This window comes from Rhodanobacter hydrolyticus (genome assembly GCF_044904645.1).
On sequence record NZ_JADIKK010000008.1, the window covers coordinates 2,110,604 to 2,166,871 of the forward strand.

Here is a 56,268-nt window from a genome sequence, read left to right on the forward strand (position 1 = left end):
AGTGGACGTACACCGGCCTGACAAGGCACGCTTACCGCTTGTGCTTGTGCGCTACTGCAGGTTTCTCCCCGATGCCCCATGGAAATTCCCCCACCCTGCTCGCCGATCTGGGCGGTACCAACGTCCGGTTCGCGCTGGCCGGTGACGACACCTCCACTCCGCTGCGCATGGACAGTATCCGGCGCTACCGCGTCAAGGATTTCAACTCGCTGGCCGATGCTGCACGACGCTATTTCGCCGACAGCGGCTGCAGCGCATCGCAGGCGGTGATCGCTGCGGCGGGCCGCATCGCCAACGGCGAGACGGTGAAAGTCACCAACAACCCGTGGGCGATTTCGGCACCGACGCTGCAGGCCGAGCTCGGCATGAACGCCGTGCACCTGGTGAACGACTTCGCCGCGCAGAGCATGGCGGTACCGCTGCTGGCCGCCGACGCGCTGTCGCCGGTCGGTCCACTGAGCGCGCCGGTGCTGGACCAGCCGCAGTCGCAGACTTTCGTGGTGATGGGCCCGGGCACCGGCCTGGGCGTGGCCGGCCTGCTGTGGCGCGACGAGCAATGGATCGTGCTGGAGAGCGAGGGTGGCCATGCCGGCTTCGCCGCGCACACCACCGAGGATGTGGAGATCCTGCACCGGCTCAATGCGCGCTTCGGCCGCGTTTCCAACGAACGCATGATCTGCGGCAACGGCCTGGTGAACCTCTACCTCGCCCTGGCCGACATCGCAGGCCAGCCGGCCGAGGAATACACGCCCGAGGACATCACCTCGCACGCCGAGGCGCATAGCGACCCGTTGTGTGTGCGCACGGTGGAAACGCTGGCCGGCATCTTCGGCAGCGTGGCCGGCGACCTGGTGCTCAGCCTGGGCGGATGGGAGGGCGTGTACCTTACCGGCGGCGTGCTGCCCTTCCTGCTGCCATGGCTGCATCGCGGCGGCTTCCGCGAACGCTTCGAGGCCAAGGGGCGCTTCCGCGAGACAATGGAACGCGTACCCACGCTGGCAATCGTCCATCCCGAACCGGGTCTGCTCGGCGCAGCGGCCATCGCGCTGCGCGCGGCGGGACACTCGCTGCTGCCGCGCCGCTGACCGCCGGAACCGCACCCATGCCACGCCGCAACACCAGCTTCCTGTTCGATCTCGACGGCACCCTCGTCGACAGCGTTTACCAGCACGTGCTGGCGTGGAAGGAAGCGCTGGATGCCGAAGGCATCGATCTCTCGGTATGGCGCATCCATCGCCGCATCGGCATGAGCGGCGGCCTGTTCACCCGCGTGCTGCTGCGCGAGACGGGGTTGGACATCACCGAGGAACGCCGCCAGCGGCTCTACGACGCCCACGCCGAAGCGTTCAACCGGTTGCACTCACAAGGCGCGGTGAAGCCGTTGCCCGGCGCGCGCGAACTGCTGGCCTATCTCACCGACCAGGACATCCCCTGGGCCATCGCCACCAGCGGCCAGATGCGTACCGCGATCCACAACCTCGATGCCCTGGGCGTCGATCCCGCCAAGGTGCCGGTGGTGACGCGCGACCAGGTGCGCCACGCCAAGCCTGATCCCGACCTGTTCCTCGCCGCCGCCGAGCGGCTGGGCGTGGACGTGCTCCACTCCATCGTCGTCGGCGACAGCGTGTGGGACATGCTCGCCGCGCAGCGCGCCCGCGCGATCGGCGTGGGCCTGCTCAGCGGCGGCTACGGCGAGGACGAACTCGCCCGCGCCGGTGCGCTGCGCGTCTACGAGGATCCCGCTGACATGCTGAAGCGCATCGACGAGGTGGCTGCACGCAGCTGAGCGACCCGCCGCCGCGCGCCGGGATGGGTTGATCGGCGAGTCTTTGGTTACGCCGCAACGTCCGGCTTTGACTGCATTCTCACCCGGCTGTCGCCACCCTCTCCCGAAGAAACAGGGACTCGCCAGCCAAGCCTTCGACCGATCCATCTGAGGAGCGCCAAGGAGAGACGACAGCCATGTCCATCCTGCGACTCTACGCGCGCGTGCTCGCGTTGCTCGCCCCGGAACGGAAGCTGGCGATCGCGCTGACATTAGCCAACCTAGTGCTGGCCGGCGTGTATTTCCTGGAGCCGGTGCTGTTCGGCCATGTGGTGGATGCGCTTTCCTCCCCCCATGCAGGCAACGCACCACGGCTGATCACGCTGTGGGCACTGGTCGGCTTCGGCGGCGTGACGGCCGCGGTGTGGGCGTCGCTGCATGCGGATCGCCTCGCGCACCGGCGCCGGCTGGCCGCCATCGCGGCCTTCTTCGAGCATGCAGCCGCGCTGCCGCTGGCCTTCCATGGCGAATACCACACCGGTCGCCTCGCGCGGATCATGAACAACGGCGTGAGCAACCTGTTCAACCTGTGGCTGAGCTTCTTCCGCGAACACCTGGCCACCTTGCTGTCACTCTTCGTGATGGTGCCGGTGGCGCTGGCGATGAACTGGAAGCTGGCGCTGCTGATGATCGCGCTGATGCTCAGCTTCGCGATCTCCAACGCGATCACGGTGCGCCGGACACACAAGGCGCAGGGCGAGGTGGAGGAATTGCACAACGAGATCGCCACGCGCGCCGGCGACGTGTTCGGCAACGTCACCGTGGTGCAAAGCTTCACCCGGCTGAGCGCCGAAGCCGCCGCGCTGAAATCGATGATGACGCGGGTGCTGGCTGCGCAGTATCCGGTGCTGCGCGGCTGGGCGATCCTGTCGGTGCTGAACCGTGCGGCCAGCACGCTCACCATCGTGGCGATCTTCGCGCTGGGTGCCTCGCTGCATGCGCGCGGCGAGATCACGGTCGGCGGCATCGTCAGTTTCGTGGGCTTCGCGATCATGCTGATCGGCCGACTCGAACAATTCGCCGGCTTCCTCTCCACGCTGTTCTTCCAGACGCAATCGCTGGAAGACTTCTTCACCGTGCTCGACCAGCGCCCGGCCATCGTCGACGCGGCGGACGCCATCGCGCTGCCGCGCGTGCGCGGCGAGGTGGTGTTCGACAAGGTCAGCTTCGGCTATGACCCGGTGCAACCGGCCTTGCATGAACTGAGCTTCCGCGCCGCACCGGGCGACACCATCGCCCTAGTCGGCCCCACCGGCGCCGGCAAGAGCACCGCGCTGAGCCTGCTGTACCGCGCCTACGATCCTTCCGGCGGTATCGTCACCATCGACGGCCACGACATCCGCAGTGTCACACTCGACTCGCTGCGGCAGAACATCGGCGTGGTGTTCCAGGATCCGGGCATGTTCTACCGCTCCATCCTCGACAACCTGCGCGTGGGAAAGCCTGACGCGGGCCTGGAAGACATCGAGAAAGCCGTCGCCGCCGCCGAAGCCGCCGCCTTCATCGCGCGCAAGCCGGAAGGATTGGAGACGCTGGTCGCCGAACGCGGCCGCTCGCTGTCCGGCGGCGAACGCCAGCGCCTCGCCATCGCCCGCGCGATGCTGAAGGACGCACCCATCCTGGTGCTGGACGAAGCCACCAGCGCGCTGGACAACGCCACCGAAGCGCGCATCCAGCGTGCGCTGGACGCGCTCACCCGCGGCCGTACCACCTTCGTGATCGCGCACCGCCTGTCCACCGTGCGAAATGCCGACCTGATCCTCGTGCTGGACCAAGGTCGACTGGTGGAACAGGGCCGTTTCGACGAGCTGATCCGCCGGGGCGGGTTGTTCGCGCGGCTGGCCGAGGACGGCAAATTCGCGCCGGATGCGCACGAGCAGGAACCCAGATAGAGCGTGCCCGAACCGCCTCAGTCCCCGTTTCGAGGGAGATGGCGCCTCGTGGGTTCAACGTGGTTGAACCCCGTGCGGTGAAACACTTCCGAATCCGTTGGTGGAAGTGCTCAGCGGACGATCTGGAAATGCACCATCAACCAGCCGACGGATGCACTGAAATAAACGCAGACCGCAAACCAGAAACCGATCGAATCCTTGTGCCAGATGTGCTTGTTCATGCCCCCCTCGAGGTATGTGTGTCACGGCGCCGATGATGCGCCTGTATTCGACACTTAGGAACAAGCCAACTTCATACCAAATCGCCCGGTTATCGCTGCAATTCAGCCCGGCATGCCGGTACCGCGGTGTTCGTCACATTATCTGCGTGCGGCACAACACGCTTCGTGCGCATCCACTGCCGGCCTCGGCAAGACGCATGTCTGTATCCAACGTTGATGTCCGCAGCAGATACTGCCCTTGAAGGTCGCGCACTGCCGCAGCAGGTCAAGTTTGTTCCGCGCGAATGCGATGGTCTTCATCAAAGCGTTTGCGCCTCTCGCAGGAAGTGCGCAGTGCAAGCGACCCACGCCGACGACCCGTGCGCTTCCGATCGAGAGCCCACTTCTCGCGGGACGATCAACCGCTTCGCATCCCAACTCGACAGCCAGAACACGCCGAGCCACGCCAGCGTGATCAGATATTCCGTCACGTCGCTGACGTTGTGACCGATGATCGGTGCGACGATGCTGCCCGATTTCTCAAGCCAGTAGGCGTAAAGCACGCCGAGCGCGATGGCATAGAGTTGCTGGCCCAACGCCAGCGGCCACGGTTGCGTCCAGAAGCTCGCCATATGCGCCAGCGCGAAAAGCAGCACCACGATGACGCCGGCTCCGTTCATTTCGAAACGGTTGAGGTGCGCATGAAACCTGTCGTGGATCAGCACTTCGCCGGCGCGCACGCGGAAGCGTCCGCTGCTGCCGCTCTCCTCGAAACCGCCCGAGAGGACAACGTCCGCATAAGCACCGGCATGGCAGTGGCGCGGCACGCTGGTACGCGCACGCCATGTCTCGCAGCCGGGCCTGATCTCTACGTACATCTTTTTCCTCGGAGCCCATGCATAGCCTCCAGACTTTCCGTATCGGGAGTCGTCTGCACACAATCCAAGAATGGACGGAGGAGCGAACGTCCGTCCATGGCCAAGCGATAACTCAGGGATGCGGAAGGGGCAGGCGCAGCCTGCAAGGCGCCGGTCAGCCCGGTGCCAGCAGCGCGTCCAGGTCGTCCTGGTCGAAGCTGAGCTTCTCGCGGCTGCCGCCGCCTTCGAGCACAGCTTCGGCGAGTTCGGCCTTGCGCGCCTTCAGCTCCTCGATGCGCTCCTCCACCGTGGCGGCGGTGATGAGGCGGAACACGAACACCGGCTTGTCCTGACCGATGCGGTGCGCGCGGTCGCTGGCCTGCGCCTCGGCGGCGGGATTCCACCACGGGTCGTAGTGGATCACGGTATCGGCAGCGGTGAGGTTGAGGCCGACGCCGCCGGCCTTGAGCGAGAGCAGGAACAGCGGCACTTCGCCCTGCTGGAACTGCTGCACCGGCGTAGCGCGATCGCGCGTTTCGCCGGTGAGGGTGACATAGGGGATGTGGCGGCGATCCAGCTCCTGCGCGATCAGCTTGAGCATGCCGGTGAACTGCGAGAACAGCAGCACCTTGCGGCCTTCGTCGAGCAGTGGCGGCAGCATGTCCATCAGCAGCTCGAACTTGGCCGAACCCTGCACACCGCGCGCGGCCTCCAGCTTCACCAGACGCGGATCGCAGCAGACCTGACGCAACTTGAGCAACGCGTCCAGCACCACGATGCCCGAGTGCTGGATGCCGCGCTGGGCAATCACTTCGCGCAGCTCCTCGGCCAGCGACAGGCGCAGGCCTTCGTACAGTTCGCGCTGGCGGCCTTCCAGCACCACGCGGCGGGTGATCTCGGTCTTCGGCGGCAACTCCGACGCCACCTGCGCCTTGGTGCGGCGGAGGATGAACGGCGCAAGGCGGCGGTTGAGGCGCTGCTGGCATTCCTCGTCGCGCTGCTTCTCGATCGGCACGCGGTAGTAGCGGCGGAACGCGTTCTCGTCGCCCAGCAGGCCGGGCACGGCAAGGTCCACCTGCGACCACAGTTCGCCGAGGTGGTTTTCCAGCGGCGTGCCGGTGAGGCAGACATGGCGGCGCGTGCGCAGGCTGAGCAGGGCGCGGCGCGCCTGCGTGCGCGGGTTCTTCACCTGCTGCGCCTCGTCGAGCACGATGAGCGCGAACGGCTGCTTGCGCAGCGGCAGCACGTCGCGCGGCAGCAACGCGTAACTGGTGAGCACGATGTCCTGCGCGCCGAGCTGAGCGAAGGCATCCGCACGCTGCGGGCCGTGCAGGGTAAGCACCTTGAGCGCGGGCGCGAAGCGCGCGATCTCGGCCTGCCAATTCGGAATCAGGCTGGTAGGCACCACAATCAGTGCGGGCTGGTTGAGCGCGCCGGCTTCCTTCAGCGCAAGCAAATGGGTGATGAGCTGCAGGGTCTTGCCCAGCCCCATGTCGTCAGCCAGCACGCCACCGACGCCGGCTTCCGCCAGTGCGTTCAACCAGCGCAGGCCTTCGCGCTGGTACGGCCGCAATTCCACCGTGAGGCCGGCAGGCACGACGTCGCTGGCACGTTCGGCGGCATCGCGCAGGCGCGTGGTGAAGCCGCGCAGCGTCTCCGGCGCTTCCAGCGCGCCATCGCTCGGCAGCGCCTGTGCCAATTCATCCAGCCGCCCCGCCTGCACGCGCGGCAGGTGCAGCTTGTTGCGTGGTTTTTCCAGGTATTCGGCCAACGGGGCCAGCAGGCCACGCAACTCCTTGAGCCGCACCGGCACGCGGCGACGCTCGTCCACCGGCGCATACCACACGGCATCTTCCGGTTCGTTCGGTGCGGGGCTCAGATTGAGCTGATGGTCGGCCAGCGCCTGCGCCACCGCAGGCAACAAGTTGTGGCGCTTGCCTTCCAGCTCGATGCCGATTTCCAGGTCGAAGGCATGGTCGTCGGCATCTTCCGCCGCCTGCCCGTACCAGCGCACCGGCCCTTCCAGCACTTCGAACGGAAAACTCGGCGCGTACTCCAGCACGAAGCCGTCGGCTTCCAGCTTGGGACGCAACGCCAGCCAGCGCGCCGGCGTGTTCACTTCCAGCGCGCCGGCGTGGCCGGTGCCGGGGAACAGCCAGGCGTCGTCGGGCAAGGTGTCGGCCATGTCCCACGGCAGGCCTTCGGTATCCACGGCTGGCGTGAGGCCGGCGCGCTCGAGGTGTTCCATGGTGGCGAGTTCTTCCGCGCGGCGACGCGCGATCTCCACCAACTGGCCGTTGCGCACGCGGCGCACCAGCGGCTCGCCGCCGCGCCCAGGCAGGCGCTCGCCCGCGTAGTCGAAGGAAAGCCTCGCCCACGCCAACGGCGACGTACCGGCCGCAAGGCGCGCGTGGCGGGTCAGCGCATGCAGGGTCAGCACCGGCTTGGGTGCCAATTCCGCACGCTGCAATTCGTCGAACACCTGCGGCGGCGGGATGCGCGCGGCCAGCCGGCTGCCCGGCAGTGCCTCGGCCAGGCTGCGACCGTAGTCGTGCTTGAGCGGCGGCAGATCCAGCCACGCCGTCTCTTCGGGCGCGGCTTCCAGGTGTCCCAGCGTGGCGTGCTCGGCGTCGAGATACCACAGGCCGTCGATGCGCAGCAGGCGCTGGCTGTGCGGCAACTGCGGCAACAACCGCTGGCTGCCGTCCGACTCCAGCTGCCAGTGCCAGTTGAGCGCATGCGCGCGGCCCCGCGACAGCCTTAACCCGGCCAGGCCTCCGAGGAAACAGGGCGCGGTATCCAGTAGCTCGATCAGCAGACTGTCGCCGACATGGCCGCCCAGGCGCGCGTAATTGCGGCTCTTGCGCTGGCTCTGCGGCAAACCGAGCACGGCGGCGGCGAGCCGCTGCTCGTGCGGCGGCAGTGGCGCCTGCACCAGCAGATGACCATCCAAGGGCGTGGGCCGCAGATAGCGACCATGCTCGCCCACCGCCAACAGCACCGGGGCCACGTCGAGGTGCGCCGCGGCGGCGCCGTCGTCCGGCATCACCTCGAGGAAAAAGCCCAGCACGACGGACTCACCACTGGCCGGCGCCTTGGGCGTCTCCAGCAGATGCCGCCAGGTCGTCGGCAGGTTGCCGACCGAAGTGGCGCGTGGTTTCCCGTCCGGCTGCTGCATGCGCATGCGCCCCGTGGCGACGACCAAAACGCCGAGCTTAGCAGGCGGATTGCCTATGGGAACGCATTGGCTGCACGACGGATCGACACTCGATCAAGCGAGACTCTGCCTATCATCCCGGCGCAGGCCGGGATCCAGTGGCTGTGCGGCTTGGACGAGCACCGGATGAGCCGCTTCGCTCGCCCCTTTGGGGCCGCCCTTTGGGCGTTCTGCGCGCGGAGCACTTGTCCGGCCTGCGCTGGAATGACGAGCTACAAGCAAGCCACACGCGCAGCCAGGGTCAGGCGTTGCCGAACAAGCCGTGCGGGTATTCGGGCTTCTGCTCTCGCGCCATCAGCATCTTCAGACCCTCCGCGGGCGTGACTTCGCCGTGCAGCACGGCGCGCACGCCGGCACTGATGGGCAGGTCCAGCGCATGCTGGTCGGCCAGGCGCGCCACCTCGTCGGCGGCGAGCACGCTTTCCACCACCTGGCCAATCTGGCGCACCGCCTCGTCGATGGCGATGCCTTTGCCCAGCGCGAGGCCCAGCCGGCGGTTGCGCGAAAGATCGCCCGTGCAGGTGAGCACCAGGTCGCCAAGGCCCGAGAGGCCGATCAGTGTTTCCGGCCGTGCACCCAGCGCCACGCCGAGGCGCAGCATCTCGTTCATGCCACGGGTGATCAGGCCGGCGCGGGCGTTGAGGCCCAGCGCCATGCCGTCGGCGATGCCGGTGGCTACCGCCAGCACGTTCTTCATCGCGCCGCCGAGTTCGGCGCCCAGCATGTCGCCACCGGTATAGGCGCGCAGGTTGGGAGCGTGCAGCAAGTTGGCGACGCGCTGCGCGCAGGCGGCGTCTTCCGAATGCACCGTAACCGCACTGGGCAAACCGGCCGCGACTTCCTTGGCGAACGAAGGACCGGTGATGACCGCCGCCGGATGGCCCGGCAGTCGCTGCGCCACCAGCTCGTGCAGGAAACGCCCGGTGCCCGGTTCGAAGCCCTTGGTGGCCCAGACCAGCGTGGTGCCGGGAGCCAGCAGGGGCGCCACATCATCCAGCATCGCGGCGAATGCATGGCTGGGCACCACCAGCAGTACCACGGCGGCGTCACGTACGGCGGCGGTCAGATCCGGCTCGTAGCCCAGCGCCGCGGGCAGCTCGATGCCCGGCAGGTAGCGCTGGTTGCAGCGCGCCGTAGCCATCGCGGCCAGCGCGTCGGGGTCGCGTCCCCACAGCCGCGTCGGCACGCGATTGCGTGCCGTGAGCGCGGCCAGCGCTGTGCCCCAGGAACCGGCACCGAGTACCGCCAGGGTCGGATGCTGCGTCATGCAGGGCTCAGCTGTTGAGCTGGAACGGTGCGTCCCCGCCGCCGGCCATGCGACGCTGCTGTTCGGCGTACAGGGCGTCGAAGTTGATCGGCTGCAGCAGGAACGGCGGGAAGCCACCCTCCAGCACCATCGAGGAAATCACCTGACGCGCATAGGGGAACAGCAGGTTCGGGCAGTAGCTGCCGATCACGCCGGAGAGTTCGTCAGCGCCGAAGCCGGCGATGCCGAACAGCCCGGCCTGCTCCACCTCGGCGAGGTAGGCGGTACGCTCGCCCAACGTGCAGGTCAGGGTGACGCTGAGCACCACCTCGTACAAGCCGTTGCCCAGATCCATGGCCTTGTGGCCCAGGTTCAGCTGCACCTGCGGCGCGGCCTGGTCGGGCTCGCCGGAAAATTCCTGGAAGATCTGCGGCGCACCCGGCACCTCGAAGGAAACATCCTTCACGTAGATCTTCTGCAGCACCAGCTGCGGCATGCCGCCCTGCGCGCTGGACTGGCCGTTGGAGGCGACTTCTGCCATGGGAATCCTCGATGGTTCTGGCGTCAAAAGAGCTTGATTGTTTCATACCTGCCGGCCGCATGCACCCGCGGTCGATCCGATGGATTGCGCACGAGCCTGTTTTTGCTGGATAATGCGCGGCTCACCATGCCGACCCGACTCCGTTCGGGGAGTCCGCCACGCGATGCGGACCTCGCGGCGAAGCAAGCGCAACACCCTCCAGCATCGCGTGGCGCAAGGCGCCGCTGGGCCGATGTCGCCCTGGCCAACGGGCGGTCAACAGAACATTACGGAGCTCATCATGGCCCGCATTTGCCAAGTCACCAAGAAGGGTGTGCAGACCGGCAACAACGTCTCGCACGCGAACAACAAGACCCGCCGCCGCTGGCTGCCGAACCTGCACGAGCGTCGCTTCTGGGTCGCCAGCGAGAACCGCTGGGTCAAGCTGCGCGTTTCCAACCACGCGCTGCGCACCATCGACAAGAAGGGCATCGAGGCCGTGATCGCCGAGCTGCGTGCCCGCGGTGAGAAGGTCTAAGGAGAACAGTCATGGCTAAGGGTGCAAACGACAAGATCCGCCTGATTTCTTCGGCCGGTACCGGCCACTTCTACACCACGCAGAAGAACAAGAAGAACACGCCGGAAAAGTTCGAGTTCAAGAAGTACGATCCGGTCGTGCGCAAGCACGTGATCTACAAGGAAGGCAAGATCAAGTGAGCAACGATCCAAGCGCCTTGCGCTTGGAGCATCGTTGCTCATCCCGGCGAAAGCCGGGATCCAGTGAAGTACTCAAAAGCCCGCCGCCAGGCGGGCTTTTTCATGCTCCCGCCAAACGTCATCGCTTGCCCCCGGCCAGCGCCCCCCGGAAGATCGCATCCATGCCATCTTCCACCGCCCTGTTCCGCACCCTGCTGCCAGCCGCCGACTGGCCGCGGCTGGGGGCCGCCGTGCAACGCATGCACGCCGAAGGCCGCATCGTCCAGGCCAGCGGCAAAGCCGATGTCACCGGCGCAAGCCACCTGGCCGCCCGCCTGCTTCGGCGCGTGCTGACCCTGCCCGAACCAGGCGCGGGGCAAGCCATCACCGTCACCATCGAACGGAATGTCGCGCACGAACGCTGGAGCCGCCGTTTCCGCCGCAGCAGCATGCGCTCGATGCTACGCGCCGGCACCGATGGACAATTACACGAACGACTCGGCCCCGTGACCCTTTGCTTCACCCTGCACCGCGACGACGACGCGATCGAATGGCAACTGCAAGGCGTGCGCCTGCTCGGACTGCCGCTGCCGCGCGCCCTCTGCGGCACGGTGCTGTCGCGCAGCGGCATGCGCGGCGGCCGTTACGCCTTCGACATCGACGTGCGCCTGCCGCTGGTCGGCCGACTCGTCGCTTACTGCGGCTGGCTGGAGATCGATCATGTCGCCTGAGGCCGCGCCACCTCCCGAACATCCCGTCATCGTCTTCGACGGCGTCTGCGTGCTCTGCAGCCGCTGGGTGGACTTCATCCTGCGCCACGACCGAGCCGGGCGCTTCCGGCTGGCAGCCATGCAGGGGCAGCAGGGACGCGCCTTGCTCATCGCGCACGGCCTGTCGCCGGACGATCCGGTGTCGTTCCTGCTGGTCGACCAGGGGCAGGGCTACAGCGACACCAACGCCATCGCCCGCGTGCTGGGCCAGCTGGGTATGCCGTGGCGAGCGGCGGGCACGACGCTGCGCTTGATCCCCCGCTTCCTGCGCGACCCGGCCTATCGCTGGATCGCCCGCCACCGCTATCGCCTGTTCGGCCGGCGTGCGCATTGCCGCTTGCCGGAGCCGGACCAGGCGTGGCGCTTCATCGACTGACCGGCATCGTCCGGATACCGGTACGCAACGCGAAGCCGTCGAACCCTTCGACGATCTGCTCCAGCGTGAGCAGGCCCATGCAGGGCATCGCGCCCGTGGCCTCCACCAGGCCGTCCGCCAGCCGGCGCGCGAGCACGATTGCCGGGGTCACTGGCACCTGCGGCCCGTCGCCCTCGGCTGCGTCCAACCGCCAGCACAAATGCAGCGGCCTGCCTTGCCCGTCGGTGCCGCGCAATTCCACCGCCATGCCGCCGACATCCGAACCGAAGCGCATGAACCACTCGCTCACGCGCCGCAATGCGGGGGCATGTCGCGCAAGGTCGCGGATGAGCCCGAACCGCACCAGTACGCCCATGGCCCAAGTGGCCCATTGCAGCAGGGGCAGCTCCAGGCCCGCGCGGAAGACCACCGAAAGCACCTGCGGATAACGCGCAGGGAACAACTCCAGGTCCGGAATATCGCAAATACCCACGCGGCGGTACCCGAACGGAAACCACTGGCGCCGGCTGTCCATCCAGCCATGCGCCACCTCCCAACGACCATCGCGCCAAAGCCAGACGGGCCGTCCGCAATAGCCGAGGATGGACGCGACCGTGGCATCGCCACGCGGCGTGCGGTTGCCGGGATTGATCGCATGCTCGATGGTGTCCAGCGCGCCGAACTCCGGCAACAACGCATCCACGACGGCCGAACTCAGCGCCGGAACACTGGATGCGCCGCTGACCAGCAGGCACCCCTCTCGGCGCGCGCGTTCGTCGAGACGGGAAAAGCCGCTGACGAAATCGCGACCGTCGGCAAGATCGACGTAATCGCTACCGGCATCGATGCATGGCTCCGCGACCCGATAGTCCTGCCCCTGGAACGGCCCGGCAGCATGGATCACCAGCTGCGGCCGCAATGCGGCCAATTCCGCCGGAAAATCCGCGGCCGCCGTGTCCAGCGCATGGATACGCACGCGCGCATCGCCGATGGTCGCGCGCAACTCTTCCAGCATCGCCACGCGACGCCCGGCCAGCAGCAGCTCGAAGCGTTCATCGTGCGCAAGCCTTGCCGCGATGCGCGAACCGAACACGCCGGTCGCGCCAAGAACGACCACCCGCAACCCCATCCTTAGTCTTCCCGTTTATGCGCCATGGATCCCTGGAGCTTGCCACGGGTGCGCCTCCACGGAAAAACCGACGCAGTACACCGCCATGCCGCAGCGGCGTTATCTTGCCTATCCGGGCGATATCGCCCGCGTCGGAGGAAACCGCCATGAACCGTCGCATCGTCCTGCATATGCTGCTTGCCGCCCTGACGCTGCTCGGAGCGCCGGCGATGGCGGGAAACGCAGCATCCACCAATGTCACCGTCACCTATGACCACCCCGAGCAGTTCACCGAAACGCACAAGCTGCGCTCGCTGGCGCCCCAGCTTGACGACGACGATTACCTGAAGGTGTTGAAGTCGTACATCGAGAACCGCGCCAGCAGGATGCTACCGCCGGGCGATCGCCTGGCCATCGTGGTAACCGACATCGATCGCGCCGGCAATTTCGAGCCGTGGCGCCCCGGTCCGTTGCACGAGGTGCGCATCGTCAAGGACATCTACCCCCCACGCATCGATCTGCGCTTCCAGTTGCTCGACGCCGACGGCAAGGTGCTGCGCGAAGGCACGCGCAAGCTGCGCGATCCGGCTTTCCTCTCCGACAGCATCAACACCTCGGAGACCGACAGCCTGCGCTATGAGAAAGCATTGCTCGATCGCTGGCTGCGCAAAGGGCCTGACCAGCTCTGAGGCCGCGCATTTGTCGTTGCGCCAAACAAAAGGCCCGCCTTCCGGCGGGCCTTTTGTTTGCGAAGCGTGATGCGAATCAGGCAGCGACCGCGTAACCCTTGAGGCGGCCGGCGAAATCCTGCAGCGTGCGGATGCCGCTCTGCTCGGCTTCGACGATCCACTGCTGCAGGCCCTTGAGCGCCTGCTCGGCACCGCGCTGCTCCATCAGGATGGCGAGACGGTTGCGGAAGTCGCATACGGTCTGCAGGGTCGGGCGCTTGGCCAGCACGGCCTGCAGCTTGCTGCTGTTGTCGGTGTCGAGCCAGCGCCCACCATCAGCCAGCGCGCGACGCAGGCGGCGCGGCACGGCCTTGATGTTTTCGCCGGCTTGCGCGGCTTCCTCGCGCAGCGTGGGCACGATCACGTTGCGGTAGTAGTCGGTCATCGCCAGGAAGCGGTGAGTGAGTACGGCCTTGAGCGTCTCGGCGTCGGGCAGCGGTACGTTGGGGCGCACATCCAGGGTGGGCGCCACGCGCAACACCTTGGCCAGGCCCATGGCACGGAAGGCGCAGATCGCCGCCCAGCCGATGTCGAACTCCCACTTGCGCAGCGCGAACTTGGCCGAGCTTGGGAAGGCATGGTGGTTGTTGTGCAGCTCTTCGCCGCCGATCCAGAAACCCCAGGGAATCAGGTTGCGCGAAGTATCGGCGCTTTCGAAATTGCGGTAGCCGGCCCAATGGCCGACGCCGTTGACGAAGCCCGCGGCCCAGAACGGGATCCAAACCATCTGCACGGCCCAGATCGCCGCGCCGATCACGCCGAACAGCGCGAGGTCGACGATCAGCATCAGCGACGGACCCCAGTACGGGTGCGCGCCATAGACCTTGTGCTCGACCCAGTCGTCCGGCGTGCCACGGCCGTACTGCTGCATGTCTTCCTTCGACGCACACGCGTCGCGATACAGCGACACGCCGTCCCAGAACACCTTCTTGATGCCGAAGATCACCGGGCTGTGCGGGTCTTCCTCGGTCTCCACCTTGGCGTGGTGCTTGCGGTGCACCGCCACCCACTCCTTGGTGACCATGCCGGTGCTGAGCCAGCCCCAGAAGCGGAAGAAGTGCGCCAGCGCCGGGTGGAAATCCACGCCGCGATGGGTCTGGCTGCGGTGCAGGTACAGCGTCACCGTGAAAATGGTGAGCTGGGTGACCACCAGCAGGTAGACCAGCATGCTGACCCAACTGGCGTGGGTCAGGCCGTGGGACAGGAAATTAAGCACGGAATCGAGCATCGGGACGGGACTCGGGACGGGTTCTAAAGTGCAGTCTAGGCGAGGGTTTGCCGTACTCGCCAGCATGTTGCACGGTGATCGGACATACTAGGTGACGGTCACTTGTGATTTCGTTAACCGTGACCGTCGCAGGTTGTGTGAAACCGGGGCCGCGTCGACAATCGCGGGATGACCGCCGCCCAAGCCGCCGCACCCCCCGTCCTGCAACTCGAACAGGTCGCCCGCCGCCGCGCCGGCCGCGCGGCAGTGCAGGATCTCAGCCTCAGTCTGGCGCCCGGCCAGGTACTTGGCTTGCTGGGGGTCAATGGCGCCGGCAAGTCCACCACGCTGGCGATGATCGCCGGCGCACTGCGACCGGACAGCGGCTCGATCCGCCTGAACGGCGACGATTTCCTGGAACAACCCGAGCTGGCACGGCGCCTGATCGGCTGGCTGCCTGAACGTGCACCGGTATGGCCGGAACTCACCGTGACCGAACACCTGGACGCCCACGCCCGCCTGCGCGGCCTGCGTGGCGACGCCTTGCGCGGCGCACGGGAAGCCATCGTCGAACGGCTGGAACTGTTGCCGCTGGCGCGCCGGCTGGCGGGTGCGCTCTCGCAAGGCCAGCGTCAGCGTCTCGGACTGGCCTGCGCTTTGCTGCATCGCCCGGCCCTGCTGGTGCTGGACGAACCGGCGAATGCGCTGGACCCGGTGCAGGTCGGCGCGCTGCGCAAGCTGATCCGCGAACAGGCCACCGCAGGCACGGCGGTGATCCTCTCCACGCATGTGCTCGTCGAAGTCACCGCGATATGCGACCGCGTGGCGATCCTGCACGAAGGACAGCTGCGTTACGAAGGCTCTGTGCGTGGCGACGACCATGCGGCGCTGGAGCGTACGTTCTTCGATATCGCCATGAACAACGGTAAGGCACAAGCAGCATGAGCTCGATGTTCGAGGTATTTCGTCTGGAGTTGCGCCGGCTGTTCGTCCGCCCCTTAGCTTGGGTACTTGCCGCACTGACACTGACCGAGTTGGCTTGGCGTTTCATCCTGCTGCTCGGCAATTTCCTCGGCAACCAGATAAAACTCGCTGCATTGCCGGACGGACCAGGCTATACGGATCTGGTGGGTGTGCCGCTACTCAGCAGCACACTGACCATCAGCATCCTTCCGTTCGGCCTCACCGAGCTGGCGTTATTGATCGTGCCGCTTCTCACCATGTCCTCGTTGGCCGGCGATCGCGCCAATGGGACATTGCCGCTGCTCTATGCCAGCGGACTAGCACCATCGAAGATCGTGCTTGGCAAATACTTCGCAATGCTTATATGGCTATTGCTCTGGCTGGCACTGGTACTCGCCATGCCGCTGAGCCTTATCCATGGCACACATTTGGACTGGGGAAAGTTCGCCGCTGCTGCGCTTGGATTGTTGTTGACGTTGGCCACACTAGGTGCAATTGGCATCGCCTGCTCCGCCTTCACTTCGCTGCCAGCAATTGCCGCAACTGCCACATTGATGTTGGGACTGGCTCTATTTACGGTGAATCTCGGCGCGCAAATGGCCGGCCTCAACAGCGGCATCATCAATTGGCTGGCGATGAGCACACACGAGCAGAACCTGCTGCGCGGGCTGGTCTCCACCACCGACATCGTGTGGTTCGTGCTGCTGATCGCGGTGTGCCTCGCACTCGCCACGCGCCGCCTGGCTGCCGACAGGGAGCGCGGCTGACATGAAACTTTCCAGACGCCTGGACGGCTGGTTGTTCGCCCTGCTGTTGCTGGCCGGTGCGGGTGCGCTCGGCTTTTTCAGCGCGCGCTATGCGCATGTTTCCGACTGGACGGCCAACGGCCGCCTGAGCCTGTCGCCGCAGAGCCGCGCGGTGCTGGCGAAGCTGGCCGGGCCGGTCGAGATCGTCAGTTACGCCAGCCCGCAGGGCGACCTGCGCGCACAGGTCGCCGCCTTCCTGCAGCGCTACCAGCAGGCCAAGCCCGACCTCGCGCTGCGCTTCGTCGACCCGCAGCAGGATCCAGCCAGGATGCGCGAGCTGGGCATCGCCGTAGATGGCGAGCTGATCCTGCACTATCACGGCCATGAGCAGCGATTGACGGAACTTTCCGAAAGCGACGTGACGAACGCGCTGGAGCGCCTGATCCGCGGCAACGACCGCATCGTGGCCTTCGTCACCGGCGACGGCGAACGCCTGCCTTCCGGCCAGGGCGACGCGGACATGGCTGCACTGATGGACCAGCTCGCGCAGAGCGGCCTGCGTGCCGTGCCACTGAGTTTCGCGCAAGCCGTCGCCGTGCCGCAGGGCACCGACCTCGTGGTGCTGGCCAGCCCCACTTCCGACTTGCCCACTGGTGCGGCGAAGGCGCTGGTGAACTACGTGCAGGATGGCGGCAACCTGCTGTGGCTGCGCGATCCCGCGAACGATGACCTCGGCCTGAAGCCGCTGGCCGATGCGCTTGGCGTGCAGGTGCTGCCAGGCGTACTGGTGGACGGCAGCGGCGCCGCGCTGGGTCTGGCCGATCCGCGTCTGCTGGCCATGGCGCAATATCCGGCCAACCCGGTCACGCTCGGCTTCCAACTCGCCACGCGCTTCCCGCAGGTCGCGGCGCTGGCGCGCACCGGCACGGGTGGCTGGACGGCAACGCCCATGCTGCGCTCCAGCGCGCAGAGCTGGACGGAGTTCCACCCCATCGACAACGCGCACCCCACGGCCATCCGTTACGACGCCGCAGCCGGCGAACTCAAGGGGCCGCTGGACTTCGGTTTCACGCTGGCACGTCTCTCGCCCAGTCCGGACAAGCGCGAGCAGCGCGCGGTGGTGGTCGGCGACGGCGATTTCCTTTCCAACGCTTACCTCGGCCAGGGCGGCAACCGCGCGCTGGGCGAGCGCATCTTCAACTGGCTGCTGGGCGACGATGCGCTCATCGACGTGCCGCGCGAAGGCGTGCCCGACCGCGTGCTGCGCATCGGCCAGAGTGAACTCGATGCCGCCAGCCTTGGCTTCATGGTGGTGCTGCCGCTGCTGCTGCTCATCGCCGGCGGCCTGATCGCGTGGCGCCGCCGCCGCGCATGAAGCGGGCCGTGCGCTCGCGCCTGTTGATGTTGATCGGCGCTACCGCGCTGGTCGCGCTGGCGCTGTGGCAATGGCAAAGCGATGCACGCAAGGCGCCGGGCAAGCTGCTCACGCTCGATCCGGCGGCGATCACGCAAGCGACGCTGCAACTCGGCGATGGAGCCCCGGCCCGTTACACGAAACGCGACGGCCACTGGTGGCGCGGCGATGGCCAGCGCGCAGACGACCGCTATCTCGAAACGCTCACCGAAGCCGCTGCCGCGCCTGTGCTGGAATGGCGTGCCGCCGGCGAATTCGATGCCTCGAGAATCGGCCTTTCCCCGCCCAAGGCCGTGCTCACGCTGGACGGCCAGCGCCTCGCCTTCGGCGCGGTGTCCGCCACCGGACCGCAGTGTTACGTGCAGGTGGGTGGGCGCGTGGCGCTGGTATCGCTGCGCTTCATGCCGCAGGCGCCACAGCAGAAACAACAAGACCTCGGGTTGCACTGATGCCCGAATTGCCCGAAGTCGAAACCACCCGTCGCGGGATAGCACCGCACGTGGTCGGCCGGCGCGTCACTTCGGTGACGCTGCGCCGCCCCGACCTGCGCTGGCCGATTCCACCCGAGGTTTCCGAGCTGCTGCCCGGCCAGCGCATCGAGTCCGTCGAACGGCGTGCAAAATACCTGCTGCTGCACACGCAGGTGGGCAGCGCGCTGCTGCATCTCGGCATGAGTGGCATGCTGCGCGTGCTGCCGCCGGATGCGCCACTCGGACCGCACGACCATGTGGACATCGCGCTGGATCGCGGCGCGCACACCGGCCCGCGCGTGCTGCGCTTTACCGATCCGCGCCGTTTCGGCTGCTTGCTGTGGCAAGCGCCCGGCAGCACGCATGAGCTGCTCGCGAAGCTCGGCCCCGAGCCGCTCACCGACGCCTTCGACGGCGACCTGCTCTGGCACCTCTCGCGCAACCGCAGGGCGGCGGTGAAGCTGTTCCTGATGGACAACGCGGTGGTAGTGGGCGTGGGCAACATCTACGCCAGCGAGGCGCTGTTCGCCGCAGGCATCGACCCGCGCCGCGAAGCCGGCAGCGTGTCGCGCGCCCGCTACGCGCGGCTCGCCGCCGAAGTGAAGCGCATCCTCGCCCACGCCATCGAGCGCGGCGGTACCACGCTGCGCGACTTTCTCGCTCCCGACGGCGCACCGGGGTATTTCTTCCGCGAGCTGATGGTCTATGGCCGCGAGGGCGAGCTGTGCAAGGTCTGCGGCACGGCCATACGGCAGACGGTGCTGGGCCAACGTTCCACGTTCTGGTGCCCGCGCTGCCAGCGCTGATCGCCCAGCGTTTCCCAAAGGAAACGGTGTAACCACGGATTGCCGGCTACCCGCCGCCGCGCAGCGCGCTCAAGATAAGCGCCATCCCGAACACGTGCATACGACCGGAACGCTCCAGCGTTCCGCGGGTTCGGCTTTTCTTTTTACGGAGCAACGTCATGAGCAACGCCGTGATCGAACACCTCAAGAAGCGCCGCACCCAGTACGCGCTGGGCCGCAATGTGAATGTGGACAAGGACGCGCTGAATCGCCTCATCCAGGAGGCCATCAAGCACACGCCGTCCTCGTTCAACTCGCAGAGTTCGCGCGCCGTGATCCTGTTCGGCGAACAGAGCGTGAAGTTCTGGGCGCTGGCCAAGGAAGCCCTCGCCAAGATCGTGCCGTCCGAGGCCTTCGCGCAGACCGCCGCCAAGCTGGACAGCTTCGCTGCCGGCGCGGGCACCGTGCTGTTCTACGAAGATCAGGACGTGGTCAAGAGCTTGCAGGAGAAGTTCGCACTGTATGCGGACAATTTCCCGGTGTGGTCCGAGCAGTCGGGCGGCATGGCGCAATTCGCGGTGTGGTTGGCGCTGACCGACGCCGGCATCGGCGCCAGCCTGCAGCACTACAACCCGCTGGTGGACGATGCCGCCCGTGCGACATGGGACGTGCCAGCCTCGTGGAAGCTGCGTGCGCAGATGCCGTTCGGCTCGCACGAAGGCGGCTTCGGCGAGAAGCCCTTCATGGACGACAGCCAGCGCTTCATCGTCGCCGGCTGATCGCTTTTCTCCCCGCCGTTGCCGGGCGGGACAATCAAAACCGTCATTCCGGCGCAGGCCGGAATGACGGGCAAGATGGCTGCAAGGCTGCTCAGAACGGCCAGCGGAACTCCACGTGCAGGTTGTTGAACTCCGGATCGTCGAGGCTGCCACCCGGACGCGCGACCAACGCCTGCTGCATGCCTTCCACTTCCAGCGCCTGGCCCGCGGCGAAACGGGTGCCCAGTGCCTGCATCTCCACCAGCTTCTCGCACAGTACGCCAGCACGATCCAGTTCGTGCGCAGGTATCTGGCGGAAGCTGAGGTCGGGACGGCCGAACTTGCGCATGCCACGCGTGTGCACCCAGGAGCGATCGCTGCCCGGCTCGTCGCTGCGCAGGATCAGCACGTGGTTGCGCGGTGGCGCGCCGCCCGGCACCAGGTAACGTTCGCGCCACGCCGCGGCATCGAACAGGCCCATGATCTGCGGGTCGAGGATCACGCGGCCGCCGATATCCAGCAAGGCGGCGAGCACGCCCAGCGTATCGCGCAGGTAATCGAGGCTGGGACTGTCCTTCAGCTGGCCGCGCACCACCAGCACTTCGGGCGCGATGCGCGCCTGCTCGTATGCATCGGGCGCCTCTTCGCGCAGGATCTCGCCCAGCGTGCCGGACAGCGGGTAGCCCTCCCACTTGCGCAGTTCCAGGTTCTGGAAGCGCCGGAGGTCCACGCCGCCAGGCAGACCGGGGCTACCGTAGCGGCGCGCAGGGATGACCAGCTCCTGCGGATCGAACTTGCCGAACACGAAGAACTGCAGCAGCACGTCCTCATCGGCGCCGGGCTGCCAGTACGGTCGCGGCCACTCGGGGGTCTGGGCGGTTTCGCTCATGGGTTTTCCTGCGTGAGGTTCGTTTCGAAAAATCCGCAGCCTGCGGCTTTCCCTATCAGTCGTGGCCACCCAGGGGGAGCACGCTCTGCTGCAACTCGATACGGCCGCGGCCCTCGGTGATCTTCTTGAATTCGGCGCGGCTCACCGAGACATAGCGGTCGTTGCCGCCAATCTCAACCTGCGGCCCTGCGGTGACCGCACGACCCTGCCCGTCCACGCGCACCACCATGGTGGCCTTGCTGCCGCTGTGGCAGATGGTCTTGATCTCCTGCAGCTCATCGGCCCAGGCGAGCAGATAACCACTGCCCTCGAACAGCTCTCCGCGGAAGTCGGTGCGCAGGCCATAGGCCAGTACCGGTACGCGCAGCCTGTCCACCACGTCGGTGAGTTGCCATACCTGCTGCTTGGCGAGGAACTGCGCCTCGTCCACGAACACGCAGTTCAGCGTGCCGTGCGCAGCGATATCGGCCTCGACCAGCGCGAGCAGGTTCTCGTCGCTGCCGAAGCGTCGTGCATTCGCCTTCAGGCCGATGCGCGACGCCACCACACCTTCGCCGTAACGGTTGTCCAGCGACGGCGTGAGGATGAGCGTGCGCATGCCGCGCTCGTGGTAGTTGTACGCGCTCTGCAGCAGCGTGGTGGTCTTGCCGGCGTTCATTGCCGAGTAATAGAAGTAGAGCTTGGCCATGTCGTTGCGCCAGATGCCGGGTCGTGCATGGTAACTCGCCGGCCGGTATCCGGCCGCTCTGCTACCATCGGCCGCCGCCTCACGCCTCGTCCCGCTCCATGCTCAACCCGCAACAACAGGCCGCCGTCGAACACTGCGACACGCCGCTGCTGGTGCTGGCCGGCGCGGGCTCGGGCAAGACCAGCGTCATCACGCAGAAGATCGCCCACCTGATCGGCCGGCGAAAGTTGGCGGCCTCGAAGATCGCCGCGATCACCTTCACCAACAAGGCCGCCCGCGAGATGCGCGAGCGCGTGGGTAAGCTGGTGTCCACCGAGGACGCCGCCGCACTTACCGTCTGCACCTTCCATGCGCTGGGGCTGAAGTTCCTGCAGATCGAGCACGCGCGCGCCGGCCTGCGCCGCGGCTTCTCCGTGCTGGATGCCGACGACAGCGAAGGCATCGTCAAGGAACTCGCGCCCAAGGGCGCGAAGCCCGACGTGCTGTTCAACCTGCGCAACCTGCTGAGCCGCGCCAAGAACGCCGGGCTCTCTCCCGAGGAAGCATTGGCCTCCGCGCGCAGTCCGCGCGAGCTGGAGGCGGCGACCATTTATGAGCTTTACCAGGCGCGCCTCGCCGCCTTCAACGCGGTGGATTTCGACGACCTGATCCGCCTGCCGCTGCGCATCCTGGAAAGCGACGACGAATGCCGCGCTGCCTGGCGCGAACGACTGCGCTATCTGCTGGTGGACGAGTACCAGGACACCAACGACGCGCAGTACCGCCTACTGAAGGCACTGACCGGCGAGCGTGGCGGCATCACCTGCGTGGGCGACGACGACCAGAGCATCTACGCCTGGCGCGGCGCCAACCCCGAGAACATCGACCAGCTCGGCCGCGACTGGCCCAATCTGCGCGTGATCAAGCTGGAGCAGAACTACCGTTGCGGCAAGCGCATCCTGCGCGCGGCGAACGCCCTGATCGCCAACAACCCGCACAGCCACGAGAAGAAGCTGTGGAGCGAGCATCCGGAAGGTGCGCCGATCCGCGTGCTGGAGTGCAAGGAGGCGGAGCACGAGGCCGAGAAGGTGGCAGCGCTCGCCGCTACGCTGGCGGAGAAACACAAGGCGCGCTGGCACGACATGGCCATTCTCTACCGAGGCAACTTCCAGGCACGGCCGCTGGAAAAGGCGCTGCGGCTGGCGCGCGTGCCCTACCACCTTACCGGTGCGCTTTCCTTCCTCGACCGTGCCGAGGTGAAAGACCTGCTCTGCTACCTGCGCTTGCTCGCCAACCCCACCGACGACGCCGCCTTCCTGCGCGTGGTGAACGTGCCGAAGCGCGAGATCGGTTCCACCACCCTGGAAAAGCTCGGCCAGCTTGCGCAGTCAAGGCATTGCTCGCTGCTGGAGGCCACCCGCAGCGACGGCGTGCTGCGCCAGCTCACGCCGCGCCCGGCCGCTGCGCTGGCCGCGTTCTCCGAATTGCTGGACGAACTGCGCAGCGCTTCCCTGCACGAGAGCGCGGCGGATTTGGTCGAACGCATCCTCAAGCGCACCGGCTATGCGGCACAGCTTGCCGCCAGCACGCCGGACGCCAGCGTGCGCGAGCGCAAGCTCGGCAACCTGCGCGAACTCACCGACTGGTTCCGCGCCATGCAGAAGGGCGACAGCGCCGGCGACCTCGCCGCCCAGCTCGCCCTGCTCAGCCACGCCGACCGCGACGACCCAGGCAACGCGGTGCGCATGATGACGCTGCATGCCGCCAAGGGCCTTGAGTTCCGCTTCGTCTTCGTCGTCGGTTGCGAGGACGGCACGCTGCCGCACGACGGCGCCATCGACGAGGGCCGCATCGACGAGGAACGCCGCCTGATGTACGTGGGCATCACCCGCGCCAAGGAACTGCTGACGCTGTCGTGGTCGGCCAAGACCAAGCGCTACGGCGAGGTGCACAGCAACCAGCCCAGCCGCTTCCTGCACGAACTGCCGCAAGCCGACCTGCACTGGCAGGGCAAGGACCCGGAGGCGGACAAGGAGGCCGTGCGCGAAACCGCCGAATCGCACATGGCGCGGATCAAGGCCATGCTCGCCGGCACCTAGTTGACGCGCGGGCGCAGCCCTTTCATTGTGTCGGAAGCGACCGGTTGCCTTCTTATTTCCGCCGGCGCCAAGGGGATTGCCGTGATCGATTCGACCCGGGCTTACAGCAAGCTCGTCGCCGCCTTCAACCAGAACGACTGGCCGCGCGTGCAGCAGCGCGTCACCCAATTGCTTGCCGTTACGCAGAACGATGCGAGCGTGCATTTCATGGCCGGCGTGGCCTGCATGTGCATGCATCAGATGCCGAGGGCGCTCGAGCACCTGCTGAAAGCCACCCACCTGGAGCCGCGCCGCGTCGAATACGTTGCGCAATACGCCTGTGCACTGTCACTGACGCGCCGGTTCCGCGAAGCACGGCTGGTCGCAGATCGCGCGATGACCTTGTCGCCCAACGATGTGCAGACTCTGGGCACGCTGGGCACCGTGTACAAACAGGCCAATGCGCACGTGCAATCGGCCAACGCGTTCCGTCGCGCCGTGGCATTGGCGCCCGAGCAGGCGATCCACCATCTCAACCTCGCCTACGCGCTGAACTCGCTCGGCGACGCCGAAGGCGCCGAGCAGGAACTGGAAACCTGCGTGCGGCTCGAACCGCGCCATTGGTACGCGCACCTGTTGCTTGCCCAGCTGCGGAAGCAGACCACGGAACACAACCACGTCGAACGCCTGCACGAACTGCTGCAGCGCCACGGCCACGATCCAGGCGCGGACCTGCTGCTCAACGTCGCACTGGGCAAGGAGTATGACGACCTCGGCGACTACCCGCCCGCATTCGAGCACTACTCGCGCGGCAAGGCCGCCGGCCGACGCATACGGCCCTATGCGTTCACACGCGACGAGGCGATGTTCGAGGCGCTGCATCGCGCGTTCCCCTCCGCCGACGCCGAACCCACGATGGCGGGCGATCCCACGAACGAACCGATCTTCATCATCGGCATGCCGCGCACCGGCACAACCTTGCTGGATCGCGTGCTTTCCAGCCACCCCGAGGTGCGTTCCGCCGGCGAACTGCAGAACTTCCCCACCCTGCTGCAGCGCGCCTCCGGCTGTCCCACCGCCTTGCTGAGCGAGGCGGACATCGCCGCGCGCACCCGCCACATCGACTGGCGCCAGCTCGGTGCGGCCTACCTCGCCAGCACGCGGCCGGTAAGCGGCGAAACGCCGCGCTTCATCGACAAGATGCCGCACAACTTCCTCTACGCCGGCTTCATCGCCCGCGCGCTGCCGAATGCGAAGATCGTCTGTCTGCGCCGTGACCCGCTGGACACCTGCATCGGCAACTTTCGCCACTTGTTCGACCAGGAGTCGGGTTTCTACGACTACTCCTTCAACCTCGACGACATCGGCCGCTACTACATCCAGTTCGATCGCCTGATGGCACATTGGCGCAAGCTGTTCCCCGGCCGCATCCATGAAGTGCAATACGAGGCGCTGGTGGAAAACACCGAAGCCACCACGCGCGAACTGCTGGAGTTCTGCAAACTGCCGTGGGACGACGCCTGCCTGCGCTCCGAGGACAACGCCACGCCGGTCAGCACGCCCAATGCATGGCAGGTACGCGCACCGATCTACGGCCGCGCCATCGGCCATTGGCGCCACTACGAGCCCCAGCTGCGCGACCTGCGCTGGCGACTCGCCAGCGCAGGCATCGGCACGGCAGGTTGAACTCGATTCTCAAATCAGCTGCTGCCCTTCCAACTCACCTTTGAGATAGGCGTAATACACCGGTGCAGCGATTACACCGGGCAGACCGAAGGCCGCTTCCAGCAGCAACATCGCCACCAGCAACTCCCACGCAGCCGCATGGATTTGCGAGCCCACGATGCGTGCGTTGAGGAAGTACTCCAGCTTGTGGACCAGTATGAGGAAGCCCAGTGCGGCGATGGCCACGCCCAGCGAAACCGACAGCGCGGCGATGGTGACGGCAGTATTGGAGAGCAGGTTGCCGACCACCGGCAGCAGGCCGACGATGAAGGTGATCGCCACCAGCGTCTTGGCCAGCGGCACGTGGATGCCCAAGACCGGCAGCACGCCAAGCAGGAACACCGCGGTGAGCGCGGTGTTGACCAGCGAGATCTTGATCTGCGCGAATACGATGTCATGGAACGCACCGGCAAGACGCTGGCAGCGCTGGCCCAGCGCCGCCGCCAGTGGCCCCACTTGATGCGCGGGGCGGGTGCGGCTCAGGGCCACAATGGCTCCCAGCACCAGACCGATCAAAATGTGCACGGATATGCGCGCCGCGCCCCTGCCCGCCGTCTGCAGGGTCGTTGCGTGTTTGCTGGCCAGTGCAGCCAGGCCGTCGCGCAGATCGTCCACGCTGTCAGGCAGATGGTCGACCAGCATCGCCGGCAATTGCTGACGTGCCTTTTCCACCAGCGGCATCAACTGCTGCTGCCAGAGCAGGTCGGGGTTGCCCAGTTCGCTGCGGAAGAAGCTGATCGCACCGAGGATCAACAGCACCAGCAGACCCACCACCACGGCCCCCAGCACCGCCACCACCACCATCCGCGCACGATCGCCCGAGATGCGCCGCCCCAGCAACGGCGTTGCCGCCTGCACCAGTTCGTACACCAGCAGGCCCGCCAGCAACGCGGAAAGCAGATGCAGATGCAGTACCAGCCACAGCATCACCGCCGCCAGCACGTAGCTGGCAACCTGGATGACGGACGAACTGGCTCGCGGAGCGACGAACTTCGGATCGTTCATGCGGCTTTCGGCAGGGTGGACTGAGCCCAGTCTGTCAGATCGCTGCCTTAAACTCCCGGCAGACTCGCCGTTTTTCGTTGGAGAACCTTGTGCGACCCCATCTGCCGCTGGCCTTGGCCGCATCCTTCCTGCTCGCCGGCTGCGCCAGCGCGCCGTCCCATCCTGCCGCCACGCCCGCACCGCCCCCCGCAGCCGAAGCAGCCGCCAACGACAACCTCAACGCGGTGGCGTGGACGCAGACCGCGGTCGAGCATGACCTGATCTACATCCAGGCCTACCGCGATGCGCAATCGCAGCTGCTGGCGGCCCTGCATGACCCCAACTGGGATGCGTTGGCCAAGGAGGACCGCGTGGCGCCCACCACCGGCCTTCCGCCCGCGGTGGTATTGGACATCGATGAAACCGTGCTGGACAACTCGCCCTACCAGGCCCGCCTGGTGAAGAACGGTGGCACCTACGACGAGGCCAGCTGGGCCGCCTGGTGCAAGGAGCAGCAGGCCCGCGCCATGCCCGGAGCGCTGGCCTTCACCCAATTCGCCGCCGCACATGGGATCGCGGTGATCTACCTTTCCAACCGGGCCAAGGATCTGGATACGGCCACGCTCGCCAACTTGCGCCAGCTGGGCTTCCCCGTCTCCGGCGCGGATGCCTTCCTCGGCCTGGGCACGGTGGAGCCTGGCTGCGATCAGGTGGGCACCGAGAAAGGCTGCCGGCGCCAGCTGGTGAGCCGCAAATACCGCGTGCTGATGCAGTTCGGCGACCAGCTGGGCGATTTCGTGGACGTGCTCGCCAACACCGAGGCCGGCCGCAAGCAGGCCATTGCCGGCTACATGGACTGGATTGGCACCCGCTGGTTCGTACTGCCCAATCCCACCTACGGTTCATGGGAACCCGCGCTGTTCAACAACGACTGGAGCGCACCGGCGGCGGAACAGCGCCAGCAGAAATTGAATGCCCTTCGTTACAATTAATTCAAAAACAATAAGTTAAGAAAAATAAGAAAAGTATTGTCTTAAGTTTAACGCCCAAGTAATATCTGTCCCGCCTACCTGCTGCTGACCTCAAGTTTCCGCAGGCAAGGCCATTTCCCTTCCGGCTTTGCCGGATTGCCCCGCGAGGCTCGCGCCCGCGGGGTTTTTCTTGCCTTTTGCGATCATCCCGATCCCGAAGAACGCACAGGCATCCATGCAGGGCTGCACTTGTTCCTGGCCTTTGCGACCGTCCCTACGCGAGCGCCGAACGATGGCCGCCCGGAGTTGCCTTCCCCTATGTTGCCCGCAGGTTCCTGCGGACGACTCTTGTCCGCTACTTGCCGCGCCCCTACCCTGACCAGCCGCGCCGCCCGTCTGGCGCCCATGCGAGACCTGCCCATGCGCTCCCGTTCCCTCCGTCGCACCCTCCTGCCCCTGCTCGCCGCGCTGGTGCTGGCCGCCTGCCACAACAAGGACGAAGCCACGCAGGTCGGCGGCAGCACACCGGAAGCGGCCGTGCAGGGTTCGATCGACCTGCTGAAGACCGGCGACTTCAACGGCCTGTGGAAGCACGCCCTGCCGGCGGCCGACTACGCCACCCTGCGCACCGACTGGAGTCGCCACAACGCAAACCGGCCGCCGGTGAGCGCCACGGACAAGGCGCGGTTCAACGCCGCCGTGCAGAAACTCACCGGCCCGGATGCGGAAACCAAGCTCTACGCCGAAGTGCGGCCCAAGCTCGACCAGATGCAGCAGCAATACAAGGATCAGCTGCCGGTGCTGGTTGCCATGGGCGGCGCTTTCCTGAAGAACAACGTGGCGCAGAACCAGACCCTGGACAGCGAACAGAAAGCGCAGGCAGACAGCCTGGTCGACGTGCTGACCCCATGGGCACAGCAGGCGCCGTGGTTCGACCAGGCCAGGGCAAAACAGGCCGTGGGCGTGCTGGTGGCCACCGCGCGCAAGCTCGACCTCAAGAGCCCCGATCAGCTGCGCAGCATGGATTTCGACACCGCTATGACGCAATACGCCAGCGGCTATGCCGGCCTCAAGCAGGCGCTGGCGATATACGGCCTGTCGGTGGACGACGCGCTGGCCTCGACCCGGCTCAGCACCGTTTCCAACCAGAACGGCCGCGCCGTGGTGAAGATCGACTACACCCTGCTCGGCAAGCCGCTCTCCGCCGAAACCACCTTGGTGCAGCAGGACGGACGCTGGTACAGCGAATCGCTGGTCGACAACGTGCGCAAAGCACACGAGCAGTTGCAGCAGCCGGCGACGACCGGCAGCGTGTCCGCACACTGACGCCGCGGCCTTCCCGCATTTGCCGCGAGAAGAAAATCGCCCCACCACACGCCCAGGCATGGTTTCATGGGCCAGCCGGTAGAATAAGCGGATGCAGAACATCTCCCACGCGGATCTTTCCCGTCGCCGCGCCCCCTGGTGGTTCCAATTGGCCGGGCAGCTGTTGCAGCCCTGGGTACGCCTGCGTCGCGACCCGGCCGAACCTGCCACCTTGCTCAAGGCCGGCGTGCCGGTGTGCTACGTGATCGAGCGCGACGGCTTTTCCGACGCGCTGATTCTCGACCGCGCCTGCCGCGAGGCCGGCTTGCCCAGCCCGCTGCAGCCGCTGGCCGGTACCCGCCGCAAGCGCTCGGTATTCGCGCTGATGCGTCGCGACGGCTGGCTGTTCGGCCGCAAGCGCCATCGCTCCCCGAACGAACCGCTCGGACAGCTGGTGCATTCGCTGGAGGGCCTGCCGGATCGCGACATCCAGATCGTGCCGGTGTCGATCTACGTAGGTCGCGCACCGAACCGCGAGTCGGGTTGGTTCAGTGTGCTGTTCTCCGAAAACTGGGTGATGGTGGGCCGTTTCCGCCGCCTGCTGGCGGTGCTGCTGAATGGCCGCGACACCACGGTGCATTTTGCCGAACCGGTATCCCTGCGCGAAGTATTGGCCGAATCCGGGGAGCTGGCGCCGCCACGCTTCGCACGCAAGCTGGCGCGCGTGCTGCGCACCCATTTCCGGCGCATTCGCGCCGCGGTGATCGGACCCGATCTTTCGCATCGCCGCACGGTGGTGGACGACGTGCTGCGCGCCGAACCGGTGCGCGCGGCGATCGCCGCCACCGCCGTCAAGGAGAAAATCAGCGAGGCCAAGGCCACGCGCCGCGCACAGAAGATGATGCTGGAGATCGCCGCCGACTATTCGCACCCCGTCGTGCGCTCGGTGTCGTTCCTGCTGTCGAACTTCTGGAACAAGCTGTACGACGGCATCGCCATGCACCACTTCGACAAGGCCCGCGCCGCCGCGCCAGGCTACGAAGTGGTGTATGTGCCCAGCCACCGCAGCCACGCCGACTACCTGCTGCTCTCCTACCAGCTGCACATGTCCGGCGTGGTACCGCCGCACATCGCCGCCGGCGTCAACCTCAACCTGCCGCTGATCGGGCCGATCCTGCGCCGCGGCGGCGCCTTCTTCATGCGCCGCACCTTCAAGGGCAACGCGATGTACTCGGTGATCTTCAACGAGTACATGGCGCAGCTGATCGACCGCGGCGTGCCGATGGAGTACTTCGTCGAAGGCGGCCGTTCGCGCACCGGGCGCCTGCTGGCCCCGCGCGCCGGCTTGCTGGTGATGACGGTTCGCGCCTTCCTGCGCGCGCCGCGCCGGCCTGTGTTGTTCCAGCCGGTATACATCGGCTACGAGAAGCTGATGGAAGGCAAAAGCTACGCAGGCGAGCTCAGCGGCCAGCCCAAGGAGAAGGAAACACTGTTCGCCCTGTTGCGCGGCATCGGCGGCCTGTTCAAGCAGCGCTACGGCCACGTCACGATCAACTTCGGCGAGCCCATCGAGCTGACCCCGCTGCTGGACGCGGCCAGCAAGGACTGGCGCAGCGCCAGCGCCGACCCCGACGCGCGTCCCGAGTGGCTGGGCGGCGCCGTCGACCAGCTGGCCGAGCGCATTCAGGTCAACGTCAATCGCGCCGCCGACGTCAATCCGATCAACCTGCTCGCGCTTACCCTGCTGGCCACGCCCAAGCACGCGATGGCCGAGAACGACCTGCTCGCGCAGCTCGAACTCACCAAGTCGCTGCTGCTGGAGCTGCCCTACTCCGACCGCGTCACCATCACGCCGATGGATCCCGCCGGCATCATCGCCTACGGCGAGCAGATGGGCTGGATCCGCCGCATCAAGCACCCGCTGGGCGACGTGCTGGACGTGGAGGCCGAGCAGGCGGTGCTGCTCAGCTACTTCCGCAACAACGTGCTGCACCTGGTCGCCGTCGCGGCGTGGGTGGCCTGCTGCTTCCTCAACAACCGCCGCGTATCGCCCGCCTCGGTGCAGCGACTGGGCCGCGTCATCTACCCGTTCCTGCAGGGCGAGCTGTTCCTCGCCTGGGACGAGGAAGGCTTCGCCGCGCAGTTGCGGGCCACCATCGATTTCTTCGTGCGCCGCGGATTGCTCGAAACCACCAGCGACGGCAACCTGCTGGAACGCGCGCCGGGCCAGGACGACAGCGCCTACCAGCTGCGCATCATCGCGCGCAGCCTGATCCAGGCCTTCGAACGCTACTACATCGCGCTGGCCGCGCTGGCCAAGCACGGGCCACACGCGCTCACCGCCGCCGAGCTGGAGAACACCTGCACGCTCACCGCGCAGCGGCTCTCCCTGCTCAACGAGCTCAACGCACCGGAGTTCTTCGACAAGGCCTTGTTCCGCGGCTTCATCCAGAAGCTGCGCGAGCGCCGCGTGGTGTGGACGGACGATGCCGGCAAGCTCGATTTCGACAACGCGCTGGACGAGATGGTGCGCGATTCCCGCGTGATCCTCTCGCGCGAGATGCGCCACTCCATCCTGAAGGTCACGCCGGGCGGCGAGCGCGACCTTGCTGCCGAGGAGGCCGCACCCGTATCCGCGCCGCCCGTCGATGCCGCCACGGAACTGCACCAGCGCCACGTGGAAACCGAACACGCGAGCCATCGCACGCACCACGACGAGAGCGCTCCAAACGCAGACGAAACCGAAGGTTCTCAGCGCGACCTGCCGCTGTGATGTCCCCTCTCTACCATTGCGCGACGCCATGAACGAACAGCCCACCACCCATTTCGGTTTCCGCGACGTGCCCGTCGCCGACAAGCAGAAGCTGGTCGGCGAGGTGTTCACCTCGGTCGCCCGCAGCTACGACCTGATGAACGACCTGATGTCGTTCGGCGTCCATCGCCTGTGGAAGCGCCATTTCGTCGCGATCAGCGGCGTGCGCAAGGGCGACCGCGTGCTGGACCTGGCCGGCGGTACCGGCGACATCGCCGCGTTGCTCAAGCCCGTGGTGGGTGAGCAGGGCGAGGTCGTCGTCGGCGACATCAACGCCGCCATGCTCGGCGTGGGCCGCGACCGCCTCACCGACCGCGGCCTCGTCGCCGGCCTGCGCTGGGCGCAGCTGAACGCCGAATGCCTGCCCTTCCCCGACAACAGCTTCGACGCCGTGACCATGGCCTTCGGCCTGCGCAACGTCACCGACAAGGACAAGGCGCTGGCCGACATCTGCCGCGTGCTCAAGCCGGGTGGCCGTGCGCTGGTGCTGGAGTTCTCGCGCGTGCAGAACGAACTGTTCGGCAAGCTCTACGACTTCCACTCGTTCAAGGTGCTGCCCAGGCTCGGCCAGCTGTTCGCCGGCGACGCCGACAGCTACCAGTACCTCGCCGAATCCATCCGCAAGCATCCCGACCAGCAGACGCTCAAGGGCATGATGGAGCGCGCCGGCTTCGGCCGCGTGGAAGTGCGCAACCTCTCCAACGGCATCGTGGCGATCCACCGGGCGTACAAGTTCTGAACCGCGATCCGTAGCCCACGCAGCAACGCAGCGACGTCGAGCGAAAGGAAGTGACCCGATGAGCAACAACACCACGCAACTCGAGCGCCTGACCTTCTTTTCCGACGCCGTGTTCGCCATCGCGATCACGCTGCTGGTCATCGAGATACACGTACCCCATCTCGGCGTGACCGACGACCGGGCATTTCTCGCCGCGCTCGCCGCCCTGTGCCCGAGCATTTTCGGATTCGTCCTGAGTTTCCTGGTAATCGGCGCGCTATGGGCGGCGCATCACCGGGTGTTCGGCATGCTGGCCGGCTATGGCAGCGGCGTGATGCTGCCGAACATGCTGCAGTTGATGGTGATCGCCTTCATGCCGTTTGCCACGGCATTGATGAGCGCGAACCCGCAGTCCCGGGTAGCGGAGATGTTCTACGCGGCAACGCTGCTGCTGGTCGCATTGACCCAGCGCTGGCTGTTCGGCTGCGCACTGCAGGCAGCATGCCTGCAGCCGAAGCTGGGCCCCGTGGACGTCGCCAGCGCGCTGGGGCGCGCCTGGGGCTTGCCCGTGGCAGCGGGACTGTCGCTTGCACTGGCATGGTTCATCCCGGCATGGAACAACCTCGCGCTGCTGGGTATTCCGCTGTTGACGCGGCTGTTTGCGCATCTCGCCCGCGTCCGGACGGAAAATTCACGGATGGTGCCGACCGGGGGCGACCCCGAGGCACCCATCGCGCAAGGCATCCCACCGCATGAACCCGTCGCTGCCCCCGATGCCATCGCGTAGCCCGTTCGCCGCGGCCACCGCCCTGCTGGGGTGGTTCGCGCTCGCATTGCAACTGTGGCTGTCGATCCAGCTGACGGTAGCGAACGGGCAAGGTGCGCTGGCCGGGGTGTGGATCTATCTCGACTACTTCACCATCCTCACGAACATGCTGGTGGCGATGGCACTGACGGCGGCCGCTCGTGGGCCGCACGGAGCGGCCAGCCGCTTCTTCGCTCGCCCCGACGTGCAGACCGCCGCCGCGATGAGCATCATCGTCGTCGCGCTGGTCTACAACCTGATGCTGCGCCAACTGTGGCAGCCGCAAGGCTGGCAGATCGTGGCCGACAACATGCTGCACGTGGCGATGCCGGCATTGTTCCTGCTGCATTGGTGGCTGGCGGTACCGAAGGAAACGCTGCGCTGGCCGCAGGCATTCGCCTGGCAGGCTTACCCGGCCGCGTACTTCATCTACGTGCTGATGCGTGGCGCGACGGATGGCCGCTACCCGTATCCGTTCCTCGACGTCGGCGCGCTGGGCTACCTGCGCGTGCTGGTCAACGCCTGCGCAGTGCTGCTGGCATTCGTCGTGGTCGCTCTGATGCTGATCGCGCTGGGACGCTGGCAGGCACGACGATCCGCGCAAGCACCAACCTCGCGGCCAGGGCAGCCCTGACCGCGAGGCAGCTCAACCCGCCGTACGCAGATCCTGCAGCCACGTGCCCGCACGACGCACTTCGTCCTCGTGCTCGGGATCGCGCCACGATTCCACCAGCGCCGCCTCGTACCACTCGCGCATCGCGGGCAAATCGAGCAAGCGCTGCGCATAAGCCATCGATGCCGTGCCAAGCTGCAAGCCATAGCTCTGGATGCGGAATGCCACCGGCGCGAAGAACGCATCGACCGTGCTGAACTCCGCACCGGCGAGGAAGGGACCACCGAAGCGCGCCAACCCTTCGTTCCACAGCTCGTCGAGGCGGGCCAGATCCTTGCGCAGCGCATCGCTCGGCGCATCCACGCGCACGCGAACGCCGCAGTTCATCGTGCAGGTACTGCGCAGGGCGGCGAAGCCGGAATGCATTTCGGCAGAGGCGCAGCGCGCCCATGCACGCGCCTGCGGATCGTGCGGCCAGACACCGGCGTGCCGTTCGGCGAGATATTCGGCAATCGCCAGCGAATCCCACACCACAGTGTCGCCATCGCGCAGGCAGGGCACTTTTCCGGTGGGAGAGAACGCGCGAAACGTCGTCCAGTTCGCGCCGGCGCCACCGTCGAAAGGCACCAGCTTTTCCGCGAACGCGATGCCGCGCTCGCGCAGCAGCACCCACGGCCGCAACGACCACGAGGAGTAGTTCTTGTTGGCGATGTAGAGCTCGTACACGTTGCACTCCTCAGTGGATGGTCTGGACGATACGGCTGGTGCCGCAAGGCATGACTACATCAGCCGCGCCCTGCCGGAGACGCGAATGGAGCTGCCCGGCTCCGCTGGGATCTCGGCTCTGAGTCGCGAGGGGCAGCCCATGTCCACTCCCTGCAGCACCTCGATGTCGCCACCGTGCGGCCAGCCGAGGTCGCGCAGGTAGCCGGCGAAGGCCGCGGTCGCGGCACCCGTGGCGGGATCTTCGTAGACACCACCGGAGGCGAAGGGATTGCGGGTGTGGAAACGCCCCGGTGTCTCCGCATGGGCGAGCAGGATGGTGACCAGCCCGGCACGGCGCATCAAGGCCCGGCCGGCGTCCAGTTCGTAGACCATCGACGCCAATGCCTCGCGGCTGCGCAAAGCCAGCGCCAGATGATCCGCGCCACCGTGGACCAGCGCGGACGGCAAACGCGGGTCGAGATCCGCGCGGCTGTAGCCGAACAGTGCCAGCGCCTCGTCCACCAGCGCCTGCGGCGCGGGTGCGCTGCGCGTCGGCGGCGACTGCAGCGCCGCGCTCAGCACTCCGCCCGTGCTGCGGCCCTCGACGGTGATCTTCGCCTCGTTGAGGATCAACGCGAACACACCGTCACCCTGCGCGAGCGCCAAGGCCGCGCCCAGCGCGATGGTGGCGTGGCCGCAGAACGGCACCTCGGACTCGGGCGAGAAATAACGCACCCGCCAGCCATCGTCCTGGCGCGTGGCGAAGGCGGTTTCCGAAAAGCCGACCTCGGCGGCGATCCGCTGCATCGTCGCCGCGTCCGGCAATGCATCGGCAATCAGCACGCCGGCGGGATTGCCACCGCCATCGCCATCGGCGAAGGCCGCGATGCGCATGACCTCGGCGCCGCTCATGCCGGCTCCGAAGCGGCAACCGGCGCGGGCACCGCCCGGCGCCGCGCATTCGCCAGCACCACGCCACCGATCACGATGGCGCCGCCTACCAGCACCATCGCGCCGGGCACTTCGCCCAGCCACACCCAGCCGATCAGGATGGCGATGGGCGGCGAGAGATAGATGAAGCTGGACACGCGCGAGGCGCTGGCGCGATGCACCGCCACGTTCCACGCCAGGTAGCCGATGAAGCTCGGCGCGATGCCCAGCCACAGCAGCGCGGCGATATGCGACCACGGTGCCGCTGCCAACGCCCGTGGCAGACCGCCCGCGAAGGGCAGGCAACCCAGCGTGCCGGCAAAGAAGGTGAAAGCGGTGACCGCCAGCGTGCTGGAGCGCGCGAACAGCGGCTTCTGCCCCACGAAATAGATCGCCGAGGCCAGCACGCACACCAGCACCAGCAGTGCCTTCGGGTCGGCTTCCACTTTCTGGCCGCTGGCCAGCACCACCAGCACCGTGCCGACCAGCGCGATGGCTAGACCGATCCAGGTGCGCAGGCTCAGGCGCTCGCGCAGCCATAGTGCCGACAACGCCGCGGTCGCCGCGGGCACCAGGCAGATGATGATGGACGCGGTACCGCTGGCTATGCGTGTTTCCGCCCAGTTGAGGCAGACGTGGTACGTCGTGAGCCCGATCAGCCCCAGCACGAACAGCTGCGGCCAGTCGCGCCGCGCCGGGAGCGATACGCGCTTCACCGCCAGCAGCGCGGCAAAGCACAGCGAGCCGATGGCGAGTCGCGAGAACGCCACCTCGCCGGGCGTGAACGAAGCCAGCGCGTAGGCGATCGCCGCATAGGCGGACGACCAGGTAATCAGCGCAATGGCGATGCAGATCAGGGCGCGGGTATCGAGGCGCTCGGTGGCGCTCATGGGTGAAAGTTCCTGCAATGGGGAGTGCGCATCCTAGTCTTGCCCGCGATGCCGCGGAATAATGTATCGACAGGCGGCGGCGATGTTTCGCCGTTGATCGAAACAAAACCGGAGCATCTTGCCTTGGAATCGAAACCCGAACTGGACGCCAAGGACTGGCAGTTGCTGGAAGCCCTGCAGCGCGACGCACGGCTGGGCTATGCCGAGCTGGGCCGCAAGGTGAAGCTCTCCGCGCCGGCGGTGGCCGAGCGCGTGAAGCGGCTGGAGGATGCCGGCGTGATCAGCGGCTACCGTGCCGTGGTGGAACCGAAGCGGCTGGGCTATCGCATCGAGGCGATGGTGCGGCTGCGCTGCGACGGCGGCATCTGCGCGCGCATCGGCCCGATCGTCGCCGACATCCCCGAAGTGCTGGATTGCCGCCGCCTGGCCGGCGAGGATTCCGCCCTCCTGCGCGTGGTGGCGATGTCCATCAACCACCTCGAAAGCGTGCTCGACCGCCTGCTGAAGATCCACTCCAGCATCAGCACCACCACCCTGGTCGTGCTGCAGGCGCCGCACGCCAACCGTGCGGTCACCCGCGCGATGTGGGATGCCGCGCGCAAGCTGCCGTTGGATTGAATAACCGCAGGAGGTTGTGTCACGCATCGCACATCCCGCGTGTGCAAGACCACACGTCCCGTCGGGCGGGCATACTCTTCAACTTGATATCCACGAGCGAATCGCCATGACCGAGAAGCTGCCGCCTTCCGCACCTTCCGACACCAACGACGCGCCCGCCGATCCGGCCAGGCGCAAGCTGCTGGGTGGCATTGCGCTGGCCGGCGCCGCGCTGGCCGTGGGCGGCCGCCAGGCCTCCGCGAGCGGACACGGCGCCATTGCCGCCGGCACGGCCGACGAGGCACTGGACGCTGCGTTGCGCAAGCACATCAAGCATGTGGTGGTGATCTACGCGGAGAACCGCAGCTTCAACAACCTGTTCGGTGGTTTCCCCGGCCTTGCGCAACCCCTGGCTGCACTGAAGCCCGAGCAGTTCCTGCAGCGGGACCGCGACGGCAAGCTGCTCGACACCCTGCCGCCGATCTGGCACGGCCTGGTGCCGCACAAGCAAACCCTGGGCGGCCGCGAGTACCAGATCGCCGAGGACGCGATCCACAACCTCGCCAACGCGCCCTTCGCCTTGCATACGCCCGAAGGCGAGCCGCTGCCGCATGCGCTGGTCACGCGCGACCTGATCCACAGCTTCTACAACAACCAGCTGCAGATCAACGGCGGCAGGAACGACGGCTTCGTGGCCTGGGGCGACAGCGGCGCGCTGGTGATGGGCCATTACGCCACCGGTGCGGAGAACTTCGCGCTGTGGCGGCTGGCACAGCAGTTCACGCTGTGCGACAACTTCTTCATGGGCGCCTTCGGCGGCTCCTTCCTCAACCACCAGTACCTCGTCGCCGCGCAGCCGCCGTTCTTCCCGAACGCCGACAAGACACCGGCCCAGTTCCAGATCACGCAGTTGGAAGACGACGACATCATGGGCATCCGCCCGAAGCTCGCCGACGATTCTCCCGCCAGCGCGATGCAGGGACGGCCGAAATTCGCTTCGCGCATGGCGCTCACACCCGACTTCTGGGCGGTGAACACGATGGGTCCGCCGTATGCGCCGGCCTTCACCAAGGATCCGAAGAACCCGCTGCTGGCCGATCCGGCCGATCCAAGCACGCTGCCACCGCAGGTGCATGCCAACATCGGCGACCGGCTCAGCGCGGCGAACGTGGCGTGGGCCTGGTACGGCGGCGGCTGGCAGCTGGCGCTGGACGGCCAGGGCGTGCGCGGCTCGCACGATAGTTTCCCTTACGGGCCGAATTTCCAGGAGCACCACCAGCCACTCAACTACTTCCAGTCGTTCGCGCCCGGCACCAGCGCGCGCGCGCAACACCTGCGTGACGGCGGCGTCGGCGGCGACGCGGCCACCAACCACTTCATCGCCGACATCGCGAGCGGTGCGCTGCCCACGGTGACGTTCTACAAGCCGCAGGGCGACCTCAACATGCACGCGGGCTATTCCGACATCGCCGCTGGCGACGCGCACATCGCCAGCGTCATCGAGGCGCTGCGGAAGAGCCCGCTGTGGTCGCAGACCATGGTCGTCGTCACCGTGGACGAGAACGGCGGCTGGTGGGATCACGTAGCACCGCCCAAGGGCGACCGTTGGGGACCGGGCACGCGCATTCCCGCGCTGGTGATTTCGCCGCACGCGAAGAAAGGCCATGTCGACCACACCATCTACGACACCGGCTCCATCCAGCGCTTCCTCAACCGCCGTTTCGGGCTGGAGCCGCTGCCCGGCATCGTGATGCGCGACAAGGCAATGCGCGCTGCCGGCGGGCAGGCGCCGGGCGACCTCACCGCGACGCTCGATTTCGCCCGCGGCTGAGCGTACTAACGGGCTCCAAGTTCAGCAGCGACGCATCCACGCCGTCAGCTCGGCCAGCCGACATACCACCGCTTCGGAAGCAGCGTGATCGGGCACGATGTTGGCGTTGTTGAAGTTGCCAGTGTCGCTGATCATCTGTAGCAGCAAGCCATTGCTGCGCGGAACCTCGGCGAGCCCGCGGCATTCGCGGCGCACGACGACGGCTGTGCGACTGCGTGATGGCCTACCATGGCGACGGAATCATCCTCGACGCGAAATACCGCCATGCGCGAGCTTTACCCCGAAACCGAACCCTTCCGCACGAGCCGCTTCGCCGTGGATGAGCGCCACACGCTGCACGTGGAAGAGTGCGGCACGCCCGGCGCGCTGCCAGCGGTGTTCCTGCATGGTGGTCCTGGCGCGGGCATCGCACCCTACCACCGCCGCTTCTTCGATCCGAAGCGCTGGCACGTAGTGCTGTTCGATCAGCGCGGCGCGGGGCAGTCCACGCCCTTCGCGGATCTCATCGACAATACTACCGCGCACCTCGTCGCCGATATCGAGGCATTGCGCGAGGAACTCGGCATCGAGCGCTGGGTGGTGTTCGGCGGCTCGTGGGGCTCCACGCTGGCGCTGGCCTACGCCGAGGCGCATCCCGAGCGCGTGCTGGGACTGGTGTTGCGCGGCATCTTCCTCGCGCGCGACGAGGAATTGCGCTGGTTCAACGAGGCGGACGGCGGCGCACGCTTCATCTTCCCAGAGCGCTGGGCACGCTTCCGCGACTTCATCCCGGCCGCCGAGCGCGGCAACATGATCGAGGCGTACTGGAAGCGCCTCGACGGCGACGACGAGGCATTGCGCCTCGCTGCGGCGCAGGCCTGGAGCGAATACGAAGGCGGCAGCACGACCTTGCTGCACGACCCCGATGCCGCGGGCGACTTCTCGGAGCCGCACAAAGCGGTAAGCCTCGCGCGGCTCGAAGCGCATTACTTCCGCCATGGCATGTTCCTGGAAGCGGACCAGCTGCTGCGCGATCTGGCCAGGATCCGCCACATCCCCGCCACCATCGTGCACGGCCGCTACGACATCATCTGTCCGGTGAAGACTGCGCTCGACCTGCACGCGGCATGGCCGCAAGCGGAATTGCGCATCGTGCTTGCCGGCCATAGCGCCGCCGACGCGGCCATCGTCGATGCGCTGGTCGAAGCCACCGACAGGCTGGCGGACCGCTACGGCTGATCCGGCGCCCGATCCGCGGACGGCTTCTTGCGCCGACCGCCACCGGTGCGCGCGGGCTTTCGGACACCGGCCGTGCCGTCGGCATCGCCACCGGTAGCCGCGCCAGCCAGGTGCTCCATCCAGGTCAGCACATCGGTGTACGCGATGAAATGTTGCAGGTACCCGGGTGAGACTTCGCGCATCAGCGTCATGGCGCGATAGGTCAGCACGCTGGAATGCAACGGGCCGGCATCTTCGGACAACGAATCCAGGCATTGGCGCAGCAGGCTGTCGATGCGGATGCGGCTCCACAATTGCTGGAACTCGTCCAGCACCGGCATCGGCGCGGTGTCGATGACCGGCGCTTGCTCGCTGGCTTCCGTGGCCTGCACCACGGAAGCGGCTTGCGGGTTGGCATCCAGTCGCGGCGCTTTGGCGAACTGCCCCAGGAGTTGCTTCAGCAGGCTCTCACCCCGGTCCTGCGTTGGCTTGGTCTCGGGCGAACTGGCAAGCAGAACGGCATAGGCCCCGGCCAATTCCTGCAGACGTGCATGCAGCCGCTGCCGCACCGCCCCGTCGTGGCGTGCGGCGCGCTGCGCCAGTGCGACCATCAAGGCGAAGCGCAGCGGGTCGGTGCGGTCCGCGCCCTGCTGGCGCCAGGCATCGAGCTGTGCGTGGAGACCGGCCAATTCAGCGTGCATCGGCCTCGCCGCCCGACGTATGGCGCGGGATCGGTGCGATTTCCACACGCCGATTCTTCGCACGGCCGGCTTCGTCGCTGTTGGAGCCAACCGGCTGCTCGGAACCGAACGCCGCGGCGAATACGGACGAAGACGGCACGCCGTCGGCGATCAGCGTGCGGGTGACGGTGAGCGCACGCGCAGCCGACAGCTCCCAGTTGTCGGCGAAGCGCGGATTGGCCGCGCGCACCGGCTGGTTGTCAGTGAAGCCGCTGACCATCAGGAGCTCGTCGCGCGCTGAAAGGTAGTCGCGCAACGGGCCGGCGATGCTTTGCAACAGTTCGCGACCCTCGGGCTGCAGTTGATCGGAGTTGAGCGCAAACAGCACGTTGCCGCTGATGCCGATGCGGCCGTCGACCACGGTCACGCGACCGGCCGCCAGCGGCGCGGCCAATGCCTGTTCCAGCGTCTTGAGCCGGGCGGCCTCGGCCTGGCGCTGCTTCACCTCCGCATCCAGGCGCTTGTGCAGCAGCAGCTGGGTGCCGATGACGCTGGCAAGCATCAGCACGAACACGCCCAGCAGCACCGACATCAGGTCGCCGAACGCGGCCCAGGTGGTGGCGCTGGACTCGGCATCGAATTCGATCTCGTCGCTCATGCGCCGGGTCCTGCGCCATCGCGGGCGCCGCCCAGCTGTTGCAGTTCGCCGATGATCTGCTTCTGCGAGAGCATGCTCAGTTCGATCACCTCGCGCGCCTGCGCCACGTAATAGGCCAGCTGTTCGTCGCTGCGCGTCAGCGACTTGTCCAGCGCCGCCTCGATGCCTTGCAGCCGCTCGTTCAATGCATCGGTGGTACCGCCGAACAACTGCACCGCAGCGCCAAATGCCTCGCCCAGGCTGGCCACTTCCGCCGCACTGCCGGTGACGTGCGCAGCGGCTTCGTCGAGCCTGCCGGCTTCGCTTTCGATCTGCGCGGTGAAACGGCTGCCGACGCGCTCCAGCAGATCGGCCGAGGTCGCGACCAACGCGTCGATGGCACCGCGCTGCTCGGTGGAAGCATGGTTCACTGCGTTGAGCAGGGTTTCCACCGTTTCCAGCAGGCGACCGCGTTCTTCCAGCGTGGCGGTATCGCGCACCATGCTGTCGGAAAGCTTCTGGCGCAGCTCGGCCACCACCTCGGCAGCGGCGCGCGGCGCCTCGGAAGCCGTGGAGACCAGTTGCGCGATCTCGGCCAGGGTATCGCGGGCCCGCGCCTGCGCTTGTTCGCTCATGTTCCGCGCGGTCATTTCCAGCGTGGCGCAAACCTGCTGCTGGTGCGCCGCCACCTGTTCGTTGCCCTGCTCCCAGCGCTGGCCGAATTCGCCGGTCAGCGCGGCAAAGGCATCGCGCCATTGCGCAAGGCGTTCGGCGTCGCGCGTCTCCAGCGCATCCTGCAATTCGCCGTGCGAACGTTGCAGCGATTCGATCATCGTGTCGCTGCGTGCGGCGAAGGCCGACTGCAGATCGCCATACGATTGCTGCAAGGTCTCGATCAATGCGCGGGAGCGCTGGTCGAAGCCGGCCGACGCGGCCGCCCATGCCTGTTCGTTGCGCAGGGCCAGGACATCGTGCGCCTCGTGCTGGCGGCCAAGCGCGCCGTTCCACGCGGCTGCGTTGCGGGCCACGCTGTCCTCCAGGCGCCCGGCCACGCCATCGACCAGCGCCGCCGAACGCTGCTCGAACGTGGCGGAAAATTGTTCCAGCGTCTGCCGCAAACCGTCCGTCAACGCCGCGTTGCCACGCTGCTGCTCGGCGACGGCGGTGCTCCAGCTTTCGCGTGCCGCACCGGCCGCACCCTGTACGGCGCTGGACAGGCCATCGAGTTGCTGACGCACCGCTTGTTCGACGGCCGCATGCAGGCGCCCGGACTGCTCGGCCAATCCCGCCATGGTGGTGTCCACCACCGGCTGCAACGCTGTGCCTACGGCATGAGCCTGCAGGGCGATGCCATCGTGCAGCGCCTGCCGCAAGGTCGCGGCCAATTGGCTGTAGGCGGCTTCGGTGCGCTGGTGGAATGCCTGCTGGCCGGCATGCAGGCGCTCGCCCGAAGCCTGCTGCTGACGCTCCAGCGTGTCGGCCAGCGTGCCCAGGCGTTCCACCAGCGCCGGCATCAGCGCGTTCTGCTCCTGCAACAAGCGGAAAGTTTCGCGGTGCTGTGCGGCCTGCGAGCGATGGCTCAAATGCGCGGCAATGGCGGCGTCCAATTGCTGCACGACCTGCGCGCGCTCCCGCCGCATCAGCGCCGACAACAGACCCAGCGCCGCCGAGGTCGCCACGCCGGCAATCGAAGTGCCGAAAGCGAAGCCCAGGCCCTTGACCGGCGCCGCCAGCGAGCTGCGGATGGCCTCCAGGTCGGTGGCGCTTTCCAGCGCCAGGCCGGTGCCGCGCAAGGTAGCCATCATGCCCAGCAAGGTGCCGAGCATGCCAAGCAACACCAGCAGGCCCACCAGGTAAGGCGTCAGCGCGGGCGCGGGCAAGCCGACACGTTCGCCCTCGATGCGCAGCCGGACACCGTTGCGCAGGCCCGGCTGCAAGCGACCCAGCCAGCCACCAAGATCGGCATCGGCCTGCTCGATGGACGGCAGCGCCTGCGCCAAGGTAGCCGTGGCCTGGTGGTAGCGCAGCAGCTCGAACGCTCCGGCGAGATAGCAGGCGGCGATCAGCGCGGCGACGGCAGCGGCCAGTGGATGGTTGCCGAGATAGCCGATGGCGACCCAGCACACGACCAGCAGGCCGGCCAGGAACACGAAGGGAGCAAGGGGATTTCTGGACATGGGCGTCTATCGGCTACACAGCGCTGCAAGCAGGCCGTCGATGGGATGGAAGCGAACCTCCAGTTCGGCCAGCAGCGCCATGCGCATGTCCTGGCGGAACCGCACCAGCCATGGGCCGGCAGCAGGAGTCGCGGGGATGTCGTCCGGCGTGTCGACGCCGGTGTGGAGCGAAGCGCCGCCATCGCGCAAACGCTGGTAGTGCAAACCGAGCAGGCCGGGGACTCTGGCCAGCAGCATCAGCTCGCGGGGACTGAGCGTGGCCTCCATCACCGCATCGACTTCAGCCAGCCGCGCCCTGGTCGGCGACTGGCCGGCGAGCAAGTCGCGCAGGCGCCCACGCAGCAGGCCGGTGGCCGCCTGCATCGCACGCTGCGCGGCCACGCAATGCCGACGGTAGGGCAAGTAATCCGCATCGACGTCCTGGCCACTGGACGGGGCGAGGTCAATGTCGGCATCGATGACCTGAACCAAGGTGTGGCGTACGCGTGCGCACTCGGCGTCCTGGGCGTCGTCGAAACCGTCGCCCGTGTCCGCCGCATCGGCTTCGGCGACGGGAGGGCTGCCGTCCAATGCATTCGACAGGACGAGAGCGCGGTTCCAATCGAACCACTGGGCCAGCCGCTCGGTCAGCACCGGCGGCGTGCGTGGAAGGTCGGCATCGCTGAAGCGGGCCAGCAGGCGAATGAACGCCGGGCCCAGCACGGGCGCCCGTGTGGAAGCTTTCGCCATGGATCCAGACTGAAAATGGTGCATTTTACACGGTGGCGCGAACCAGCCGCTTTCGGGGCTCTCCACGCCCGCGATCGCCCATGCTGCAAGCGGTCCGTGCACAAGGCTGCCCGCTCCTTTGAACCGCGCTACAGAAGTTGTGCGAATTGCCCGGCCAGCGCCAGGATGGTGGGTGTGAAAGCCCCGGCTTCCAGACATCCCGCGGTGTGGCCGCTCGCCTGTCGGGTAGACGGGAATGCCCGCGGTCCCCGATGCGGCTTGCCTGCGGCTCCGGCGGATTGAACCAGGCCGTTCCTGGCTCCTTCCCTGACTTCGAGCATCCGTCGGGCCAGCTTCGCCATTCGCCACCGCTCCCGCGTTGGCCAGCAAAGAGAAGGAACTCGGACGCTGGCAGGCATCCGAAATCGTCCTGCTACCTGCAGAAAAGCAGAGCGCCCATGTCCCAAGCAGCCGCTGGGTGAACCGGAGGATTGGACAGACTCCAAATCGGCTACCCGCAACCCGATAGATGGCTACGGCTGAACCGGCATCGCATCGTTCCCCACCGCTGACGGCGCCGGCAGCGTGCGCTCGTATTCGGCCAGCCAGCGCCGAAAGCCCGCATCATCGACCGGCCGACAGATCAGGTAACCCTGCAAGCCATCGCAACCCAGCGCCACCAGCACTTGCCGCTGCGCTTCCGTTTCCACGCCTTCGGCCACGGTGGCGATGTCAAGGCGATGCGCCACGTCGACAATGAAACTGGCCAGCGGGTCGGTATCGGTAGGAGCCAGTCCGCTGACAAAGGCGCGGTCGATCTTGATGACGTCGAGCGGCAATCGCTGCAGATAGCTCAGCGAGGAATAGCCGACGCCGAAATCGTCCAGCGCAAGATGGAAGCCGGCGCCAACCAGACGCTGCAGCATCGCCAGCGTGCCCTCGAAATCCTGCAGCAAGGCGCTCTCGGTCAGCTCCAGCGTGAGCTGTCCGGGCACAATGCCGGCGGCGCGCACCTGCTGTTCCAGCTGCATCGCAAAATGCGGATGCGCCAACTGCCATGCGCTGACGTTGATCGCGAGCCGCCCGTGGAAGGCCACGCCGTCACGCTCCCAGGCCTTGAGCCGCGCGCAGGCTTCGGCGATCACCCAGGCGCCCAGCGCGTGGATCAGGCCGGTTTCCTCGGCCAACGGGATGAACACCCCCGGTGGCAACTCGCCGTGTTGCGGGTGGCGCCAACGCAGCAGCGCCTCGGCGCCCAGCAGGCGGCCGTCGCGATCCAGCTGCGGCTGGAAATGCAGGGCGAGCTGCCCCTGCCCGGCGTCGCTTTCCAGCGCTTCGCGCAAGCCTCGCTCCAGCAACAGGCGGGTGTCCGCCTCTTGCTGCATCGGCGCCTCGAACAGACGCACCATGCTGCGCCCGGCGGCCTTGGCGCGATACAACGCGATGTCCGCACGGCGCAGCAGGTCGGCAACGCCGGCCTCGCCGTCGGGAAACATCGCCATGCCCACGCTGGCACCTACCGCAAGCATGCGACGATCCACCGCTACCGGTTCGGCGAGGCGCACGATCAACTGCTCGGCCAACAGCTGCGCCTGCTCCCGCGCCTCGGCCAGCGTACGGGACAGCGGCCCCAGCAGCAGCACGAATTCGTCGCCGCCGAGCCGCGCCAGCATGGACTGCGGCGGCGCGCCTGCAAGCAGGCGGTCGGCCACCGCCTCCAGCAGACGATCGCCGACCAGATGGCCCAGGCCGTCGTTGATGGTCTTGAAGTTGTCCAGGTCGATCAGCAACAGCGCGCCGCAACCGCCCTGCGCCTGCGCTTCGTCGCGCACGCTTTCGAGGTGATCGAGCAGGCGGGTACGGTTGGGCAGCCCGGTGAGGCTGTCCTGGTAGGCGAGATGCAGCAGCTTGTGCTCAGCCGCACGGCGGGTCTGCTCCTCGATGTCCAGCCGTCGCCTGACGAACTCCAGTTGCCGCGTCTGCTGGCGCAACTGCGCTGCCAGCGACAGGCTCATCAGCAGCACGAAAGGCAGGAAGGCAAAAGCATCGAGGTACGGCGAGCGCACGCCAAACACATCGATGGCGATGTCTCCCCACAGCAACGCCGCGAATTCGATGGCGAGGCAGATACCCAACAACAAGGCCTGCATGGATTCGCCCCGTCGCCACTGCCGCCACGCCCGGCCAAGCGCCCAGGCGAACATCAGGTAGGTACCGGCGTGGAACAGCCAGCCCCAAACCGACACGGTGCCATCGAGCCGATACAGTCGCTCGCCCCAGGGCAGCGTCATCGCCTGGCCGGCCCGCACTTCGCTGAAGAACAGCGTTGCCGGCATACTCAGATTGATGCAGAAGAAAAGCAGCAGTACTGCGCACAGCGCCAGCACGGTGCGCCAGCCTGTGGTGTCGCCGGTATAGCCGCGAATGAAGAGAACGAACGGCAGGAACGACAGCACCGCCGCGCTGATCGTCCAGCGTATGCCCGCCACGGCATAGGCCAGATTGCTGGCATCGTTCTGGTAGACGTTGCCCAGTGCCAGTGCCGCGATCAGGACGCACAACGACGCATAGGACAGATGGACCGTGCTGCGTCGTTGCCACAGGCCGATCACCGTGTACTGCACACCCGAGGCAAACGCGATGCCGGCCACGGCGATCAGCGCGACCGAGAAACCGCCCAGCTCAGGCAAATACGCCCCATCAAGCATGGCCGCCCCTGTTCCCTTGCCAATGCCCAGCTTGCGCCAACCATCACCGCAAAGAAAGCCGTACGACTTATACATCTTGCTGCTTGCATTTTGCGAAAGCGCAGATCCAGACTGGCCGCGTGTTCGTGCAAGCGTTCAGGGGACGCCGAACCGGCCCGTTGACCGGCCTGGCGAAGCGGCGAGCCTGCCGGGGGAGGGTGCCATGTTGTCGCATCAGGCCATTCACGCGATCGGCGCCGCGGTCTATCTCGTCTTCTGTGCGCTGTTCCTGTGGCTGCGTGGCATCCCGCGCACCAATCCGGGCGCGGGATGGTGGGCGACGGCTCTGCTGTTCGCCTGCGCCGGCCACGTGGAATACCTGCTGCAGCTCTTGTCCGATGCGGGGCCGCCTACCGAAGCGGTTTATGCCGCCTTGAAGGTGCTGGAAGCGGCCTGCCTGGTCGCCGGGATGATCCGTTGTTTCCGGCTCAGCGTCGACCTGCGCCTGGTTGCGCTGGCGTCGTTCGCGATAGAGGCGTGGATATGGTTGGGCCTTCTCCACGGCGCCACGCCGGATTCGCGCGGACTGACCCTGGTAGGCGTCAGCGTGCTCGTGCAGCTGGCCACTGCCTGGATCGCCCTGCGGTTCCGCGACAAACTCAACGCCCGCTGGATGACCGTCGCCGGCGCGGCCAGCCTCCTGCTGGCGCTGCATTGGGCGCTGGTCTACCCGATCATCGCGTGGTTTCCCGTCTGGTCGTCGCGCGGCTTCCTGCTGGGCGTGGGGCTGACGCTGGTGCAGTACTTCGCCCTGCTCGCCGCGCTGTTGCGCAGCTTCCAGCAACGCCTGCTGCTGGCCGAATCCAGCGCGCTGGACATGGCCTTCCGCGATCCGCTCACCGGCTTGAACAACCGGCGCTACATGAATTCGTTGTTCGATAACGCGCTGCTGCTGGCCACCCGCCCCCACCATCTGGTGGCGGTGCTGTGCATCGACCTCGACGACTTCAAATCCATCAATGACCAGGCCGGCCATATGGCCGGCGATGAAGTATTGAAAGTGGTGGCGGAGCGGCTCACCCATGCCACCCGCAGCACCGACATCTGCGCCCGCCTGGGTGGCGATGAATTCGTGGCGATCTGCACCCAGCTCGACCAGCCGGAGCAGGCCCACGCCATTGCCAGCAAACTGCTGAAGGCGCTGGCCGAACCCATCGTGGCCGCGGAGCGCGCATGGGCCATGCAAGCCAGCATAGGCATCAGCTTCTACCCACGGCACGGGCACACCCTGACCGAACTGCTGGAGCATGCCGACCGGGCGATGTACGAGGTCAAGCACGCAGGCAAACACGGCTATCGGATCTACCCTGAGCAAGCCATGGCCGGAGGGTGACAGGACTTTCGCCACGGTTTGCCCTCCTGAAAGCATGCTCGCGATCTACTCGTGGCTCGCGGGGAGATCGTGAACAGCCTCCGAGTGCAATGGCATACTTGGACCTTTCGGCTCCAGAGTACCTGCCATGCGCCTGCTCCCCGCCCTAGCCTTCGGCGCGCTCGCGCTGCCGCTGGCCGCCCACGCCAACGACCCGCACTCCTACGCCCAGCCCGACCAGGTGGTGGTGACCCATCTCGATCTCGACCTGAAGATCGACTTCCCGCACAAGCAGCTCGATGGCGTGGCCACGCTGAAGCTGGATTGGAAGAATCCCAAGGCACCTGCGCTGGTGCTGGACACGCGCGCCCTGTCGATCGACTCGGTGGCTGCAGTGGATGCCAGCGGCAACACCCAGCCGCTGAAGTACGCACTGGCGCCGGCCGACCAGGAACTGGGAAGCAAGCTCACCATCGAGGCGCCAGCGCATCCCTCGCAGGTGCGCATCACCTACGTCACCTCGCCCGAGGCCTCCGGTCTGCAATGGCTGCTGCCCGCGCAGACGGCGGACAAGAAGCTGCCCTTCATGTTCTCGCAGTCCGAATCCATCCACGCGCGCTCGTGGGTGCCGCTGCAGGATTCGCCGGCGATCCGCTTCACCTACGACGCCCACGTCGCCGCACCGAAGGACGTGCGCGTGGTGATGAGCGCGCTGAACGATGCGAAGCATCCGCTGGACGGCGACTTCAAGTTCGACCAGCCGCATGCGATCCCGTCCTACCTGCTTGCCATCGCCGCGGGCGACATCGCGGTGAAGGAAACCGGGCCGCGTTCGGCGGTGTATGCCGAGCCCTCCGTGGTGGACAAGGCCGCCAGCGAGTTCGCCGACACCGAGAAAATGATCGAGACCGCGGAATCGCTGTACGGTCCCTACCGCTGGGGGCGCTACGACCTCCTGGTGCTGCCGCCGTCCTTCCCCTTCGGCGGCATGGAAAACCCGAACATGACCTTCGCCACGCCCACCATCATCGTGGGCGACAAGAGCCTGGTCAGCGTGATCTCGCACGAGCTGGCGCACTCGTGGTCGGGCAACCTGGTAACCAGCGCCGCGTGGCGCGACATTTGGCTCAACGAAGGCTTTACCACCTACGTGCAGGGCCGCATCACCGAGGCGCTGTACGGCAAGCGCCAGAGCGACGAGGAGGCACTGCTGTCCGCCCGTGCGCTGCAGAAATCCATCGCCCACATGCCCGCCAACTCGCAGAAGCTGGCGCCCGAGCCGCGCGGCGTGGGCGCCGACGACGCGCTTTCCGACGTGGCCTACGACAAGGGTTCGTGGTTCCTGCGCACGCTGGAGCAGAAGTTCGGCCGCGCGGATTTCGATGCCTACCTGAAGGGTTACTTCGACCACTTCGCCTGGCACAGCATCACCACCGAACAGATGCTGGCGTGGCTCAAGCCCAACCTGATCGACAAGTACCCCGGCAAGATGAGCTGGGACGAAGTGCAGGCCTGGGTGTACGGCACCGGCATCCCGAAGGACGCACCGCTGCCCGACTCGCCGCGCTTCGACACCATCGACAGGCGGCGCACAGCCTTCCTCGCCGGCACCTTGGCCGCCGTGCAGCTCGGCGCCAAGGACTGGAATACGCAGGAGTGGATGTACTTCCTCGACCGCCTGCCCGACGTGCCCACGCTGGCGCAGGTACAAGCCATCGATGCCGCCTGGCACCTCACCGGCACGCACAATGCCGAGATCGGCATGCGCTGGTACGTGCACGCCATCGCCGCCGGCGACAAGGACGTGTGGCCTGCCGCCGCCGAACACATGACCCGAATCGGGCGGCTCTACCTCACGATGCCGGTGTACGGCGCGTTCGCCAGGACACCGGAAGGCCTGTCCTATGCCGAACAGGTCTACGCCAAGGCGAAAGATGGTTACCACCCGATGACGCAGCAGGCGATCGGGCGCTTGTTCGCGAAGGCGAAGGAAAAGCAGGCGGCTGCGAAGTAAGTTCGCCCCCCCGATTCGCCGTCCCGTCAAAGGCGGGATGGCGAATCACCCGCTCCGTGAGTTCACATCATGCCCAACACCAACATCCCCGCCCGCCCGCTCTGGAAGCGCATGCTCATCCGCCGGCTGAAGTTCCTCGCCATCGTGGTGGTGGTGCTGGGCGTGCTGCTGGGTGGCAGCTACCTGTTCGCGCCGCAGTGGCTGCTGCGCGCCAACTACGCGCGCGAGGCGATGGCCGCGCACCTGGACAAGAAATCGGTGCAGGCCGGCGACACGCGCTGGTCGTACTACGAGGGCGGCAGCGGTCCCACCATCGTGCTGCTGCACGGCTTTGCCGACAGCAAGGAAGTGTGGTTGGACATGGCCAAGCAGCTCACGCCGCACTTCCACCTCGTCATCCCCGACCTGCCGGGCTGGGGCGAGTCCTCGCGCGACATGGCCGCGAACTACGACATCGACGCGCAAGCGGTGCGCCTGCAAACCTTCGTGCAGACGCTGGGCCTCGATCGTTTCCTGCTGGCAGGGCACTCGATGGGCGGCGCCATTGCCGGCACCTATGCCGCCGAACATCCCGAGCACGTGAGCGCGTTGGCGCTGCTGGACAGCTTCGGACTGAAGTTCAACGAAAACGCCTTCGCGCGCGAGTCGCTGGCCGGCAAGGACCCGTTTGCGTTTTCCGACCGCGCAGGCTTCTGGCGCGCCACCGACCTCGTGCTCGCCAAGCGGCCCGATATTCCCGGCCGCTTCGTGGATGCACTGGTCGCGCGCAACGTGGCGGATCACGCCTTCATCGCCAAGGTGTTCGACGAGCTGCGCGAACCTTCGCAATACCTCGCCCTGCAGAACCGCCTCGGCCAGCTCACGATGCCGGTGCTGGGCCTGTGGTGCAACGGCGACAAGGTGATCGACATCTCCGCCCAGGACAGCCTGCGCAATGGCCTCGTCCACGCCAACGCCATCAGCACCAGCACACTGATCGGCTGCGGCCACATGCCGGAGCTGGAAAAGCCCGACGAAACCGCGCAGATCCTCACCGGGTTCGCGCTGTCGCACTGAAATCGCGGTTCTGCATCGCAATGCCATGAAACCAGGCCCCCGGCATACGGGGGCCTGGCGCTTCAGGGCCTTCACCCGGTCACGGTTTCAGTATCCGAACGGTGGCGTCAGTCCGGTGAAATCGCCGATCTCCTTAGCATCGTAGGGCCCATTGAGCTGGTTGTAGCCACTGCCGGGCATGTTCAACGCTCCTTGCGTGAACACCGTCTTTCCCAGCCTGTTTACCTCGATCACGCGGTCGTTGAACTGGTCGCTGATCAGCGTGTCACCGTTCCGCAGTCGCACTGCCCGGGTAGGCAGCGGCGCCGGATTGCTGCCGGTCTCTGTGTTGGTGAAGTACTGCCATACCGGCTTGTCGTTGCCGTCCACTTCGACGATGCGATTGTTGTTGGAGTCGGTGATCAAGGTGTCGCCGTCGGGCAGCCGGCTGGCGAACGCCGCGCCGCTCACCGTGCCTTGCGCAGTGAACTGCTTCACCAGTTGTCCGTCTTTGGTGACCTCGATCACCCGGCTGTTGCTCTCGTCGGCGATCAGGATGTGACCGTTGGCCAGCACCTCGGCGCTGTTCGGGTTGTTGAGCTGGTTCGGCCCGTCGCCGCTGACGCCGGTGCTGCCGTATTGCCACACGATCTGCTTGCGCAGGTTGACCAGGATGACGCGCTGGTTGGCCTGGTCGGCAATCAACACGTGCGACCCGTAGTGACCCGGAAAGCTGACCAGGAACAAGGCCTGCACCGGCGTGTTGAGCTGGTCGGGCCCGGCCCCACCCACGCCGGCCTGGCCGTACTGCCAGAGGATGTCGCCGTTGTGATCGACGATCAACACACGGTTGTCGGGGCAACCGTTCACGGTGTCGCTGCAACCGGGCAGGCCCGGCGGCGTGCCGGTACCGGAGATCAGGGTGAGCGAGCCGAAGCGCTCGGCATCGTTGGTGCCCACGACGCTGTGCGGACCCGGCAAGTCGGAGCCGTTGCCGAACCGCCACACCACCAGGTGTGTCTGGCGATTGATTTCAACGACGCGGTTGTTGAACTGGTCGGCGACGAGGATGTTGCCATCGTCGTCCTGGGCAGCTGCCGTCCTTGCATACAAGCTGCCTGCGGCCACCCCGGCAACAAGCAAGGCCAGTGCGAGACGCCGCATGATCGGTGCGGAAATCAGGATGCGTACCATGGGAATTCCTCCGTTCGGGTTGCATGACAAAAGAGGGCTGCCCGCACCGTGCGGCAGGCGCGATGCGCAACCGGGAGTCCTGCGTGAAGACGAGCGAATCCCTGCCGCGGAGCAGCCTCCCGTCCTTGCCGTATTGCCCATCCCACCTTCGTCTGATCGGCGGACGGGCGCTTTGGATGCCGTTACACCTGCCTCATGCAACGGCCATCCGGATCGAAAACCTCACCACGCATACGAAACGCCGAGCAGCCAGGCGGAGCGCCGCACGTCCGCACCTGCCGGATAGTCATAGACGAGGTCGTAGCCACGCGCGCCACGCACCGCAGCCCAGCTCAGCTGGATGTCCCAGGGTGCAAGCGCCAGGCCCAGCCCTCCGCGCATGTCGGTGCGGAACCGGCTGGTGTGATCGCTGGCCACGTCGCCACCGTGACGCAGGCATCCGACATGGCCGAAGAGATACCAGTGCTGCGTCAGCGCATGGCTGGTGTCGAGCTCGGCATACAGCGCAGCGGCTCCGAAACCGAAGTAATCCGGTGCGTAGTAGATGCGGCCCGTCAGTTGCCGATAGCTCAGGCCCGCATAGGCCTCCGTGTAGGCGTAGGATTCCGCCCCCGTGAACCGGCTGTAGCGCACGCCCGCGTCCCAGCTCCAGTCCGCGCCCAGGCGCCGGGCGTAGCCGGCATAGCCAAGCAACTGGACAGCATCCCGCGCATCGGCGCGTACGGTGGACATCATGCCTCCCTCATACCAGCCGCTCGCCGGCTGGTCGTAGTCGATCGACAGCTGGGCCGAAGGCTGTCCGTCGCTGAGGGAAACGCCGCGGAACTGGTAGTCCGACGCCAGCGTCGCGCTGGCTGCGACTTGCGCATGGGCTTGCGCCATGCACAGGAGGGCGGCCACGACGACGACGGTTCGCAACACGCAGGCGTTCTCATCGACGCGGCGCTCCCGTCGACGCACTCGCCGTGGCGCAGTCGCAGCTGCAACGCCCGCTCACCCGCACCACCGCCGCGCACGCGTCGATCACCGCTGGCCGCAGTGATGCGAAGCCTAGCGCGGCTCCCGTGTTCAGCGCGTCGTGCAGCGCGGCGGAGCCGACGCCGGGCGACGACGCACGCAGCAGCGCCACCAGCCCGCTGACTTCCGCTGCCGCGAACGATGTGCCGGTCACGAAATTCCAGCGCATGCCAGGCTCGGTGGTGGGGACATCCGCACCGGGAGCCTGCAGCTCATCCGGAATGACGGCCCGGCTTGTCTGCTCGTCGGCCACCGCCACCACGCCATGCAGCGAGGCCGGAAAACCGCCGTCCGTAGCCGTAGGGTCCACCGCGGCAACGACCGTGACGTGACGCGACAAGGCGACGTCCAGCAGTCGCTCCAGCAGGCGGTCGTGCGGACCGGCCAGGCTCAGGTTGAAGACCACGGCGCGGGTTTCCAGCGCGTATTGCAGCGCCTTGGCCAGAGTAAAGCTGTCGCAACTGGATGCGTCGCCATCCGCCGCCTGCCAGCACGCGCGCAAGGCCAGCAGGCGAGCACCAGGCGCCACACCGGCGATGCCCACGCCGTTGCCCTCGCGGGCGACGATGATGCCGGCCACTTCCGTGCCGTGCCGCTCGGCACGGTAGTCGCCGTCCCCGACGAAGTTGCGCGTCTGCGCCACCTGTCCGCCGAGGTCGGGGTTCGTGGTATCCACGCCGCTGTCGATCTCGGCAATGGTGATGCCCTTGCCAGTGCTGACGGCGTGCAACTCGGCGAGATGCCATTGGCTGGCCGTCGGCTGCAATGGATAGAGCGGGTCCGCCGCCCCCAGCACGTGGAAGCGTTGCACCGGCTCGGCCGACTCCACCCGCGCATCGCGCGAGAGTGCCTGCAGCAGCTGCCGTGTCGAAGTGTTCGCCGGCGCCTGCATCACGAAGCAGTCCAGGCCCAGCGCCGGCATCGGCCAGCTGTCGAGGAGCCGCAGGCCATGCTCATGTGCCAGCGCCTGCGCCATGCGCTTGCGCGCGACGGCTTCGGGTGCCACCTGGTAATCGCCACCCGCATAGCCGTCGCCTCCGCGCAGATGCGGCGCCGGCATGCGCAGCATGACCAGCACCCGTGGCTGGGCCGCTGCGAAGCCCGGCTCCGACGCCGCGTTCCGGATCGGCGCGCAAACGGCGAGGCCGAGCGCGCAGCCCGTGATCAGGCGCGGCCAGAGGCGACTCATGGTTGACCGTCCGCTTCGAGGCCTTCCACCATCGTGACCTCGGGGGAGTCGCGCAGCATCCTGCGTGCCGCATCGATGTGCGCGTCGGGCACGCGCAGCAGATAGGCGCCGGCCGCGGTCGGACCATCCACGATGCGCGCATCGCCGGCACGCAACAGCTGGCGCAGCCGGGCTTCGCTGATGCGCGGATCGAACGCCACGACGAGCACCGAAGCTCTGACCGACGGCGCGCCAAGCGTGTGGTACGTCGCGTGCTGCTGGCGGAACGCCACGGCGCCAAGCCCGAGGATCAGCACGGCTTCCACCGCTGCGAGCCATGCCAGCCGCCGACCGCGTTGCCGCCATACCGAAACCGGCGGGATGGGCATCACGGACGCACCCGTCGTGATGCGCCGGCGCAGACGACGCATCACGCGCGGCGCGTTGAACGCCACCGAATCGTCGCCCGGATATTCTTCCTGCAATGCACGCAGCCATGCAGCTTCGCGCCGGCACGTCGCGCACTCCGCAAGGTGCCGCTCCACCTGCGCGCGGTCGCCGTCCGCAAGGGTGCCATTGACCCACCAGGGCAACAGGCGATCGGCCTGTGCGTGGGTGGAGCCTTCGAACCTGATGACGCGACCCTTCATATGGCCTCCCTGTGCGCCGTCAGCCAGAGCTTGAGCTTGCGGCGCGCATGGAACATCCGCGTCTTCACGGTATCGACCGGACAGCCTACGATTTGCGCGATTTCGCGGCAGGCATAGCCGAAGTAATAGGTGAGTTCCATCACGGCGCGCTGCTCGGGCGACAGCGTCGCAAGCGCAACATCCAGGTGCGCGTGCAACTCCTGCTGCTGCAGCTCTTCCTCGGGCCCGGCGGCACCGGCAACTTCCGGGAGTTCACCCGTATCGAAGTCCACGGATACACCGTTGCGGCGCAATTTCTTCAGCGCCTGCCGATAGGCGATCGCCAATATCCAGGTCGACACCTTGGAACCGTGGTTGAAGGTGTACGCCTTGCGCCACACCACCAGCATGGTGTCATCAAGGATCTCGTCGACCAGCGCCGGCTGTTTAGTGATGCCGCGGACGAAGCGTTGCAGGCGTGGGCTGTAAAGGCGGTACAACTGCTCGAAGGCATCGGCATCCTCGGTGGCCACGCGACCGAGCAGGGCCACTTCCTCACTTGCCGAAATGGCGCCCCAGCGTCCGCCCTTCTTCGCCCGACCGTCGTGCATGGCTGCTCCCGGAATCAACCGATCCCTGCATGCGTCCATACCCAGCCCGGCGATTCCGGTTCAATCGTTCCGCGACGGCGGCAGCCATGGCGCAAGAGCGTCCGCACGGCCGGGCAGCGTCGAGGCTGCGCCACAAAGCGGAGTGCCGCAAGACCCTCCGCACTCCCTTACATGCAAATCCGGTGGCGAAAACAACCACGCACCCTTGCAATCACTGCCAAATCATCCGCGCATGGACGCATCGGCCAGCCGCGCGAGCCGCAGTTCCAGCCAACGGTCGACATCCGGCCACTCGCGATCGAGGATGGAATAGCACACGGTGTCGCGCAGGCTGCCGTCGGGGCGGCGTTTGTCGTTGCGCAGCACACCGTCGCGGTGAGCGCCAAGGCGTTCGATGGCGCGCTGCGAGTCGAGGTTGCGGTGGTCGGTATGCAACACCACCGCCGCGCAGCGCAGCGTATCGAAGGCATGCGCGAGCAGCAGGCGCTTGCAGGCGGTGTTGAGATGGCTCTTCTGCCAGCTTTTGGCATACCACGTGTAGCCGATGGCCACACGCGGCAATTCCGGTGTGACGTCGTAGTAGCGGGTGGTACCGACGATCTTGCCGCTACCCAGCTCGCGCACTGCGAACGGCAGCATGCTTCCGGCACGCTGCCCGGCCAGCGCCTTCTCCACGTAGGCGCCGGCTTCGCCGGGCGCGGGTGCGCTGGTGAACCACAGCTTCCACAGTTCGCCGTCGGCGGCGGCCGCTTCCAGCGCAGGGACATGGGCCAGGGTGAGCGGCTCCAGCGCGACATGTGCATCGCGCAGCAGAACGGGAGCGGCTAGGGCGGTCATGCGTCGAGGTCGGGGATCAGATTGCTTT

The 56,268-nt window shown here is 66.8% G+C and carries 54 protein-coding genes (1 of these 54 running past the window's edge); 28 read left to right on the forward strand and 26 right to left on the reverse strand.

The features are described 5' to 3' along the window. Positions 1-71 precede the first annotated feature (71 nt). The 3 genes from glk to ISP25_RS12150 all read left to right on the forward strand — a co-directional run bounded on the left by glk (position 72) and on the right by ISP25_RS12150 (position 3,717). Positions 72-1,085 carry a glucokinase gene (gene glk, locus ISP25_RS12140; protein WP_192155709.1) on the forward strand — a complete coding sequence of 338 codons (1,014 nt, stop codon included), beginning with the start codon at positions 72-74 and terminating at the stop codon, positions 1,083-1,085. Positions 1,086-1,102: 17 nt separating this feature from the next. Continuing rightward, entirely contained in the window at positions 1,103-1,786 is a 684-nt protein-coding gene (locus tag ISP25_RS12145; protein ID WP_404614181.1) for an HAD family hydrolase, read from the forward strand. A 176-nt stretch (positions 1,787-1,962) separates the two neighbouring features. Continuing rightward, positions 1,963-3,717, forward strand: a complete 1,755-nt coding sequence (locus ISP25_RS12150) for a glucan ABC transporter ATP-binding protein/ permease (protein WP_404614183.1) — start codon at positions 1,963-1,965, stop codon at positions 3,715-3,717. Between the two features lie 520 nt (positions 3,718-4,237). On the opposite strand, the gene ISP25_RS12155 is transcribed toward ISP25_RS12150, so the two are convergent. From ISP25_RS12155 to secB, 4 genes are all read right to left on the reverse strand, one after another. Beyond that, positions 4,238-4,795, reverse strand: coding sequence for a CPBP family intramembrane glutamic endopeptidase (locus ISP25_RS12155; RefSeq protein ID WP_404614185.1), 558 nt, complete (start codon positions 4,793-4,795; stop codon positions 4,238-4,240). Positions 4,796-4,949: 154 nt separating this feature from the next. Beyond that, entirely contained in the window at positions 4,950-7,952 is a 3,003-nt protein-coding gene (locus ISP25_RS12160; protein WP_404614187.1) for a DEAD/DEAH box helicase, read from the reverse strand. A gap of 280 nt (positions 7,953-8,232) precedes the next feature. Beyond that, positions 8,233-9,258, reverse strand: a complete 1,026-nt coding sequence (locus ISP25_RS12165; protein ID WP_404614189.1) for an NAD(P)H-dependent glycerol-3-phosphate dehydrogenase — start codon at positions 9,256-9,258, stop codon at positions 8,233-8,235. Positions 9,259-9,265: 7 nt separating this feature from the next. Next, positions 9,266-9,778, reverse strand: a complete 513-nt coding sequence (gene secB, locus ISP25_RS12170; protein ID WP_192155730.1) for a protein-export chaperone SecB — start codon at positions 9,776-9,778, stop codon at positions 9,266-9,268. 280 nt (positions 9,779-10,058) lie between these two features. Between secB and rpmB the strand changes: the two genes are divergently transcribed. From rpmB to ISP25_RS12190, 4 genes are all read left to right on the forward strand, one after another. Continuing rightward, positions 10,059-10,295 (forward strand): 50S ribosomal protein L28, encoded by a 237-nt coding sequence (gene rpmB, locus ISP25_RS12175; RefSeq protein ID WP_192107688.1) that lies wholly within the window; start codon positions 10,059-10,061, stop codon positions 10,293-10,295. Positions 10,296-10,306: 11 nt separating this feature from the next. Continuing rightward, positions 10,307-10,474, forward strand: coding sequence for a 50S ribosomal protein L33 (gene rpmG / locus ISP25_RS12180; RefSeq protein WP_181303365.1), 168 nt, complete (start codon positions 10,307-10,309; stop codon positions 10,472-10,474). 161 nt (positions 10,475-10,635) lie between these two features. Next, positions 10,636-11,184, forward strand: coding sequence for a DUF4166 domain-containing protein (locus tag ISP25_RS12185; RefSeq protein ID WP_404614192.1), 549 nt, complete (start codon positions 10,636-10,638; stop codon positions 11,182-11,184). Beyond that, complete coding sequence (locus ISP25_RS12190; RefSeq protein WP_404614194.1) at positions 11,174-11,599, forward strand: thiol-disulfide oxidoreductase DCC family protein; 426 nt, start codon at positions 11,174-11,176, stop codon at positions 11,597-11,599. Before ISP25_RS12185 ends, ISP25_RS12190 begins: the two co-directional genes overlap by 11 nt. On the opposite strand, the gene ISP25_RS12195 is transcribed toward ISP25_RS12190, so the two are convergent. Beyond that, positions 11,589-12,707, reverse strand: coding sequence for a saccharopine dehydrogenase family protein (locus ISP25_RS12195; RefSeq protein ID WP_404614195.1), 1,119 nt, complete (start codon positions 12,705-12,707; stop codon positions 11,589-11,591). The genes ISP25_RS12190 and ISP25_RS12195 overlap by 11 nt on opposite strands. A 146-nt stretch (positions 12,708-12,853) precedes the next feature. On the opposite strand from ISP25_RS12195, the gene ISP25_RS12200 reads away from it, so the two are divergent. Then, a complete protein-coding gene (locus ISP25_RS12200) occupies positions 12,854-13,375 on the forward strand; it encodes a DUF3016 domain-containing protein (RefSeq protein ID WP_404614197.1) in 522 nt (173 codons plus the stop codon). 76 nt (positions 13,376-13,451) lie between these two features. Here ISP25_RS12200 and ISP25_RS12205 read toward each other — a convergent pair whose 3' ends face one another. Next, positions 13,452-14,642, reverse strand: a complete 1,191-nt coding sequence (locus ISP25_RS12205) for a DesA family fatty acid desaturase (RefSeq protein ID WP_404614199.1) — start codon at positions 14,640-14,642, stop codon at positions 13,452-13,454. A gap of 168 nt (positions 14,643-14,810) precedes the next feature. Between ISP25_RS12205 and ISP25_RS12210 the strand changes: the two genes are divergently transcribed. The 6 genes from ISP25_RS12210 (at position 14,811) to ISP25_RS12235 (ending at position 19,778) form a co-directional block, all read left to right on the forward strand. Beyond that, a complete protein-coding gene (locus ISP25_RS12210) occupies positions 14,811-15,566 on the forward strand; it encodes an ABC transporter ATP-binding protein (protein ID WP_404614201.1) in 756 nt (251 codons plus the stop codon). Next, positions 15,563-16,351 (forward strand): ABC transporter permease, encoded by a 789-nt coding sequence (locus ISP25_RS12215; RefSeq protein WP_404614203.1) that lies wholly within the window; start codon positions 15,563-15,565, stop codon positions 16,349-16,351. The genes ISP25_RS12210 and ISP25_RS12215 overlap by 4 nt, the downstream gene beginning before the upstream one ends. 1 nt (position 16,352) lies before the next feature. Beyond that, a complete protein-coding gene (locus tag ISP25_RS12220) occupies positions 16,353-17,705 on the forward strand; it encodes a GldG family protein (protein WP_404614205.1) in 1,353 nt (450 codons plus the stop codon). After that, positions 17,702-18,193: a hypothetical protein gene (locus ISP25_RS12225; protein WP_404614207.1), complete on the forward strand. Its 492-nt coding sequence runs from the start codon at positions 17,702-17,704 to the stop codon at positions 18,191-18,193. Before ISP25_RS12220 ends, ISP25_RS12225 begins: the two co-directional genes overlap by 4 nt. Beyond that, positions 18,193-19,020: a bifunctional DNA-formamidopyrimidine glycosylase/DNA-(apurinic or apyrimidinic site) lyase gene (mutM, locus tag ISP25_RS12230; protein WP_404614209.1), complete on the forward strand. Its 828-nt coding sequence runs from the start codon at positions 18,193-18,195 to the stop codon at positions 19,018-19,020. Before ISP25_RS12225 ends, mutM begins: the two co-directional genes overlap by 1 nt. Before the next feature lie 158 nt (positions 19,021-19,178). Further along, on the forward strand, positions 19,179-19,778 hold the full coding sequence (locus ISP25_RS12235) for a nitroreductase family protein (protein ID WP_192155751.1): 600 nt from the start codon (positions 19,179-19,181) through the stop codon (positions 19,776-19,778). 91 nt (positions 19,779-19,869) lie between these two features. Here the strand turns inward: ISP25_RS12235 and ISP25_RS12240 are convergent, their stop codons facing one another. Then, on the reverse strand, positions 19,870-20,646 hold the full coding sequence (locus ISP25_RS12240; RefSeq protein WP_192155753.1) for a hypothetical protein: 777 nt from the start codon (positions 20,644-20,646) through the stop codon (positions 19,870-19,872). A gap of 55 nt (positions 20,647-20,701) precedes the next feature. Next, complete coding sequence (locus tag ISP25_RS12245) at positions 20,702-21,334, reverse strand: thymidine kinase (RefSeq protein ID WP_404614211.1); 633 nt, start codon at positions 21,332-21,334, stop codon at positions 20,702-20,704. 98 nt (positions 21,335-21,432) lie between these two features. Here ISP25_RS12245 and ISP25_RS12250 point away from each other — a divergent pair, with 98 nt between their 5' ends. Together ISP25_RS12250 and ISP25_RS12255 are read left to right on the forward strand one after the other, a co-directional pair. Further along, complete coding sequence (locus tag ISP25_RS12250) at positions 21,433-23,412, forward strand: UvrD-helicase domain-containing protein (RefSeq protein ID WP_404614213.1); 1,980 nt, start codon at positions 21,433-21,435, stop codon at positions 23,410-23,412. An 81-nt stretch (positions 23,413-23,493) separates the two neighbouring features. After that, positions 23,494-25,077: a tetratricopeptide repeat-containing sulfotransferase family protein gene (locus tag ISP25_RS12255; RefSeq protein ID WP_404614214.1), complete on the forward strand. Its 1,584-nt coding sequence runs from the start codon at positions 23,494-23,496 to the stop codon at positions 25,075-25,077. A 9-nt stretch (positions 25,078-25,086) separates the two neighbouring features. On the opposite strand, the gene ISP25_RS12260 is transcribed toward ISP25_RS12255, so the two are convergent. Continuing rightward, complete coding sequence (locus ISP25_RS12260; RefSeq protein ID WP_404614216.1) at positions 25,087-26,121, reverse strand: AI-2E family transporter; 1,035 nt, start codon at positions 26,119-26,121, stop codon at positions 25,087-25,089. Between the two features lie 89 nt (positions 26,122-26,210). Here ISP25_RS12260 and ISP25_RS12265 point away from each other — a divergent pair, with 89 nt between their 5' ends. Further along, positions 26,211-27,092 (forward strand): 5'-nucleotidase, lipoprotein e(P4) family, encoded by an 882-nt coding sequence (locus ISP25_RS12265; protein WP_404614218.1) that lies wholly within the window; start codon positions 26,211-26,213, stop codon positions 27,090-27,092. A gap of 90 nt (positions 27,093-27,182) precedes the next feature. Here ISP25_RS12265 and ISP25_RS12270 read toward each other — a convergent pair whose 3' ends face one another. Further along, positions 27,183-27,308: a hypothetical protein gene (locus tag ISP25_RS12270; protein ID WP_404614220.1), complete on the reverse strand. Its 126-nt coding sequence runs from the start codon at positions 27,306-27,308 to the stop codon at positions 27,183-27,185. A gap of 183 nt (positions 27,309-27,491) precedes the next feature. Between ISP25_RS12270 and ISP25_RS12275 the strand changes: the two genes are divergently transcribed. From ISP25_RS12275 to ISP25_RS12295, 5 genes are all read left to right on the forward strand, one after another. Continuing rightward, positions 27,492-28,397 carry a hypothetical protein gene (locus ISP25_RS12275; protein WP_404614222.1) on the forward strand — a complete coding sequence of 302 codons (906 nt, stop codon included), beginning with the start codon at positions 27,492-27,494 and terminating at the stop codon, positions 28,395-28,397. A gap of 91 nt (positions 28,398-28,488) precedes the next feature. Continuing rightward, positions 28,489-31,149 (forward strand): glycerol-3-phosphate 1-O-acyltransferase PlsB, encoded by a 2,661-nt coding sequence (gene plsB, locus ISP25_RS12280; protein ID WP_192155771.1) that lies wholly within the window; start codon positions 28,489-28,491, stop codon positions 31,147-31,149. A 28-nt stretch (positions 31,150-31,177) separates the two neighbouring features. Next, positions 31,178-31,927, forward strand: coding sequence for a bifunctional demethylmenaquinone methyltransferase/2-methoxy-6-polyprenyl-1,4-benzoquinol methylase UbiE (gene ubiE / locus ISP25_RS12285; RefSeq protein ID WP_192155773.1), 750 nt, complete (start codon positions 31,178-31,180; stop codon positions 31,925-31,927). 58 nt (positions 31,928-31,985) lie between these two features. After that, positions 31,986-32,693 carry a TMEM175 family protein gene (locus ISP25_RS12290; protein ID WP_404614224.1) on the forward strand — a complete coding sequence of 236 codons (708 nt, stop codon included), beginning with the start codon at positions 31,986-31,988 and terminating at the stop codon, positions 32,691-32,693. Then, positions 32,680-33,345, forward strand: coding sequence for a Pr6Pr family membrane protein (locus ISP25_RS12295; RefSeq protein ID WP_404614226.1), 666 nt, complete (start codon positions 32,680-32,682; stop codon positions 33,343-33,345). Before ISP25_RS12290 ends, ISP25_RS12295 begins: the two co-directional genes overlap by 14 nt. Positions 33,346-33,357: 12 nt before the next feature. Here ISP25_RS12295 and ISP25_RS12300 read toward each other — a convergent pair whose 3' ends face one another. Genes ISP25_RS12300 through ISP25_RS12310 form a run of 3 tightly spaced genes read right to left on the reverse strand, consistent with a single transcriptional unit; the run spans position 33,358 to position 35,849 of the window. Then, complete coding sequence (locus ISP25_RS12300; RefSeq protein WP_404614228.1) at positions 33,358-34,050, reverse strand: glutathione S-transferase family protein; 693 nt, start codon at positions 34,048-34,050, stop codon at positions 33,358-33,360. A gap of 54 nt (positions 34,051-34,104) precedes the next feature. Next, positions 34,105-34,941, reverse strand: coding sequence for a PhzF family phenazine biosynthesis protein (locus tag ISP25_RS12305; protein WP_404614230.1), 837 nt, complete (start codon positions 34,939-34,941; stop codon positions 34,105-34,107). After that, positions 34,938-35,849, reverse strand: coding sequence for a DMT family transporter (locus ISP25_RS12310; protein WP_404614232.1), 912 nt, complete (start codon positions 35,847-35,849; stop codon positions 34,938-34,940). Before ISP25_RS12310 ends, ISP25_RS12305 begins: the two co-directional genes overlap by 4 nt. Positions 35,850-35,972: 123 nt before the next feature. Here ISP25_RS12310 and ISP25_RS12315 point away from each other — a divergent pair, with 123 nt between their 5' ends. Then, complete coding sequence (locus ISP25_RS12315) at positions 35,973-36,467, forward strand: Lrp/AsnC family transcriptional regulator (RefSeq protein ID WP_192155782.1); 495 nt, start codon at positions 35,973-35,975, stop codon at positions 36,465-36,467. A 106-nt stretch (positions 36,468-36,573) separates the two neighbouring features. Beyond that, positions 36,574-38,277, forward strand: coding sequence for an acid phosphatase (gene acpA, locus ISP25_RS12320; RefSeq protein ID WP_404614234.1), 1,704 nt, complete (start codon positions 36,574-36,576; stop codon positions 38,275-38,277). Between the two features lie 21 nt (positions 38,278-38,298). Here the strand turns inward: acpA and ISP25_RS12325 are convergent, their stop codons facing one another. After that, positions 38,299-38,472 carry a hypothetical protein gene (locus ISP25_RS12325; protein WP_404614236.1) on the reverse strand — a complete coding sequence of 58 codons (174 nt, stop codon included), beginning with the start codon at positions 38,470-38,472 and terminating at the stop codon, positions 38,299-38,301. 69 nt (positions 38,473-38,541) lie between these two features. Between ISP25_RS12325 and pip the strand changes: the two genes are divergently transcribed. Beyond that, the gene (pip, locus tag ISP25_RS12330; protein WP_404614238.1) at positions 38,542-39,495 is read left to right on the forward strand and encodes a prolyl aminopeptidase; all 954 of its coding nucleotides are present in this window, start codon (positions 38,542-38,544) and stop codon (positions 39,493-39,495) included. Here pip and ISP25_RS12335 read toward each other — a convergent pair. The 5 genes from ISP25_RS12335 to ISP25_RS12355 all read right to left on the reverse strand — a co-directional run bounded on the left by ISP25_RS12335 (position 39,486) and on the right by ISP25_RS12355 (position 46,459). Then, a complete protein-coding gene (locus ISP25_RS12335; protein WP_404614239.1) occupies positions 39,486-40,175 on the reverse strand; it encodes a DUF2894 domain-containing protein in 690 nt (229 codons plus the stop codon). The genes pip and ISP25_RS12335 overlap by 10 nt on opposite strands. Beyond that, positions 40,165-40,812, reverse strand: a complete 648-nt coding sequence (locus ISP25_RS12340; protein ID WP_192155790.1) for an OmpA family protein — start codon at positions 40,810-40,812, stop codon at positions 40,165-40,167. The genes ISP25_RS12335 and ISP25_RS12340 overlap by 11 nt, the downstream gene beginning before the upstream one ends. After that, positions 40,809-42,968: a DUF802 domain-containing protein gene (locus ISP25_RS12345; RefSeq protein WP_404614241.1), complete on the reverse strand. Its 2,160-nt coding sequence runs from the start codon at positions 42,966-42,968 to the stop codon at positions 40,809-40,811. The genes ISP25_RS12340 and ISP25_RS12345 overlap by 4 nt, the downstream gene beginning before the upstream one ends. A 6-nt stretch (positions 42,969-42,974) precedes the next feature. Next, positions 42,975-43,697, reverse strand: a complete 723-nt coding sequence (locus tag ISP25_RS12350; RefSeq protein ID WP_404614243.1) for a DUF3348 domain-containing protein — start codon at positions 43,695-43,697, stop codon at positions 42,975-42,977. Between the two features lie 512 nt (positions 43,698-44,209). Further along, complete coding sequence (locus ISP25_RS12355) at positions 44,210-46,459, reverse strand: putative bifunctional diguanylate cyclase/phosphodiesterase (protein ID WP_404614245.1); 2,250 nt, start codon at positions 46,457-46,459, stop codon at positions 44,210-44,212. Positions 46,460-46,586: 127 nt separating this feature from the next. On the opposite strand from ISP25_RS12355, the gene ISP25_RS12360 reads away from it, so the two are divergent. The 3 genes from ISP25_RS12360 (at position 46,587) to ISP25_RS12370 (ending at position 50,805) form a co-directional block, all read left to right on the forward strand. Next, on the forward strand, positions 46,587-47,756 hold the full coding sequence (locus ISP25_RS12360; protein ID WP_404614247.1) for a diguanylate cyclase domain-containing protein: 1,170 nt from the start codon (positions 46,587-46,589) through the stop codon (positions 47,754-47,756). A 127-nt stretch (positions 47,757-47,883) separates the two neighbouring features. Further along, positions 47,884-49,749, forward strand: coding sequence for a M1 family metallopeptidase (locus tag ISP25_RS12365; RefSeq protein WP_404614249.1), 1,866 nt, complete (start codon positions 47,884-47,886; stop codon positions 49,747-49,749). A 69-nt stretch (positions 49,750-49,818) separates the two neighbouring features. After that, entirely contained in the window at positions 49,819-50,805 is a 987-nt protein-coding gene (locus tag ISP25_RS12370) for an alpha/beta fold hydrolase (protein ID WP_404614251.1), read from the forward strand. An 87-nt stretch (positions 50,806-50,892) separates the two neighbouring features. Here the strand turns inward: ISP25_RS12370 and ISP25_RS12375 are convergent, their stop codons facing one another. From ISP25_RS12375 to ISP25_RS12405, 7 genes are all read right to left on the reverse strand, one after another. After that, on the reverse strand, positions 50,893-51,978 hold the full coding sequence (locus ISP25_RS12375; RefSeq protein ID WP_404614253.1) for an NHL repeat-containing protein: 1,086 nt from the start codon (positions 51,976-51,978) through the stop codon (positions 50,893-50,895). 222 nt (positions 51,979-52,200) lie between these two features. After that, the gene (locus ISP25_RS12380) at positions 52,201-52,899 is read right to left on the reverse strand and encodes a TorF family putative porin (RefSeq protein ID WP_404614254.1); all 699 of its coding nucleotides are present in this window, start codon (positions 52,897-52,899) and stop codon (positions 52,201-52,203) included. A 10-nt stretch (positions 52,900-52,909) separates the two neighbouring features. Next, positions 52,910-54,184 (reverse strand): S8 family peptidase, encoded by a 1,275-nt coding sequence (locus ISP25_RS12385; RefSeq protein ID WP_404614256.1) that lies wholly within the window; start codon positions 54,182-54,184, stop codon positions 52,910-52,912. Continuing rightward, positions 54,181-54,813, reverse strand: a complete 633-nt coding sequence (locus tag ISP25_RS12390) for a zf-HC2 domain-containing protein (RefSeq protein WP_404614257.1) — start codon at positions 54,811-54,813, stop codon at positions 54,181-54,183. Before ISP25_RS12390 ends, ISP25_RS12385 begins: the two co-directional genes overlap by 4 nt. Further along, the gene (locus ISP25_RS12395) at positions 54,810-55,403 is read right to left on the reverse strand and encodes an RNA polymerase sigma factor (protein WP_404614259.1); all 594 of its coding nucleotides are present in this window, start codon (positions 55,401-55,403) and stop codon (positions 54,810-54,812) included. The genes ISP25_RS12390 and ISP25_RS12395 overlap by 4 nt, the downstream gene beginning before the upstream one ends. 222 nt (positions 55,404-55,625) lie before the next feature. After that, positions 55,626-56,240 carry a GNAT family N-acetyltransferase gene (locus ISP25_RS12400; RefSeq protein ID WP_404614261.1) on the reverse strand — a complete coding sequence of 205 codons (615 nt, stop codon included), beginning with the start codon at positions 56,238-56,240 and terminating at the stop codon, positions 55,626-55,628. Further along, a protein-coding gene (locus ISP25_RS12405) for a YdcH family protein (RefSeq protein ID WP_192156088.1) crosses the window boundary here: on the reverse strand, positions 56,237-56,268 show its final stretch. It continues 175 nt past the right edge of the window; the window shows 32 of its 207 coding nt (coding positions 176-207); its start codon lies beyond the right edge, outside the window — the gene reads right to left on this strand; it ends in the stop codon at positions 56,237-56,239. Before ISP25_RS12405 ends, ISP25_RS12400 begins: the two co-directional genes overlap by 4 nt.

Bases quoted from the DNA above. Each gene is read 5' to 3' on its own strand.
- glk (WP_192155709.1), top strand. From the start codon at position 72: ATGCCCCATGGAAATTCCCCCACCCTGCTCGCCGATCTGGGCGGTACC.
- ISP25_RS12145 (WP_404614181.1), top strand. From the start codon at position 1,103: ATGCCACGCCGCAACACCAGCTTCCTGTTCGATCTCGACGGCACCCTC.
- ISP25_RS12150 (WP_404614183.1), top strand. From the start codon at position 1,963: ATGTCCATCCTGCGACTCTACGCGCGCGTGCTCGCGTTGCTCGCCCCG.
- ISP25_RS12155 (WP_404614185.1), bottom strand. From the start codon at position 4,795: ATGTACGTAGAGATCAGGCCCGGCTGCGAGACATGGCGTGCGCGTACC.
- ISP25_RS12160 (WP_404614187.1), bottom strand. From the start codon at position 7,952: ATGCAGCAGCCGGACGGGAAACCACGCGCCACTTCGGTCGGCAACCTG.
- ISP25_RS12165 (WP_404614189.1), bottom strand. From the start codon at position 9,258: ATGACGCAGCATCCGACCCTGGCGGTACTCGGTGCCGGTTCCTGGGGC.
- secB (WP_192155730.1), bottom strand. From the start codon at position 9,778: ATGGCAGAAGTCGCCTCCAACGGCCAGTCCAGCGCGCAGGGCGGCATG.
- rpmB (WP_192107688.1), top strand. From the start codon at position 10,059: ATGGCCCGCATTTGCCAAGTCACCAAGAAGGGTGTGCAGACCGGCAAC.
- rpmG (WP_181303365.1), top strand. From the start codon at position 10,307: ATGGCTAAGGGTGCAAACGACAAGATCCGCCTGATTTCTTCGGCCGGT.
- ISP25_RS12185 (WP_404614192.1), top strand. From the start codon at position 10,636: ATGCCATCTTCCACCGCCCTGTTCCGCACCCTGCTGCCAGCCGCCGAC.
- ISP25_RS12190 (WP_404614194.1), top strand. From the start codon at position 11,174: ATGTCGCCTGAGGCCGCGCCACCTCCCGAACATCCCGTCATCGTCTTC.
- ISP25_RS12195 (WP_404614195.1), bottom strand. From the start codon at position 12,707: ATGGGGTTGCGGGTGGTCGTTCTTGGCGCGACCGGCGTGTTCGGTTCG.
- ISP25_RS12200 (WP_404614197.1), top strand. From the start codon at position 12,854: ATGAACCGTCGCATCGTCCTGCATATGCTGCTTGCCGCCCTGACGCTG.
- ISP25_RS12205 (WP_404614199.1), bottom strand. From the start codon at position 14,642: ATGCTCGATTCCGTGCTTAATTTCCTGTCCCACGGCCTGACCCACGCC.
- ISP25_RS12210 (WP_404614201.1), top strand. From the start codon at position 14,811: ATGACCGCCGCCCAAGCCGCCGCACCCCCCGTCCTGCAACTCGAACAG.
- ISP25_RS12215 (WP_404614203.1), top strand. From the start codon at position 15,563: ATGAGCTCGATGTTCGAGGTATTTCGTCTGGAGTTGCGCCGGCTGTTC.
- ISP25_RS12220 (WP_404614205.1), top strand. From the start codon at position 16,353: ATGAAACTTTCCAGACGCCTGGACGGCTGGTTGTTCGCCCTGCTGTTG.
- ISP25_RS12225 (WP_404614207.1), top strand. From the start codon at position 17,702: ATGAAGCGGGCCGTGCGCTCGCGCCTGTTGATGTTGATCGGCGCTACC.
- mutM (WP_404614209.1), top strand. From the start codon at position 18,193: ATGCCCGAATTGCCCGAAGTCGAAACCACCCGTCGCGGGATAGCACCG.
- ISP25_RS12235 (WP_192155751.1), top strand. From the start codon at position 19,179: ATGAGCAACGCCGTGATCGAACACCTCAAGAAGCGCCGCACCCAGTAC.
- ISP25_RS12240 (WP_192155753.1), bottom strand. From the start codon at position 20,646: ATGAGCGAAACCGCCCAGACCCCCGAGTGGCCGCGACCGTACTGGCAG.
- ISP25_RS12245 (WP_404614211.1), bottom strand. From the start codon at position 21,334: ATGGCCAAGCTCTACTTCTATTACTCGGCAATGAACGCCGGCAAGACC.
- ISP25_RS12250 (WP_404614213.1), top strand. From the start codon at position 21,433: ATGCTCAACCCGCAACAACAGGCCGCCGTCGAACACTGCGACACGCCG.
- ISP25_RS12260 (WP_404614216.1), bottom strand. From the start codon at position 26,121: ATGAACGATCCGAAGTTCGTCGCTCCGCGAGCCAGTTCGTCCGTCATC.
- ISP25_RS12270 (WP_404614220.1), bottom strand. From the start codon at position 27,308: ATGGATGCCTGTGCGTTCTTCGGGATCGGGATGATCGCAAAAGGCAAG.
- ISP25_RS12275 (WP_404614222.1), top strand. From the start codon at position 27,492: ATGCGCTCCCGTTCCCTCCGTCGCACCCTCCTGCCCCTGCTCGCCGCG.
- plsB (WP_192155771.1), top strand. From the start codon at position 28,489: ATGCAGAACATCTCCCACGCGGATCTTTCCCGTCGCCGCGCCCCCTGG.
- ubiE (WP_192155773.1), top strand. From the start codon at position 31,178: ATGAACGAACAGCCCACCACCCATTTCGGTTTCCGCGACGTGCCCGTC.
- ISP25_RS12290 (WP_404614224.1), top strand. From the start codon at position 31,986: ATGAGCAACAACACCACGCAACTCGAGCGCCTGACCTTCTTTTCCGAC.
- ISP25_RS12295 (WP_404614226.1), top strand. From the start codon at position 32,680: ATGCCATCGCGTAGCCCGTTCGCCGCGGCCACCGCCCTGCTGGGGTGG.
- ISP25_RS12305 (WP_404614230.1), bottom strand. From the start codon at position 34,941: ATGAGCGGCGCCGAGGTCATGCGCATCGCGGCCTTCGCCGATGGCGAT.
- ISP25_RS12310 (WP_404614232.1), bottom strand. From the start codon at position 35,849: ATGAGCGCCACCGAGCGCCTCGATACCCGCGCCCTGATCTGCATCGCC.
- acpA (WP_404614234.1), top strand. From the start codon at position 36,574: ATGACCGAGAAGCTGCCGCCTTCCGCACCTTCCGACACCAACGACGCG.
- pip (WP_404614238.1), top strand. From the start codon at position 38,542: ATGCGCGAGCTTTACCCCGAAACCGAACCCTTCCGCACGAGCCGCTTC.
- ISP25_RS12335 (WP_404614239.1), bottom strand. From the start codon at position 40,175: ATGCACGCTGAATTGGCCGGTCTCCACGCACAGCTCGATGCCTGGCGC.
- ISP25_RS12340 (WP_192155790.1), bottom strand. From the start codon at position 40,812: ATGAGCGACGAGATCGAATTCGATGCCGAGTCCAGCGCCACCACCTGG.
- ISP25_RS12345 (WP_404614241.1), bottom strand. From the start codon at position 42,968: ATGTCCAGAAATCCCCTTGCTCCCTTCGTGTTCCTGGCCGGCCTGCTG.
- ISP25_RS12350 (WP_404614243.1), bottom strand. From the start codon at position 43,697: ATGGCGAAAGCTTCCACACGGGCGCCCGTGCTGGGCCCGGCGTTCATT.
- ISP25_RS12355 (WP_404614245.1), bottom strand. From the start codon at position 46,459: ATGTATAAGTCGTACGGCTTTCTTTGCGGTGATGGTTGGCGCAAGCTG.
- ISP25_RS12360 (WP_404614247.1), top strand. From the start codon at position 46,587: ATGTTGTCGCATCAGGCCATTCACGCGATCGGCGCCGCGGTCTATCTC.
- ISP25_RS12365 (WP_404614249.1), top strand. From the start codon at position 47,884: ATGCGCCTGCTCCCCGCCCTAGCCTTCGGCGCGCTCGCGCTGCCGCTG.
- ISP25_RS12370 (WP_404614251.1), top strand. From the start codon at position 49,819: ATGCCCAACACCAACATCCCCGCCCGCCCGCTCTGGAAGCGCATGCTC.
- ISP25_RS12375 (WP_404614253.1), bottom strand. From the start codon at position 51,978: ATGGTACGCATCCTGATTTCCGCACCGATCATGCGGCGTCTCGCACTG.
- ISP25_RS12385 (WP_404614256.1), bottom strand. From the start codon at position 54,184: ATGAGTCGCCTCTGGCCGCGCCTGATCACGGGCTGCGCGCTCGGCCTC.
- ISP25_RS12390 (WP_404614257.1), bottom strand. From the start codon at position 54,813: ATGAAGGGTCGCGTCATCAGGTTCGAAGGCTCCACCCACGCACAGGCC.
- ISP25_RS12395 (WP_404614259.1), bottom strand. From the start codon at position 55,403: ATGCACGACGGTCGGGCGAAGAAGGGCGGACGCTGGGGCGCCATTTCG.
- ISP25_RS12400 (WP_404614261.1), bottom strand. From the start codon at position 56,240: ATGACCGCCCTAGCCGCTCCCGTTCTGCTGCGCGATGCACATGTCGCG.